Annotated in this window: 50 protein-coding genes and 4 pseudogenes; 23 read left to right on the top strand and 31 right to left on the bottom strand. The window is 63.1% G+C overall.

The window, feature by feature from the left end:
• The 10 genes from GB927_RS32690 to GB927_RS32645 all read left to right on the top strand — a co-directional run.
• The coding region (locus tag GB927_RS32690) for an integrase core domain-containing protein (protein WP_256121332.1) at nucleotides 1-200 on the top strand (200 nt) is incomplete at its 5' end.
• A gap of 218 nt (nucleotides 201-418) precedes the next feature.
• Nucleotides 419-772, top strand: a complete 354-nt coding sequence (locus GB927_RS32685) for an ArsR/SmtB family transcription factor (protein ID WP_256121331.1) — start codon at nucleotides 419-421, stop codon at nucleotides 770-772.
• Nucleotides 769-1,209, top strand: a complete 441-nt coding sequence (arsN2, locus tag GB927_RS32680; protein ID WP_256121330.1) for an arsenic resistance N-acetyltransferase ArsN2 — start codon at nucleotides 769-771, stop codon at nucleotides 1,207-1,209. The genes GB927_RS32685 and arsN2 overlap by 4 nt, the downstream gene beginning before the upstream one ends.
• A 15-nt stretch (nucleotides 1,210-1,224) precedes the next feature.
• Nucleotides 1,225-1,752, top strand: coding sequence for an arsenate reductase ArsC (locus GB927_RS32675; protein ID WP_256121329.1), 528 nt, complete (start codon nucleotides 1,225-1,227; stop codon nucleotides 1,750-1,752).
• Nucleotides 1,752-2,810: an ACR3 family arsenite efflux transporter gene (gene arsB / locus GB927_RS32670; RefSeq protein WP_256121328.1), complete on the top strand. Its 1,059-nt coding sequence runs from the start codon at nucleotides 1,752-1,754 to the stop codon at nucleotides 2,808-2,810. Before GB927_RS32675 ends, arsB begins: the two co-directional genes overlap by 1 nt.
• A gap of 2 nt (nucleotides 2,811-2,812) precedes the next feature.
• On the top strand, nucleotides 2,813-3,235 hold the full coding sequence (gene arsC / locus GB927_RS32665; RefSeq protein WP_035219779.1) for an arsenate reductase (glutaredoxin): 423 nt from the start codon (nucleotides 2,813-2,815) through the stop codon (nucleotides 3,233-3,235).
• Nucleotides 3,210-3,938, top strand: a complete 729-nt coding sequence (gene arsH, locus GB927_RS32660) for an arsenical resistance protein ArsH (protein ID WP_035219897.1) — start codon at nucleotides 3,210-3,212, stop codon at nucleotides 3,936-3,938. The genes arsC and arsH overlap by 26 nt, the downstream gene beginning before the upstream one ends.
• A 386-nt stretch (nucleotides 3,939-4,324) precedes the next feature.
• Nucleotides 4,325-5,254, top strand: coding sequence for a bifunctional enoyl-CoA hydratase/phosphate acetyltransferase (locus GB927_RS32655; RefSeq protein ID WP_256121327.1), 930 nt, complete (start codon nucleotides 4,325-4,327; stop codon nucleotides 5,252-5,254).
• Nucleotides 5,251-6,366, top strand: a complete 1,116-nt coding sequence (locus GB927_RS32650; protein WP_256121326.1) for an acetate/propionate family kinase — start codon at nucleotides 5,251-5,253, stop codon at nucleotides 6,364-6,366. Before GB927_RS32655 ends, GB927_RS32650 begins: the two co-directional genes overlap by 4 nt.
• Nucleotides 6,367-6,475: 109 nt before the next feature.
• The gene (locus tag GB927_RS32645; protein ID WP_117371526.1) at nucleotides 6,476-7,201 is read left to right on the top strand and encodes a universal stress protein; all 726 of its coding nucleotides are present in this window, start codon (nucleotides 6,476-6,478) and stop codon (nucleotides 7,199-7,201) included.
• Nucleotides 7,202-7,222: 21 nt separating this feature from the next.
• On the opposite strand, the pseudogene GB927_RS32640 reads toward GB927_RS32645, so the two are convergent.
• The 4 genes and pseudogenes from GB927_RS32640 to GB927_RS32625 all read right to left on the bottom strand — a co-directional run bounded on the left by GB927_RS32640 (nucleotide 7,223) and on the right by GB927_RS32625 (nucleotide 10,028).
• Nucleotides 7,223-8,972: pseudogene (locus tag GB927_RS32640) on the bottom strand (heavy metal translocating P-type ATPase).
• Nucleotides 8,912-9,103, bottom strand: a pseudogene (locus GB927_RS32635) (VIT1/CCC1 transporter family protein); the annotation flags it as partial. The pseudogenes GB927_RS32640 and GB927_RS32635, both read right to left, overlap by 61 nt.
• A gap of 95 nt (nucleotides 9,104-9,198) precedes the next feature.
• Nucleotides 9,199-9,753 (bottom strand): cytochrome b/b6 domain-containing protein, encoded by a 555-nt coding sequence (locus tag GB927_RS32630; protein WP_051795984.1) that lies wholly within the window; start codon nucleotides 9,751-9,753, stop codon nucleotides 9,199-9,201.
• Complete coding sequence (locus GB927_RS32625; protein ID WP_035219788.1) at nucleotides 9,750-10,028, bottom strand: PepSY domain-containing protein; 279 nt, start codon at nucleotides 10,026-10,028, stop codon at nucleotides 9,750-9,752. Before GB927_RS32625 ends, GB927_RS32630 begins: the two co-directional genes overlap by 4 nt.
• 129 nt (nucleotides 10,029-10,157) lie before the next feature.
• Here GB927_RS32625 and GB927_RS32620 point away from each other — a divergent pair, with 129 nt between their 5' ends.
• From GB927_RS32620 to GB927_RS32605, 4 genes are all read left to right on the top strand, one after another.
• Nucleotides 10,158-10,490: a PepSY domain-containing protein gene (locus tag GB927_RS32620; RefSeq protein ID WP_035219790.1), complete on the top strand. Its 333-nt coding sequence runs from the start codon at nucleotides 10,158-10,160 to the stop codon at nucleotides 10,488-10,490.
• On the top strand, nucleotides 10,490-11,149 hold the full coding sequence (locus tag GB927_RS32615; RefSeq protein ID WP_117371557.1) for a response regulator transcription factor: 660 nt from the start codon (nucleotides 10,490-10,492) through the stop codon (nucleotides 11,147-11,149). The genes GB927_RS32620 and GB927_RS32615 overlap by 1 nt, the downstream gene beginning before the upstream one ends.
• Nucleotides 11,146-12,510 carry a sensor histidine kinase gene (locus tag GB927_RS32610; RefSeq protein ID WP_035219791.1) on the top strand — a complete coding sequence of 455 codons (1,365 nt, stop codon included), beginning with the start codon at nucleotides 11,146-11,148 and terminating at the stop codon, nucleotides 12,508-12,510. Before GB927_RS32615 ends, GB927_RS32610 begins: the two co-directional genes overlap by 4 nt.
• A gap of 120 nt (nucleotides 12,511-12,630) precedes the next feature.
• Nucleotides 12,631-13,317 (top strand): YoaK family protein, encoded by a 687-nt coding sequence (locus GB927_RS32605; RefSeq protein ID WP_035219792.1) that lies wholly within the window; start codon nucleotides 12,631-12,633, stop codon nucleotides 13,315-13,317.
• A gap of 211 nt (nucleotides 13,318-13,528) precedes the next feature.
• On the opposite strand, the gene GB927_RS32600 is transcribed toward GB927_RS32605, so the two are convergent.
• From GB927_RS32600 to GB927_RS32575, 6 genes are all read right to left on the bottom strand, one after another.
• Complete coding sequence (locus GB927_RS32600) at nucleotides 13,529-13,912, bottom strand: M41 family metallopeptidase (protein ID WP_051795987.1); 384 nt, start codon at nucleotides 13,910-13,912, stop codon at nucleotides 13,529-13,531.
• Between the two features lie 399 nt (nucleotides 13,913-14,311).
• Entirely contained in the window at nucleotides 14,312-15,334 is a 1,023-nt protein-coding gene (locus GB927_RS32595; RefSeq protein WP_160788089.1) for an FAD:protein FMN transferase, read from the bottom strand.
• Nucleotides 15,315-17,522, bottom strand: a complete 2,208-nt coding sequence (locus tag GB927_RS32590; RefSeq protein ID WP_256121324.1) for a PepSY domain-containing protein — start codon at nucleotides 17,520-17,522, stop codon at nucleotides 15,315-15,317. The genes GB927_RS32595 and GB927_RS32590 overlap by 20 nt, the downstream gene beginning before the upstream one ends.
• Before the next feature lie 12 nt (nucleotides 17,523-17,534).
• A complete protein-coding gene (locus GB927_RS32585) occupies nucleotides 17,535-18,002 on the bottom strand; it encodes a DUF2271 domain-containing protein (RefSeq protein WP_023513012.1) in 468 nt (155 codons plus the stop codon).
• 268 nt (nucleotides 18,003-18,270) lie between these two features.
• Nucleotides 18,271-18,786, bottom strand: coding sequence for a cytochrome b (locus GB927_RS32580; protein ID WP_023513013.1), 516 nt, complete (start codon nucleotides 18,784-18,786; stop codon nucleotides 18,271-18,273).
• Nucleotides 18,787-18,840: 54 nt separating this feature from the next.
• A complete protein-coding gene (locus GB927_RS32575) occupies nucleotides 18,841-19,227 on the bottom strand; it encodes a PepSY domain-containing protein (protein WP_245290269.1) in 387 nt (128 codons plus the stop codon).
• Between the two features lie 155 nt (nucleotides 19,228-19,382).
• Between GB927_RS32575 and GB927_RS32570 the strand changes: the two genes are divergently transcribed.
• From GB927_RS32570 to GB927_RS32560, 3 genes are read left to right on the top strand one after another with little or no spacing between them, the layout of a single operon-like run.
• Nucleotides 19,383-20,042, top strand: coding sequence for a response regulator transcription factor (locus GB927_RS32570; RefSeq protein ID WP_256121323.1), 660 nt, complete (start codon nucleotides 19,383-19,385; stop codon nucleotides 20,040-20,042).
• Nucleotides 20,039-21,367 carry an ATP-binding protein gene (locus GB927_RS32565; RefSeq protein ID WP_035219798.1) on the top strand — a complete coding sequence of 443 codons (1,329 nt, stop codon included), beginning with the start codon at nucleotides 20,039-20,041 and terminating at the stop codon, nucleotides 21,365-21,367. Before GB927_RS32570 ends, GB927_RS32565 begins: the two co-directional genes overlap by 4 nt.
• A 44-nt stretch (nucleotides 21,368-21,411) precedes the next feature.
• The gene (locus GB927_RS32560; protein WP_023513017.1) at nucleotides 21,412-22,677 is read left to right on the top strand and encodes an MgtC/SapB family protein; all 1,266 of its coding nucleotides are present in this window, start codon (nucleotides 21,412-21,414) and stop codon (nucleotides 22,675-22,677) included.
• A 158-nt stretch (nucleotides 22,678-22,835) separates the two neighbouring features.
• On the opposite strand, the gene GB927_RS32555 is transcribed toward GB927_RS32560, so the two are convergent.
• From GB927_RS32555 to GB927_RS32495, 13 genes are all read right to left on the bottom strand, one after another.
• Nucleotides 22,836-23,075, bottom strand: coding sequence for an HP1242/YdcH family protein (locus GB927_RS32555; protein ID WP_023513018.1), 240 nt, complete (start codon nucleotides 23,073-23,075; stop codon nucleotides 22,836-22,838).
• A gap of 35 nt (nucleotides 23,076-23,110) precedes the next feature.
• Nucleotides 23,111-23,512, bottom strand: coding sequence for a hypothetical protein (locus tag GB927_RS32550; RefSeq protein WP_050746437.1), 402 nt, complete (start codon nucleotides 23,510-23,512; stop codon nucleotides 23,111-23,113).
• A gap of 316 nt (nucleotides 23,513-23,828) precedes the next feature.
• Entirely contained in the window at nucleotides 23,829-25,808 is a 1,980-nt protein-coding gene (locus GB927_RS32545) for a heavy metal translocating P-type ATPase (RefSeq protein WP_256121322.1), read from the bottom strand.
• A 2-nt stretch (nucleotides 25,809-25,810) separates the two neighbouring features.
• Entirely contained in the window at nucleotides 25,811-26,506 is a 696-nt protein-coding gene (locus GB927_RS32540; RefSeq protein ID WP_023513021.1) for a VIT1/CCC1 transporter family protein, read from the bottom strand.
• A gap of 306 nt (nucleotides 26,507-26,812) precedes the next feature.
• The gene (locus tag GB927_RS32535; protein WP_023513022.1) at nucleotides 26,813-27,130 is read right to left on the bottom strand and encodes a PepSY domain-containing protein; all 318 of its coding nucleotides are present in this window, start codon (nucleotides 27,128-27,130) and stop codon (nucleotides 26,813-26,815) included.
• Between the two features lie 139 nt (nucleotides 27,131-27,269).
• Nucleotides 27,270-27,986: an ABC transporter ATP-binding protein gene (locus tag GB927_RS32530; protein ID WP_024271190.1), complete on the bottom strand. Its 717-nt coding sequence runs from the start codon at nucleotides 27,984-27,986 to the stop codon at nucleotides 27,270-27,272.
• A gap of 1 nt (nucleotide 27,987) precedes the next feature.
• Entirely contained in the window at nucleotides 27,988-29,190 is a 1,203-nt protein-coding gene (locus tag GB927_RS32525) for an ABC transporter permease (RefSeq protein WP_023513024.1), read from the bottom strand.
• Complete coding sequence (locus GB927_RS32520) at nucleotides 29,187-30,380, bottom strand: efflux RND transporter periplasmic adaptor subunit (RefSeq protein ID WP_160787988.1); 1,194 nt, start codon at nucleotides 30,378-30,380, stop codon at nucleotides 29,187-29,189. Before GB927_RS32520 ends, GB927_RS32525 begins: the two co-directional genes overlap by 4 nt.
• 118 nt (nucleotides 30,381-30,498) lie before the next feature.
• Nucleotides 30,499-31,062, bottom strand: coding sequence for a TetR/AcrR family transcriptional regulator (locus GB927_RS32515; RefSeq protein WP_425376507.1), 564 nt, complete (start codon nucleotides 31,060-31,062; stop codon nucleotides 30,499-30,501).
• Nucleotides 31,063-31,182: 120 nt separating this feature from the next.
• Nucleotides 31,183-34,383: an efflux RND transporter permease subunit gene (locus GB927_RS32510; RefSeq protein ID WP_256121321.1), complete on the bottom strand. Its 3,201-nt coding sequence runs from the start codon at nucleotides 34,381-34,383 to the stop codon at nucleotides 31,183-31,185.
• Complete coding sequence (locus tag GB927_RS32505) at nucleotides 34,380-35,393, bottom strand: efflux RND transporter periplasmic adaptor subunit (protein ID WP_210234715.1); 1,014 nt, start codon at nucleotides 35,391-35,393, stop codon at nucleotides 34,380-34,382. Before GB927_RS32505 ends, GB927_RS32510 begins: the two co-directional genes overlap by 4 nt.
• Before the next feature lie 65 nt (nucleotides 35,394-35,458).
• Complete coding sequence (locus GB927_RS32500; RefSeq protein ID WP_050746441.1) at nucleotides 35,459-35,662, bottom strand: YgaP family membrane protein; 204 nt, start codon at nucleotides 35,660-35,662, stop codon at nucleotides 35,459-35,461.
• Nucleotides 35,663-35,701: 39 nt separating this feature from the next.
• The gene (locus GB927_RS32495) at nucleotides 35,702-36,994 is read right to left on the bottom strand and encodes an NAD(P)/FAD-dependent oxidoreductase (RefSeq protein ID WP_256121320.1); all 1,293 of its coding nucleotides are present in this window, start codon (nucleotides 36,992-36,994) and stop codon (nucleotides 35,702-35,704) included.
• Here GB927_RS32495 and GB927_RS32490 point away from each other — a divergent pair.
• Together GB927_RS32490 and GB927_RS32485 are read left to right on the top strand one after the other, a co-directional pair.
• Entirely contained in the window at nucleotides 36,986-37,426 is a 441-nt protein-coding gene (locus GB927_RS32490) for an ArsR/SmtB family transcription factor (protein ID WP_324256103.1), read from the top strand. The two genes, GB927_RS32495 and GB927_RS32490, sit on opposite strands and share 9 nt — an antisense overlap.
• A 31-nt stretch (nucleotides 37,427-37,457) precedes the next feature.
• Nucleotides 37,458-37,847, top strand: coding sequence for an ArsR/SmtB family transcription factor (locus GB927_RS32485; RefSeq protein ID WP_160787991.1), 390 nt, complete (start codon nucleotides 37,458-37,460; stop codon nucleotides 37,845-37,847).
• Between the two features lie 326 nt (nucleotides 37,848-38,173).
• Here the strand turns inward: GB927_RS32485 and mgtA are convergent.
• Both mgtA and GB927_RS32475 read right to left on the bottom strand, forming a co-directional pair.
• A pseudogene (gene mgtA, locus GB927_RS32480) lies at nucleotides 38,174-40,752 on the bottom strand (magnesium-translocating P-type ATPase).
• Nucleotides 40,753-40,791: 39 nt separating this feature from the next.
• Nucleotides 40,792-41,613: a universal stress protein gene (locus GB927_RS32475; protein ID WP_117371534.1), complete on the bottom strand. Its 822-nt coding sequence runs from the start codon at nucleotides 41,611-41,613 to the stop codon at nucleotides 40,792-40,794.
• 140 nt (nucleotides 41,614-41,753) lie between these two features.
• Between GB927_RS32475 and GB927_RS32470 the strand changes: the two genes are divergently transcribed.
• Nucleotides 41,754-42,332, top strand: coding sequence for a GNAT family N-acetyltransferase (locus GB927_RS32470; protein ID WP_117371535.1), 579 nt, complete (start codon nucleotides 41,754-41,756; stop codon nucleotides 42,330-42,332).
• 15 nt (nucleotides 42,333-42,347) lie between these two features.
• On the opposite strand, the gene GB927_RS32465 is transcribed toward GB927_RS32470, so the two are convergent.
• The 6 genes from GB927_RS32465 to GB927_RS32440 form a co-directional block, all read right to left on the bottom strand.
• Nucleotides 42,348-43,706 carry an MBL fold metallo-hydrolase RNA specificity domain-containing protein gene (locus GB927_RS32465; protein ID WP_256121319.1) on the bottom strand — a complete coding sequence of 453 codons (1,359 nt, stop codon included), beginning with the start codon at nucleotides 43,704-43,706 and terminating at the stop codon, nucleotides 42,348-42,350.
• Between the two features lie 37 nt (nucleotides 43,707-43,743).
• Nucleotides 43,744-46,119, bottom strand: coding sequence for a phosphoketolase family protein (locus GB927_RS32460; RefSeq protein ID WP_256121318.1), 2,376 nt, complete (start codon nucleotides 46,117-46,119; stop codon nucleotides 43,744-43,746).
• A gap of 330 nt (nucleotides 46,120-46,449) precedes the next feature.
• Complete coding sequence (locus GB927_RS32455; protein WP_117371538.1) at nucleotides 46,450-47,217, bottom strand: ATP-dependent metallopeptidase FtsH/Yme1/Tma family protein; 768 nt, start codon at nucleotides 47,215-47,217, stop codon at nucleotides 46,450-46,452.
• Nucleotides 47,214-49,175: an AAA family ATPase gene (locus GB927_RS32450; RefSeq protein ID WP_117371539.1), complete on the bottom strand. Its 1,962-nt coding sequence runs from the start codon at nucleotides 49,173-49,175 to the stop codon at nucleotides 47,214-47,216. Before GB927_RS32450 ends, GB927_RS32455 begins: the two co-directional genes overlap by 4 nt.
• Nucleotides 49,168-49,674, bottom strand: a complete 507-nt coding sequence (locus tag GB927_RS32445) for a hypothetical protein (protein ID WP_160787995.1) — start codon at nucleotides 49,672-49,674, stop codon at nucleotides 49,168-49,170. The genes GB927_RS32450 and GB927_RS32445 overlap by 8 nt, the downstream gene beginning before the upstream one ends.
• A gap of 163 nt (nucleotides 49,675-49,837) precedes the next feature.
• On the bottom strand, nucleotides 49,838-50,323 hold the full coding sequence (locus GB927_RS32440; protein ID WP_256121317.1) for a hypothetical protein: 486 nt from the start codon (nucleotides 50,321-50,323) through the stop codon (nucleotides 49,838-49,840).
• A 213-nt stretch (nucleotides 50,324-50,536) separates the two neighbouring features.
• Between GB927_RS32440 and GB927_RS32435 the strand changes: the two genes are divergently transcribed.
• The 3 genes and pseudogenes from GB927_RS32435 to GB927_RS32425 all read left to right on the top strand — a co-directional run.
• The gene (locus GB927_RS32435) at nucleotides 50,537-52,297 is read left to right on the top strand and encodes a UvrD-helicase domain-containing protein (RefSeq protein ID WP_256121316.1); all 1,761 of its coding nucleotides are present in this window, start codon (nucleotides 50,537-50,539) and stop codon (nucleotides 52,295-52,297) included.
• Nucleotides 52,298-52,512: 215 nt separating this feature from the next.
• Nucleotides 52,513-53,175 (top strand): TauD/TfdA family dioxygenase, encoded by a 663-nt coding sequence (locus tag GB927_RS32430; protein ID WP_013368615.1) that lies wholly within the window; start codon nucleotides 52,513-52,515, stop codon nucleotides 53,173-53,175.
• Nucleotides 53,172-53,588, top strand: a pseudogene (locus GB927_RS32425) (hypothetical protein); the annotation flags it as partial. The gene GB927_RS32430 and the pseudogene GB927_RS32425, both read left to right, overlap by 4 nt.

Genomic DNA, 53,588 nt, shown 5'->3' with positions numbered 1-53,588 from the left:
CAGCGTCGCCCCAACTAAATGGAAAAGTCGAACGGTCACACCGCACTGATGATCAAGAGTTCTACCAGCTTTTGTCATATACAGACGACACCGACCTCGTTCAAAAGCTCAGCGAATGGGAGAGGTTCTACAACCTTGCAAGGCCGCATGGCGCTTTCAATGGAAAGGCACCTTACGAAATCCTCCGCGAACGCCTATAATCCAAACAAGGATGTCTCATCGCCCTTCAGAAGATTACATCGACTTCTATGTTCGACCGACGCCGAACCTGGAAGGAAAAGACGATGCGTGAGACTATTCGCTTTGCATGGGGGATCAGCTCCCTTGGCGACTTTGTGGTCGCCATGTCCGAGAAGGGTACACGACGTTAATCTCCGCCCGCGATTGACAATCTCAATATATCCGATAATCTGGATATATGGATAACAACACAGCAATTGCGGCGCTCGGCGCCTTAGCTCAGACCACACGACTTGAGACATTCCGGCTTCTGGTCCGGCATGAACCCGATGGCATCCCGGCCGGCGAACTTGCCCGCCTTATCGATGTGCCGCAGAACACCATGTCGGCGCATCTCGCGACGCTCTCGCGGGCAGGCTTGGTGACGAGCGAGCGGCAGAGCCGGTCGATCATCTACCGGGCAGACCTCGCCGGCCTGCGAGAGCTGACCCTGTTCCTCCTGAAGGACTGCTGTGGCGGATCGACGGAGCTTTGCGCTCCGCTCATCGCCGAGCTGACGCCCTGCTGCGCACCGGAGGCGAAGCTGTCATGAGCGCGATCAGGTTGGAGCAAATTGAAGGCAACGACGCTGGCCTCAAGGCAGCCTTGACGGAAGCACATCTGCCAACTGACGACATCGAGGATCACGGCCGCACCTTCTACAGGGCGCTGTCATCGGATGGCCGGGCTATCGGTTTCCTCGGTGTCGAGCGCTGCGGCGACGATTTTCTCCTCCGTTCGGTCGTCGTGCTTCCCGATCATCGGGGGCAAGGACTGGGGAGCATTTTGGTCGAGCGGGCGGTGGCGGGTCTCGATCAAGCTGGCGACGTCTTCCTTGCCACGACGAGCGCAGCACCGTTCTTCACGCGCGTCGGATTTTCTGAAGTCCTGCGAGACAGCGTTCCCGCAGCCGTGCTGGCGACCCGCCAGCTTTCCTCCATCTGCCCATCGTCAGCGAGCATCATGAGGCTTACCCGGCCGCCGACCTAACCACGGACCACGACCATGATCGACAAGACCTATAACGTGCTCTTCCTCTGCACGGGCAATTCCGCTCGTTCTATTCTCGCCGAATCCATCCTCAACGAGGAAGGTGGCGGACGATTCAAAGCCTTCTCCGCCGGTAGCCAGCCCAAGGGCGAAGTCAATCCGCATGCCCTGAAGGAGCTGGAGGCACTCGGCTATCCATCGACGGGCTTCTCGTCGAAGAGCTGGGATGTGTTCGCGGAGCCCGGCGCGCCGCAGATGGATTTCATCTTCACCGTCTGCGACAGCGCCGCCGGCGAAGCCTGTCCCGTCTGGATCGGCCATCCGATGACCGCCCATTGGGGTGTCGAAGACCCTGCCGCCGTCACGGGATCGGACGTCGAGATCCAGCGTGCCTTCGCACAGGCCGCGCGTTTCCTCAAGAACCGGATTGCCGCGTTCGTCAGTCTGCCGCTGGCATCCATCGATCACATGGCGCTTGAGACGAAGCTTCGCCAGATCGGTGCGATGGAAGGTTCGACGTCGCCGCAGGGAAAGTCCGCCTGATGTCCACGTTCGAGCGCTATCTGACCATCTGGGTATTCCTGTGCATCATCGCCGGTGTCGCCCTCGGCCATCTCATGCCCGGCCTCTTTCAGATCATCGGCGCGGCCGAGGTCGCCAAGGTGAACATTCCCGTCGCGATCCTGATCTGGCTGATGATCATCCCGATGTTGCTGAAGATCGATTTCCGGTCTCTCGCGCAGGTTGGCACTTACTGGCGCGGCATCGGCGTCACGCTGATCATCAACTGGGCCGTCAAGCCGTTCTCCATGGCGCTGCTCGGCTGGCTGTTCATCGGCTGGCTATTCCGCCCCTACCTGCCTGCCGACCAGATCGACTCCTATATTGCCGGCCTGATCATCCTGGCCGCGGCGCCCTGCACGGCCATGGTGTTCGTCTGGAGCAACCTGACGCGCGGTGAGCCGCTGTTCACGCTGTCGCAGGTGGCGTTGAACGATGCCATCATGGTCGTCGCCTTCGCGCCGACTGTCGGCCTGCTGCTCGGCCTCTCCGCCATCACCGTGCCGTGGGATACGCTCGTTCTTTCCGTCGCCCTCTATATCGTCGTGCCCGTTATTATCGCGCAGATCATCCGCCGCCGGCTCACGGTTGACGGTACGACGCGGGCACTGGACGGCGTGCTTGCAAGATTGCAGCCGGTCTCGCTGGTGGCGCTGCTCGCGACGCTGGTTCTGCTCTTCGCCTTCCAGGGCGAGCAGATCATCGCCCAGCCCGCCGTCATCGGCTTGCTCGCCGTGCCGATCCTGATCCAAGTCTATTTGAACTCCGGGCTCGCTTATCTGCTCAATCGGATGACCGGCGAGCGGCATTGCGTTGCCGGGCCATCGGCTCTGATCGGCGCCAGCAATTTCTTCGAACTCGCGGTTGCCGCCGCCATCAGCCTGTTCGGCTTCCAGTCCGGCGCGGCACTCGCCACCGTCGTCGGCGTTCTCATCGAGGTTCCGGTCATGCTCTCGGTCGTCTGGATCGTGAACCGTTCGAAGGACTGGTACGAGGCCGCCCCCGCTGTTTCCAGAACCACCGCCACCGAAAAGCACTGACCATGGACGCGACCATCTATCACAACCCCGCCTGCGGGACGTCCCGCAACACGCTGGCGCTGATCCGCGCTGCCGGCATCGAACCTGTTGTCATCGAGTATTTGCAGCAGCCGCCGACGCGCGAGCAGCTTGCGACGATGATCGCGGACGCTGGCTTGAACGTTCGGGAAGCTATTCGCGAGAAAGGCACGCCTTATGCCGAACTCGGTCTGGACAACCCAGACCTGACTGACGAGCAGTTGCTCGACGCGATGATCGCAACGCCGATCCTGATCAATCGCCCCTTCGTCGTGACACCGCTCGGCACCCGGCTCGCCCGCCCGTCTGAAGCGGTACTCGACATTCTGCCCGACACCTTCAAGGAGCCGTTCTTCAAGGAGGACGGTGAACAGGTTCTCGATCAGGAAGGAAAGCGCATTGCCTGACACATTTCCCGCATTGCAGGGCGATCACCTGCACTCGACCGATCTCGACGCCCTGCGTCCGGCATTCTCGACGCACAGGCCGCGCATCCTGATCCTCTACGGTTCGTTGCGCGAGATATCCTATAGCCGCCTGCTCGCATTCGAGGCCCGCCGGCTGCTCGAACGGCTCGGATGTGAGGTTCGCATGTTTGACCCAAGGGGTCTGCCGCTGCCTGACGAAGCGCCGGTAAGTCATCCGAAAGTGCAAGAATTGCGCGATCTTTCGCAATGGTCGGAAGGGCAGGTCTGGGTGAGCCCGGAACGCCATGGCGCGATGACCGGCATCATGAAGTCCCAGATCGACTGGATTCCACTCTCGGTAGGATCGGTCCGGCCGACGCAGGGCAAAACCCTCGCCGTCATGGAGGTCTCGGGCGGCAGCCAGTCCTTCAATGCCGTGAACCAGATGCGCATTCTCGGCCGCTGGATGCGGATGGTCACCATCCCGAACCAATCCTCGGTCGCCAAAGCCTATCAGGAGTTCGACGCCGATGGCCGGATGAAGCCCTCGTCCTACTACGACCGGGTGGTGGATGTCTGTGAGGAGCTGGTGAAGTTCACCGTCCTCACGCGCGACGCCTCCGCCTACCTCACCGACCGCTACAGTGAGCGCAAGGAACAGGCGGCCGAGCTTGAGAAGCGTGTATCGTTGCGGTCGATTTGAAGGGCTTCGCTCATGTCGGATGCGCGAACGTCATGCCTCGTGCCACAGCCAGAATGCTGACCGAAGCCTGCGCTTGCAAAACTTGACGTTGGAATCCGTCGATCGGGAGACGCAAGTGCCATCACATACATGCCGGTGTGCCCGCCGACCAACAGCCGTTGCGGTCAATACGGCCCGTTAGCCCCCACCAACGGAACCATCAAAATCCAAGCGCCCATGGTTGCAATCGCTTCTTATCCAGAGCCCGGGCACGGTTCATCCGCCAAATACCAGAATGGCGCGGCGCGACAGGGGTAGAACACCTCTTGCCTCCATTGGGACCATCGTGAAGATTACCGTTCCTACGCAGGGTTTGCTCTTTCCATAGAGTTCCAGGGAAACATTCCATGAGCCGACAGACAGATGCGATCCTCACCCTTTGCCGTGCGCTGCCGCCCACCCGTATCGCGATCGTGCATCCGGTAAAGGCCAATGTCATTGCCGCCAGCTTCGAGGCGGTGCAGGAAGATCTGGTAACGCCGGTGCTCATCGGCCCGGCGGCGCGGATAACCGACGCGGCCAGAGAGGCCGGGGTCGATATCGCGGGGTGGGAGATCGTCGATACCGAGCACAGCCATGCGGCGGCGGCCAAGGCGGCGGAACTGGCCGCGAGCGGCCATGTGGGTGCCATCATGAAGGGTTCGCTGCATACGGACGAGCTTCTGGGCGAGATCGTGAAGGCCGGCGCGGGGCTGCGCACGGAGCGGCGCATCTCGCACTGCTACCTCATGAGCATCGCATCCTATCCGAAACCGTTCATGATCACCGATGCCGCCGTCAACATCCTGCCCGATCTCGCGGTGAAGGCGGATATCGTCCAGAACGCGGTCGATCTCTGGCGCGTGGTGTTCGGCGAGGCGCGCGCGCCGAAGGTCGCCGCTCTCGCGGCGGTGGAAACGGTCAATCCCAAGATGCAGGCGATCCTCGACGCCGCAGCACTCTGCAAGATGGCGGACCGCCGGCAGATCACCGGCTGCCTGATCGACGGGCCGCTTGCCTTCGACAATGCGATCAGCCCGCAGGCAGCACGGGAGAAGGGCATAGAATCGGCCGTCGCCGGCGATGCTGACATCCTTCTCGTTCCCGATATCGAGGCCGGCAACATGCTGGCGAAGCAGCTCACGTTTCTTGGCAGCGCTGAGGCGGCCGGCATCGTGCTGGGCGCCCGCGTCCCCATCGTTCTGACAAGCCGGGCCGACGACCAGCGCACGCGCCTCCTGTCCTGCGCGCTTGCCTGCCTCCTCGCGGATGCCCGCGCCAAGGGCCGCATCAAATGACTGACGTCCTGCTCGTTCTCAATACCGGTTCGTCGAGCCTGAAATTCGAAGTTTTCGGCTATGAGGCACTCGACAAGCTCGCCAAGGGCAAGGTCACCGGCATCGGCACCGAGGCCAGGCTGAGCGCGACGGTCGTGGCAAGCGATGTCCATGTCGACAGGGCGCTTGCAGCGAACGACCACGAGACCGCCATGGCCGCGGTGATCGACCTCATCGACCGATACGACGACGCATGGCGCATGGTGGCGACGGTACACCGGATCGTGCATGGCGGCGCCGATTTCGTCGCGCCTGTCGTCGTCACGCCCGGGATTCTCGATCGGCTTGCGGCGCTGGCGCCCCTCGCGCCATTGCACCAGCCCTACAATCTCGCGGGCATCGCGGCGTCGGACCGCCTGTCGGACGCCCCGGACATCGCCTGTTTCGATACCGCCTTCCACGCCGGCCATGCACCGCTCTTCCAGGTCTTCGCCGTCGATGCGACGCTGCGGGATCGGGGCATCCGCCGCTACGGATTCCACGGCCTGTCCTACGAGTGGATTGCCCGCGTGCTCGCAAGTGACCACCCCGATCTTGCGCGCGGCCGGGTCGTGGTCGGGCATCTCGGCAATGGCGCAAGCCTGTGTGCCCTGAAGGACGGCGCAAGCGTCGACACGACCATGGGCATGACCGCGCTCGACGGTCTGCCGATGGGGAGCCGCACCGGTGCGATCGATCCCGGCGCGGTCACCTACATGCTGCGCAATCTCGGCATGGGCATCGACGATGTGGAACATGCGCTCTACGAGCGCTCCGGCCTGAAGGGCCTGTCCGGCCTCAGCAACGACGTGAAGGCCCTGCTCGAAAGCGCGGATCCGCGCGCCGGCTTCGCCCTCGACTATTTTGCCCTGAAGGTAGCGCAGTTCGCGGCCATGATGGCAGTGTCCATGGGTGGACTCGACGCCGTCGTCTTCACGGGGGGCGTCGGGGAAAATGCGGGACCGGTTCGCGATGCGATCCTCGCCCGGCTGGAATTCCTGCGGCCGTTCCGGACCTTGATCGTCCCGGCGAACGAGGAACGCATGCTTGCGATCCACGGCAAGGCATTGCTGGAGGCAGGACGGGGCGGCTGATCCGGTCCTCGATGGCGAGGCCCCGCGCAACACTTGACCAGGATCAATATATGCCGCGTTATCGGCGCTATGCTTCCGACCGCTTGCCTGGAACGGAAGGAATGTACGCGTGTTCTATCAATCCATTCTCGTCAATCTCGATATCGAGCGGCCGGTCGAGCCGATCACGGAGGCCGCGGTCGATCTGGCGTCTCGCTCGGGTGCTCGGCTCATAGGGCTTTGCGCCGCCGGAACGCTCGCAGAGCGCATGGAGGAGGCTCGCGCCACGTTCCTCCATCTGGCGGCAAACAGGATCGAGGCGGAATGGCGCGGCGAAACGATGGCGCCGACCGAGGCGGTCGTGGCGGCCGCCCGTGTCGCCGATCTGGTGCTGATGGCGGCCGGAGACCGCGCGGACCCGGCGACCGTCGTCCTGCGTGCCGGCCGGCCTCTTCTGGTGGTCGGGAGCGACTGCGACACGATTGCGACACGAAAGATCGTCATCGGCTGGAAGGACACCCGCGAGGCCCGCCGCGCGATTGCGGATGCGCTTCCCCTGCTCTCGGTCGCCTATGACGTCGCCGTCGTCTCCGTTTCCCCGGAGCCCGCGCCGGCCGAGAGGCAGAGCCTCTCCGATATCGTTTCCTATCTCGCCCGGCACAATGTGAAGGCCAGGCCGCAGATGATCAAAAGCGCCGACGAAACGATCGGCTTTCTGCAATTCGTCGACGAAAGCGACGCCGATATCGTCGTCACCGGCGCCTATGGTCATAGCCGCCTGCGGGAATGGGTGTTCGGCGGAATCACGGGCCTGCTTCTCGAAGAGAACACGCGCACCCGCTTTCTTTCCTGTTGATCCGCGGAACGCGACCGGCGCCTACACCGGCGTGTCGGCCGACGACGTGGCCGCAACCGGTGGCGACGTCTCCAACCCATCCTCCGGCGCACGGACGGATGCGGCCCTGTCCACTGGCCGCCGGATCGGATCCGACAACAGCGGAAGCCGTTGAGGACCACGAGCACGGTCCCGCCTTCATGTCCGACCACCGCCAGCGGCAGAGGCAGAGGCAGAGGCAGATCGAAGAACAACCCGCCCGTTACCAGCACCAGCATGGCGCCGATCGCGACGACGAGGTTCTGCCGGATGATCGCGGCGGTCCGGCGCGCCAGATGCTGCGCATCGGCCAGCTTCTTCATGTCTTCCGACAAGAGGGCGACATCGGCGGCCTGAAGGGCGACCTCCGAGCCGGCCGCGCCCATGGCGATGCCGACATCGGCGCGGGCAAGAGCGGCCGCGTCATTGACACCGTCGCCGACGAAGGCCACGGTGCCGCCACCCGCCAGTTCCCCCACATGACGCACCTTGTCTTGCGGCAGCATTTCGGCATGAATCTCGTCGGGAGCAAGGCCGAGCAGCGCGCCGATCCGCAAGGCCACCGGCCGGCGGTCTCCGGTCATCATGACGATGCGGCACACGCCGCCGGCCCGCAGCGCGGCGAGCGCCGGGGCCGAGCTCGCCCTCGCCTCGTCCGCCACGCCGACGGCGCCGAGAACGGTCGGTCCACGTCCCAGATAGACGACGGTCTCGGCGCTGTCGGTCAGTTCCCGAAGCCGGGCGTGGTCGACGGACGCCCCCATGTCCCGAACGAGATGAAGATTGCCGGCCCAGAGGACACCAAGCGCATCCGACCCGACGATCCCTGCGCTTGGGCGCGCGCTGACATCCACGACATGCGCCGGCGCGATGCCACGTGCAGCCGCCTCCCGGCGTATGGCCGCCGCGACATGATGCTCGGAATGGGCTTCGAGCCCGGCGAGCAACGACAGGAAGCCGCATTCGTCCGCGTCCAGCGCGACGATCCGCGTCACGGCCGCCCGGCCGTTGGTGAGGGTGCCGGTCTTGTCGAAGGCGAAGATATCGACGGCGGCCAGTGTTTCGAGCGCGCCGCCGAGAGCGCAGACAGGATCGCTGCAGGCACCGATATGACGATCGCACAGGGGCTGGCCGCGACCAGCAGCGTCGCGGCCCGATAGAGCGCCTGCTCCCAATCGCGCTCCACCCCGTAGAAAACGGCGAAGGCTAGAGCGGCGCCGAGGAGCACCGCGACGATATAGCGCTGTCCGAACCAGGCGCTGAAACGCTCGGAGGGGGCCTTGGCCTCCTGGGCTTCCGTGACCAGCCGGATCATGCGGGCGATCGTGCTGTCGCCGATCGTTCTTGCGACCGCCACTTCCAGAATGCCGTCCAGATTGACGGTGGCCTCGAACACCTGCTGGCCCGGCTCTTTGGAAACGGGCATGGATTCACCGGTGATATTGGCCTCGTCGATACCGCCGCGTCCCTGCAGGATGACGCCATCGGCCGGCACGCGGGCGCCGGGCCGCAGGATCACGACATCCCCGACGACAAGCTCCGCTGCGGGAACCTCCAGCACCGAGCCATCGGCCTGCCAGCGGAACGCCGTTTCGGGACGAAGCGCCATCAGCGCCTCGACGGCGCGGCGCGCACGGCCGAGCGCCTGGTGCTCAAGCGTCGTCGACACGCTGAACAGCGTCAACAGCACCGCGCCATCGACATCGCGCCGGCCACCAGCCCGGCGACACCGGCGACGAGGATTTCCTGCGATGCAGCGGTCGCCGCCGCGACACCGACGATGAGGCTCGACGTCGAGATCAGCCCGTCATTGGCACCCAGCACCGCCGCGCGGAGCCAGCCGATACGTTCGATGAGTTGGCTTTCCCTGTGGACGGCGCGCATGGCATCTCCGATTTCAGCAGATCGGCTGTGGTTACACGACTTCAGGCAATGGATTTAGAATTATTCTAAATGTATGCCATAGAGACGGCAGCACATCAATCTTCGCGGCGCTTTCTTCCCGTCACCATGGCGCGAACGAGGTTTTCCCGGTGCTCGACGCTGGCTAGAACAACGCCGGCGATATGCAGGGCGACCAGCCCGATGGTCGAATAGACAAGGGCCTTATGGACATCCTCCACCCAGCCGACACCCCAATAGGCATCCGTGGTCATCATATAGCCGGTGGTCACGATGCCGGACACCGCCGCGAGCAACAGAACGACCATGGCGCCCCCCGCCGGATTGTGGCCGAGATACCGCTTGGCGCGGAAGGCGAGGCTGTCACGGAGGAACGCGAGAATCGTCGTAGGGGCATAGAGGAAATTGGCGAAGCGGGCGTGATGCGGCCCCAGCAGCCCCCAGACCAGGCGCAAGGCGATCAGCCCGGCGATGGCATAGCCGGAGAGGATATGGGCCTTCTTCCATTCGTCGCCGGTGACGAAGGAGAAAACGAAGAGGCAGACCAGCGACCAGTGAAAGACCCGCACGAGCGGGTCCCACACCTTGACGCTTTCCCCCGCCCCGCTGGTTCGGGAGAGTGGCGCCATCATTCCGCTCCTTCCGAGCCGACCGGCTCGCCGGTCTGCGGATTGAAGATCGTCTCGACCTTGGCGCCCTTGGCATCGATCGCATAGACTTCGTAGCAGCCGTTCTCGACCTTTATCCGCCGGACGTCGAGGCCCATCGCCTTGGCCTTGTCCTTCATGGCATCCTCGGTCATCCATTTGTCCTTCGGCACGTCGCAGCTCTTGCCCTCATCTTCGGCACGGGCCGCACCGGCGGCAAAAAGGCCGAGAAGGGCGGTTGCGAGAAGGATTGTCTTCATGGAATTTCTCCTTGTGGCCGGCCGGAGCACCCTGCCCCGACGCTGGACGCACCATAGGCAGCCGTGGCTGAGCGATGGCTGACGGGAAATGTCAGCAAAATTTCAGCCTCGCCGTGCTAGGCTTCGAACATGCGTGTGCTCTTCATGTCCGTCATCACCCTTTCCCTTGCCGGGCTCCTTTCGGCCGGCGCAATCGCTCATGCAGACGATGAGGGGGACGACGCGGACGGACGCACCCTCGACGCCGTTCAGGAGGCGGTCGAGAAGGGCGCGATCAAACCGTTTTCCGAGTTGCGCGACATCGTCAGCCGGCGTTTCCGGGGCGATATCGTCCGCGTGGAACCACGCCGGAAGCACGGGATCTTCCTCTACAAATTCAAGGTTCTGTCGCCCGAAGGGCAGCTCGTCGAAATAGAGATCGACGCAGCGAGCGGCACGATCCTCGAAGTCGAGAACGAATGATGCGCATCCTGCTCGTTGAAGACGACCGGCTGATCGCCCGCGATCTCATCGCCCATCTGGAGCGGGCGGGCTATGTCGTGGACCATGCCCGCGACGGCGAAGACGGCTGGTATCGCGGCGACAGCGAGGATTTCGCCGCCGCCATCCTCGATCTCGGCCTCCCCTCCATGGATGGCATGACGATCCTGAAACGCTGGCGCAAGGACGGGCGCCGCTTCCCCGTCCTCATCCTGACGGCGCGCGGCAATTGGGAAGAGCGCGTGGAAGGCATCGATGCCGGGGCGGACGACTATCTCGCCAAGCCCTTCCAGATCGCGGAAGTCCTCGCCCGCCTGCGCGCTATCCTGCGCCGCTATGCCGGCGAGCCGAGCCCCGTCCTCAGCGCCGGCGGCCTACACCTGGACCCGCGCGTCAAATCGGTGACGCTTGGGGACCGGCCGGTCGACCTGACGCCGCTCGAATATCGCTGCCTGCACCATCTGCTCCAGAACCGCGAGCGCCATGTCAGCCAGCAGGAACTGACCGAGCAGCTCTACGCCCAGGATTTCGACCGCGACAGCAATTCGGTGGAGGTGCTGATCGGCCGGCTGCGGCGCAAGCTGGGCAAGGCTTTCATCGAGACGCGCCGCGGCTACGGCTACCGGATCGCCGCCGCATGAGATGGCCAACCTCCATTCGCAGCCGCCTCCTGCTGATTTCCGCGTTGACCGTGAGCCTCGCGCTGACACTGACCGTCACCTTGCTGGTCTCGCTCTTCTCCAGCAACATCCGCAACCGCATCGATGCGGAGCTGACCAGCCATATCAACACGCTGGCCGGCGCGCTGTCCTTTGCCGCCGACGGCACGCTCCAGCGCCCGGAAAGCCCGCTCGACCAGCGCTTCGCCACGCCCTATGGCGGGCTTTACTGGCAGATCGTCGACGATGCGCGGGGGCAGACCGTCCGCTCGCTGTCGCTGTTCGACACGGCCCTTGCCCTGCCCATGGACAGGCACGCCGAGGGCGCGGTTCATCGCTACCTGCTGCCCGGCCCGGCCGGAAGTTCATTGATCGTCCTCGAGCGGCTCGTGCAGGTCGCTGCACCGGAGGGGAAACGCGCGCTGCGCATCGCGGTCGCCATCGACGCGCAAACGCTGGAGGAGGCCAGAGCCGCCTTCATCCGCGACATCCTGCCGGCGGTCGCCGGGCTCGGCGTCTTCCTCGTCGTCGCGTCGATCCTGCAGCTCACCCTCGGGCTGCGGCCGCTGGCGGCGCTGAACGAAGGGATCGTGCGCATCCGCGAGCGGCGTGCCAACCAGTTGACCGGCGCCTATCCCAGTGAATTCCAGAGCACCGTGGCGGCAGTCAATGCGCTTCTGGATACGCAGGAAGCGATGATGGGCAAGGCGAGGAAGCGCGCGGCCGACCTCGCCCACGGCCTGCGCACGCCGCTGACGGTGCTCTCGAACGATGTCCTCACTCTGCGCGACAAGGGTGAGGCGGCCATGGCGGACGAACTGGAGCACCTGGCGTCCGTCATGCGTAATCATGTGGAACGGGAACTGGCGCTTGCCCGCATCGCCGCCAGCGCGGACCTGCGCCGCTCGGACGCCGACGTAGCCATGATCGTCGGCGAACTTGTGCGCATCCTCAAGCGCTCCCCTTCCGGCGAGCGGCTGCGGTTCGAGATCGACGGCCCAAACACCGAGACCGTGCCCATGGACCCAGCCGACTTTCGCGAACTCATCGGCAACCTGCTCGAAAATGCCGTCAAATGGGCGACGGCCGAAATTCGCGTGCGCTGGAAGCGCAACGAAGACGGCCTGCGTCTGACGATCTCGGACGACGGTCCGGGCGTGCCGGAGCAAGAACTCGGCAATCTCACCCGCCGCGGCTGGCGTCTTGACATGGCATCCCCCGGCTCTGGCCTCGGTCTCTCCATCGTTCGTGAAATCGTCGATGTCTATCGCATCGGTTTTATGCTGCGGAACAGAAAGGCCGATAGCGGGCTGGAAGCCGAGCTTCTGTTCGCTCATACATGATGCAAACCGTCACGCAGATGGACGCCCCCCATCGACTCTCGCGCTTCGGCGTTGCATCCTGCCCTACAGAAACGACACGCGGTTCGTTCCCCACCGCATCCATAGCAATGTAAAATCGAAATGCTCATCCAAGAAGGCGACAAGAGGACTCCGGCAACAGACCTGATGCTGGCTTCAATTCTAGCGTTCGTCGCAGGCGGCGTGAACAGTGCCGGCTACCTTGGCTACCGCTATTTCTCAGCCAACATGACCGGCAATGTCTCGATGGCCTCCGATTTCCTCGCAGTCTCCCGGTCCGACCTGGCACTGGGATTCCTGACGATCGTCGTGATGTTCATCCTTGGTGCCTTCATCGCCTCGTGTCTCATCGAAGTCGGCAAGCGGCAGCTACGTCGTAACATCTACGCCCTCACATTGATCGTCGAAGCCGCGCTTCTGATGCTTGTCGGGCTTTTCATCACCCTGAGCGCACGCTCCCCGAATGGTGTGCTGGTGGTGGGCCTGTTGAGCCTGACCATGGGATTGCAGAATGCGGCATCGACGCGGATTTCCGGCAGTCGCGTAAGAACGACCCACGTTTCGGGTGTAGCAACCGATATCGGGGTGGGCATCGCCATGCTTCTGGGAAACAATTCCAGCTCCGACAGGCTGGCCATCGTGCTGCGCTTGAAACTCCACCTCGTCACGATTGTCTTCTTCGCACTCGGTGGCGTATTTGGCGTTCTTGGATACCAGCACCTCGGGGGATTATCCTTCTGCGCTTTGGCGATGCCTCTACTCCTGCTAAGCATCAGATATCTCCGGTAATGCAGATGGAGAAATGCTGCCCGCTCTGCCGGACGGCGCGCACTTGCAAATTGAGCAGACTGTCGGCTTTGAAGTGTCACAACTTTAGACTGAAGGACCATAATAAAGGCGCAAATATACCTCTACCCCAGCCGGATACCGGCCAGCACCGACACATCGCCATAGCAACCGTCGACTATCCCAAGAACACAATTCAAATCCGAATCTACTGTTATTCTGGCCCACGATCACCGTATTTGAGCAGCCCCTTCACCGCCTCGCCATCCAAAGCCTGCGCATCGAACAGCGCCGTGGTGAGCGCGTCGAGCTTGTCGCGGTTCTCACTGATGATTTCGACCGCCCTCGCAAATGCCCTTTCCAATCCCGCATGGATGCGGGCTGCGAGATCGGGATTACCGTCGAGCACGGCGGTCGGGTCCTTGTCATCGCGGTAGAGCAGCGGCTGAATCGCACCGAAGCCGAGGGAACGCTCCATGGCGAGCGCCATCTTCGTTGCCCTGGCGAGACCGCTTTCGTCCGAACCAGCGGACCCGGCGGACACCTTGCCGACCACGATCTGCTGGGCGGCGCGCCCCGCCATGAGCATGGCAAGCATGTCCTTACGGTACCCCAGCGTATCAGCATTTGCCTAAACCCGCAATCTTCCAACCTATCGGTCCCACCAATTGTGGGTTGCTATGATCCGGGCCGACTTCATGGTCTGAGTAAAGTCGTAGGAGCTACGGCGGTTAAGAAATTCCTACATTAAGCAACCTGTGATGAAATAAACAGCAGAGAGATCAGAAATTAAACTTGATAAATTTCAATAGGTTAAGCGTGCAAATCCGCGCCTCTCACGTTCTGGCGCATTCTCCACATCAACTGTCGCGATATGAAATCTTGGGTTGAATGGAATTTGGAAGCCGATACGGGGTCCCGGTACAAACGTCGATTGACAAGAATAGCTGGCCAAAGTCCAGCCACCACCAGGAGGCACGGCCATTTTCCGGTCCTGTCAGTCCGAATTGTGCGATTGCTTCAAACTTTGCCCATAAACCTCAGGAACCCTTCGACAGGTCTCCCGGCCTGCCGAAAAAAGAGGTCCTGTCGCTATCGGCCGGACTCCGCCCGAGGCGTCTCGCAGAAGAAACAGCACGTCTAGGCCAAGGTGCTGGGCAAGCTCGGTCCCGGACGTCGGACCGAGAACCGTCAACGCGGTCGCCCAGGCATCGGCTTCAGCGCAGGTTCGCGCGACGACCGTGACCGAAGCGGGCGACGACAGTAGCGGCGCACCGCGGCGCGGATTCATGGTGTGCGAGAGACGGCGACCGTTCACGACAGTCCAATGCCGGTAATCGCCAGAGGTGGCGACCGCAGCCTCCTGCAAGGCGAGGACGGAGTGCGGCGCTCGACGGGCCGCGTCGGGACCTTCTACGGCAATGTTCCACGGTTCACCATCGGGGCGCAGACCGAGCGCCCTCATCTCGCCGTCAATTCCCACGAGGCCGGAAATTATGCCGAAGCGCCCGAGGATCGCGACCAGCCGGTCGACGCCATATCCCTTGGCAATGCCGTTGAGGTCGATCGTGATCGGCGCGCGCTTGCGCACCGCCGCGCGAACAGGATCGAGCTCGAGCGCCACATGGGCGGGTTGGCGCGATGTCGCGAGTGCCTTCCGGATCAGGGCCCGGTCGGCCGCTTGCGGGCCAAAACCCCAGGCAACGACCGCATCGCCCACGCCGATATCGAAAGCTCCGCCCGACGCACGGCCGATTTCGAGCGCAAGATGCAGAACGTCTGCCAGACGCGCCGGCACATCGATCCAGTCGCCGACGGGACCGGCGTTCAACCTCATCAGAGCGCTGTCGGGCTTCCAGGTGGACATCTGCGCGTCCACCTCGTCCATTTCCGCCTGAAGAGCGTGTCGAACCGGCTCCGGATCGAACCCTGCCTCCGTGTAGAACAGCGCGGACCAGCGCGTTCCCATGGTCGGTCCGTTGAGCGCGTGCCTCATCGGATCAGTAGACGTCTTCGACATAGCGTCCCTCCGCCTTGAGCAGGGCCGGCGTCAACCCTACCGGCGCGAGAATCTCGGCAAGCGCCGCCGAAACGCCGACGGCCATATCCCGCCCACCACAGACCATGATGCGCGCGCCGCTGCGGATCAGGGCTGCGATCTGGGCGGCATCCTCAAGAAGAGCGTGCTGGACATAGCGCGGCATCCGCCCGCGCGAGCAGGCCCCGACGAGCCGGTGAAGGCGCCCTTCGCGATGCCAGCGCGTCAGTTCGTCCTTGTAGAGGAAATCGCTGGCAGGATGACGCATTCCGAAGAACAGGTGGATCGGACGGCGACGCGCATTGGCGCGCACGAAGCCCGCCAGCGGCCCTATCCCTGTTCCAGCTCCGATCAGGATCAACGGTATCCTGCTCCTGCCGGCATGGAAGCCGGGATTGGTTCGGATGAATGCGCGAACGGCACATCCTGGCTCCAGATTGAAGAGCTGCCCGGAACAGAGCCCCGCCGGATGCTTCTTCACGACGATCTCGATGAAGCCATCGCGCCGTCCCGAAGCCAGCGAGTAGAACCGTGGAACGGACGAGCCCTCGGGCAGCACGCCGAGAAGATCGCCTGCCGAATATCGACCGAAGCCACGCCCGGCCAACCGATGCCAGAACCGGACTTTGGGCAGCACGAACCGCAGGATCACTGTCGGAGCTTGCACCTCCGCGCCGTATTCGCGTCGCGAAACGAGGGTCAATGGGGAGGCCGCCAGCAAGGCTGGCCGATGGACAAGCTCCAGCCCGATCCCTATTGCCTCGCCCAGCGATCGTCCCCAACGGGCAAAATCCTGCGGCGACTGCCGGTCGACGGTTTCGTATGGGATGAGCGTGCTCCACCCTCGCGCCTCGGCGGCCCTCGCAACGACCTGGGCAAAAGCGCAGTAGGCCGGGAAGCTGCGGTCACCGAAGCCGAGCACGGCGATCGGAATGGTTGGCTCTACCGGCAGGGTTTGCAGGCGATCGAGAAACCCCCGCGCCGAAGCGGGCGCATCGCCATCGCCATAGGTTGCCGCAAGAATGAGAACGCGCCGGGCATGCCGGTAGCGTTCAGGATCGAATGACGACATCGGCGCGGTGTGAACCGCCTGCCCGAGCTTCGTCAGCGCGGCGTGCAGTGTCGCAGCGAAGCTCCATGTGCTGCCGCTCTCGCTGCCGACAAGCAGGATCGTTTCCGCACGTCCAGCCGTTACATTGCCGTGAATCCGTGGCCGCCCGCGCCGACCCGCCAGCCACAGGATGAGGCCGGTGCCCGCCATCGCCGGCACGCCGAGCGCCATCATGCCGAGCACGAGGCCCAAGGTGGCCGCGCCTCGACCGGTATGCAGCATATAGATAGTCTCCGAGAGACGCTGCCATCCGGTCAGGTCGCTCCAGGCCAGCAGCACGCCGGTGCCCTGATCCAGATAGCCCGTGCCGCGATCCGTCTTCAGCGTGAAGACATCCGTCGCATCGGCCGGATCGGGAAACGCCAGGCTGCGCAGTTCGGTGACCGGTGTCCGTTTCAGCAGATCCATATGCGATGCGGCCATGCCGGTCCGGCCGCTCGCCTCGATGTGGGCGACGGGAGATGTGGCCGCGTCGGGAAGGAGATCGAATGTCGACGCCGTCATCCACAATGCGGTGGCCGAGGACAAGACGAGGCCTGCGACGGCGACGCGCGCGATCTCGACATGCAATCTTCCGGCGAGCGGCCCGCGTATCGGCGCGAACCATCGCCGCCAGCCGCTGGCCCTGCGGGCGACGAGCATAGTGCCGGACACAGCCAAGACCAGCATGGCGGCAGCGCCCACTGCCGCTGCGATACGCCCGCCGTCACCGAGAAAGAGCGACCGGTGCAGACCGGTAAGCCACTGCTCGACGGCATTCGGATCGCTGGAGGCGACACCCAGCCCTGTTGCGGGATCGATGATGGCGGCCTGAGGCGCCCCACCCTCAAACCAGTAGGCGGTGATCTTGCCGGAGGGCGCGCGACGTATCTGTTCTATTTGAGGGTGGATGGCGAGGATACGTCCGGCCAGCGTCCCGACGGAAAGCCCTGCCTCGGCCTGCGGGGCGGACAACCGTTCGGCGGCGGGAAACAGCGAGAGTGCTGCACCGCTAAGGCTCAAGACCAGCAGAAAAAGAGCGGCCAGAAGGCCTGGCCAGCGATGGATGACACGGATCATGTCGTCCACCGCCTAGAAGGAGTAGGCAACGGTCGAGACGTAGCGTCGACCGCGAACGGTCGTCTTCGTGCCCGCAGTGGTCAGGGGAACGGCGACCTCGTTGGGGCTGTCACGCATGTCCTCCACGGCTGCGTCGACATGCAGCGTGTAACCTGCGTCGAAAAGCGCATCGGCAAGGTCGAGCGAGATCTCCAGCGTGCGCCCCGCACCGACGCTAGCGCCGGTAATGCCGTCGATACCGGCGCGGCCGCCAGTGGCGCGATACCAGCCCGATAGATGCTCGTAATATTTGGACTTGCCGCCAGCGACCCAGAGCGTGCCGGCATATTTGCCCTGGGGATCGGTGACGTAGAGCGCGAGATAGGCGCCGTCGCCGCCATAGTTGGTCAGCGTTGTGGTCAATGTCACCGGCCGGGCCATGGCGAGGCCAGGGAACGTGAGGGCGGTTGTCATGGCGAGAGCTGCGAGAAGCGATTTCATGTCGGCTTGCCTTCTGCGAGGAAACGGTGTCCGGGTCGTCGCAGAGCGCCGACCCGTCCTCGTCACTGTGGCGAAGCCGCCTGAGGGCTGCCTGACGGCCATCGGGATTTTCCGTCAGCACTTCGTCAGGAAACATCGGACACGGTCAGGTCCGCAGCAGATGCAGGAGCGACCGGCCTGTCGGCAGGCCAGCCGCGAAAGCTCCGGGGACTGAACAAGACGGCAGCCAGCCACGCTCCGCTCAGGCGCGTGGCTGGCTGCCGCTGCGTTAGCGCGGAGACATCCGCTGCAACGTCCCGTCGCGCAGGACGTACTGGTGCCAGACCGCCATCGCGGCATGCAGTCCGGCAAGGTAGAGGATGATCGTGCCGGCATTCTCATGAATGTCCGCGATCAGGCCCGGTGCGCCCTGCACCCGCTCGGTGATCGCCGGAAGCTGGAAGCCGAAGAAAGAAACGGGAACACCGAGGCGCGACGCCGCGTACCAACCGCTCAACGGCAGGGCAATGAGGAACAGATACAACAGCACATGTCCGGCTTTGACGGCAAGGGCGAGACGGCCATTGGACTGCGGCGCGTCCGGGGTTCCGCCCGCAAGGCGCAGGATCAAGCGCGGAAGCACCAGGACGAGCACGGCCAACCCGAACGAGAAATGCAGCAAGGGCGGGTTTTCGGCCATATGACGGCCTCCCGTCGAGGTCAGCCAGGCCCCGAGGATCAGCAGGGCTGTCAGCCAGTGGATGACGATCATGCTTCTGGAATAACGGGCCGGATCATGAGGCATGGCGGGATCTCCTTGCGACGGTCGCAGCGCTTGAGCGATAGCGAGATGGGATTGCTACTTGATGGTGGTCTTGGGCCGCACGGTCGTCCCGAGCAGGGTGTTGGAGGATGTTCCGCCTACGGTGTCGTTCTGCGAGGCTGGCGGCCGCTGACGCCTCGATCCGTGACGGTCGTCATCGCGATCCCTGTGCCGGAACTTGACGATTTCGAGGGTTTCCGGATCGACCTTGGCCTTGAAAGCCAGGCCATTCCGGTCGGTTCCCCGGATTTCGTAACAGCCGTCATCGATCTTGATCCTGGCAACGGTCCAGCCTTGACTGGCGGCCATTGTTTCGACCGCTTCCCGCGGCTTCCATCGATCCATCGAGACATGGCAATCGTCGTCGTCAGCCTTGGCGATACCGGGACCGGAAAACGCCAGAACGAGGATCGCGGCCAGCAAATGTTTCATCGTTTCATTGTTCCTGATCAACGCGCTTTCGGGGGGAACCATGGCACGCTCTCCTGACGAACGCCTGAAGCAGCGATGGGGCGGTCTTCAGCAAACCGACAGCATCGGACGCTAGGCAGGAGGATGGCGAGACGGGTGACCCTGGGATGAGAGTTCTACTGATCGAAGACGATGCTATCCTCGGAAAGGCCGTGCGCGAGCAGGTTGCCGCCCTCCACTCGGTGGACTGGGTGACACGGCTCGATGCGGCGCGCGAACATCTCCAAAGCGCGGCATACGATCTCATCCTGCTCGATCTGATGCTCCCGGACGGATTGGGCATCGCCTTTCTCAAAAAGCTTCGAGCCGAGGGCAGCGTGACGCCGGTCATCATCCTGACGGCGCTCGACCAGATCTCCGACCGCATCGCGGGCCTCGATGCCGGCGCCGACGACTACATGATCAAGCCGTTCGATCTGTCGGAACTCTCCTCGCGGCTGAATGCGGTGGCGCGGCGATACAGCGGCAACCCGAATCCTCTCATCGAGATCGGCGACCTGCGCATCGATCTCGCCGCCCGGATCGTGATGCACGGCGCGCGCCCTGTTGAGCTTACCGGTCGCGAATGGGCGCTGTTCGAAGCATTTCTGCAGCGGCCCGGCATCGCGATGACCAAGGCGCAGCTCGAAGATCGGCTCTATGCATTCGGCGCAGAGGTCGAGAGCAATACGATCGAGGTTCACGTCAGCAGACTGCGCAAGAAGCTCGGCCACGGCGCGATCGATACGGTGCGGGGCATCGGGTATCGTCTTGGAACGGCAAGATGAAGCGGCCCAGGAGCCTGCAATGGCGGCTCTCGCTATGGCTGGGGCTAGGGCTAACGGTGTTATGGGCACTTGCCGCGGTCGTGACCGCGCAGATGCTGCGCCACGAAATGGACGAGGTGTTCGACAGCGCCCTCGAAGAGACGGCGCAACGCATCCTGCCGCTTGCGGCGATCGAGATCATCGGCCGCGATGCCGACGACACCGAACAGCGCGTTGCCACGCTCCGCCAGCACGACGAGTATTTCACCTATGTCGTGCGCGATGCCGCGGGCAAGGTTCTGCTGCGATCGCACAGCGCCGATCTCGCGGCATTCCCGCCGTTTTCCGGAATGGGCTTTGCCACGACGCCGACGCACCGCCTCTACTCCGACGCGACCCTCCAGCAGAATCTGACCATCACCATCGCGGAGCCCCTGTCGCATCGCCGGATGACCGCCGGGCGACTGTTGCTCGGGCTGAGCCTGCCGCTGGCCGTCATTGTCCCGCTCGGCTTGATCGGCATCTGGGTCATTGTCCGGCTGTCCATGACCCCGGTTCGGACCTTCCGCTCGCAGATCGAGGCGCGCGGCGGCGGTGATTTGACACCCATCGACGCGGAGGACCTGCCCTCGGAGATCGGCCCCGTCGCCAAAGCGGTCAACCACCTCCTGGACCGATTGACGCGTACCTTGCAGGCCGAGCGCAGCCTGGCGGCCAAATCGGCCCATGAGCTGCGGACACCGGTGGCTGCTGCACTGGCGCAGGCGCAGCGCATGATCGCGCAAGCGCCGGACGACGCCACGCGCGAGCGCGCCGAGGATATGCAGACCGCCTTGCGGCGCCTTTCCCGCCTCACCGAGAAACTCATGCAACTGGCGAGAGCCGAGGGCGGACGCCTTCTCGCCGAGGCGCCGGTCGAGATCGGCGCCATCCTGCGGATGGTTGTGAGCGAATTCGACGGGCAGGCCGAGACTGCAGGGCGCATCGACCTGACACTGCCAGACGCGCCGGTATTCGCAAGCATCGACGCCGACGCCTTCGCCATCCTGGCCCGGAACCTGATCGAAAACGCCCTCAAGCATGGCGTGCGGGACGAACCGGTCGCCGTCACCTTGTCGGCAGACGGCTGTCTGCGCGTCACGAACGCCGGCCCGGTCGTGCCTTCCGCAGTGCTTGCGCGGCTGAGCGAGCCCTTCGAGCGCGGTCAGGCTCTGGTGCGGGGGGCCGGCCTGGGGCTCGCCATCGCCCGGACCATTGCTGCCGGAACAAATGGACGGATAGAACTCCAATCTCCCGCAAGCGGCAGGATTGACGGGTTTGAGGCAAGGTTCTTCATAGACAAATGATCATCGACATCGACGCCAGATGCTGAAAGGCAACTCGGGAGACCATGGACACTGACGCCCTGCTCAGCCGCCTTGCGGTATCGCTTTCGATCGGTCTGCTGATCGGCCTGGAGCGTGGATGGCGTACCCGCAACGAGGAAGACCATCTGCGCGCGGCAGGTCTACGAACGTTCGCGCTGACCGGTCTCACCGGCGGCATTACCGGCGCCCTGGCCCGGCAGTTCGACTCTGGCCTCGTGATCGGTCTTGTTTTCCTCGGGTTCACCGCGGCATTCGCCTCCTACCACTGGCTCGAAGCGCGGGCCGAGCGAAATTACAGCGCGACATCCGTCGTCGCCGGCATAGCCACGTTCCTGCTGGGAACGCTTGCCGTCGTCGGCGACCTTGCAGCCGCCATCGCCGGGGCTGTTGCCACGGCTGTGCTGCTTGCCCTGCGCGAGCCGTTGCATCGTTGGGTCGCGTCGCTGAGCTGGAATGAGATCCGGTCGGGCCTGACGCTTCTGGCAATGACCTTTCTCATGCTGCCGATCCTGCCGAACAGGCCGGTCGATCCCTGGGGCACCGTCAATCCATATGAGATCTGGTTGCTGACCATCCTGATCGCCGCGGTCTCCTTCGCCGGCTACGTCGCCGTCCGCGTGTTCGGGGACCGGCTTGGCGTCCTGATGACGGCGATCGCGGGCGGGCTCGCCTCTTCGACAGCGACGACCTTGACGCTGGCAAGGCTTGCCCGCCGGCACCCCGAGTCCAGCACGCTGCTTTCCTGTGGCGTGCTTCTTTCCGGCTTGACCATGATCATCCGCGTTGCAGTCGTGGCGACGGCCTTGAACCCAAGCTTGCTTCCGCATCTCAAATGGCCATTGCTCATCGGCGGTGGCGTGCTCGCCATCGGCGCCGGGCTCCTGCTGCTACAAAGTCGCGGCTCCTCCGAACAGCCGGAACTTACGATCACCAACCCGCTGGAATTGGCGCCTGCCCTGAAAATGGGGACACTCATCACCGTGGTCATGGTGGTGTCGCATCTGCTTCAGCAGTCGTTCGGGAATGCGGGCGTTCTGGTGACCGCCGCCGCTTCGGGCATCGCCGATGTGGATGCGATTTCGATCTCCATGGCCCGCCTGGCGTCGCATTCGATCGAGCCCGGTCTTGCGGCAGATGCGATCCTGATCGCCGTGGCCATGAATACACTTGTCAAAGCCGTGATGGCGGCATGGGTCGGAGGCTCAAGGATCGGCGGGCCCGTCAGCGCCCTTAGCGTGCTCGGCCTTGCGGCCGGCATGGCAGCGTCTCTGTATCTTGGCCGTTCGTGAATTGAGGGGGAGATTGCGGCCGGGCATGCGGCCACACTCGGGCCTTGATGGGTCGGTCTGGTCGGCTGTAAGCGATGGTTTCGGGGAGAGTGGTGTCGCTGATCTCCCCGAAATCGGGTAATGCAAGCGGGGCAGCAAAACGCGGCCTCGCAGTCCCCTCACGCGTTGCGGAGCGATGCCACGATCTTGTCTTTTAACATCAGCCGCTGGCGGCGCAGATCGGCCTCGGCTGCTTCGGAAATGGCGTCGAGACGTGTCTCGGACCGATGAATCTTGTCGTTCACCGCGTCATATTCCGTCAAAACATGCGCAAACTCCGGGCTTTTCGCCTTCAGGGCATGAATGGCGTCCATCTGGTCTGGGAATTCGTCGCCAAGAGTGTGAGGTGTATTCGACAAGGTTCTTTCTCCTTTTCTGCAATTTCGCCCCGGCGTCAGGGCTTTTCGACGCGCGCGACCTGATAGGTGACAAACGCGCCTTCCCGCCCGACCGAGATGTATTCGCCAAGACGGAAGCACTCCTCGCCCAGGCGGAAACCGATCTCGTCGTCCCGATCACCCAGCTCGTAATCGAAATACCACTGCCCGCCGGGCTTGCGCCGCAACAGCCCGATGCGGGCCGTCTTACCGTCCCGAAAATATCGGACGCGACAGGCGTCGCGAGATTTCTTCCATTCCAGCGGATCAAGGAATCCTTCGTGGTTGAGCGGAACCAGAAGATCATAGCCTTCTTCCCGATCTCCCTCCGGATGGTCTTTGCCGCGAGCGAGAACCAACCGCACGTGGTGGAAACTTGAGGGTAGTTCTTGTGCCTTGACCACGATCCGATCCTTCATTTCCCCCCCTGATACACCATTGGCAAAGGAACGTTCTTGATCTGGCGCAAGTGAGACGAGGCATGTGTTATCCGATGCCGGCGACTATCCGGAACGGTCGAGATGGGCCTGCGTCAGGATGACCGCGCCGATCGCCGCAGGCTGAACCGGAAGCTTCTCCCAGTTAAGCTCGCGCAGGTTCTTGAGCCCCTGGAACAGCCCGCAGTCGATAAGGATGCGGTGGCGCGCCGAGCGATGTCAAAGTCAGCATCGGTGTCCCTTTGCGGTTTTTAGGACAGGGAAGGTCCGGCTGCCGCCCAATCAGCACTGGGTCCAATCATGGTGTGGTGGGCGAGGTCGCCCGCGATCCGGACGTGCTGCCCGTTTGATCCTGGAACTCATATTGACGAGAATGGTGGAGATAGCCGTCGGTGGCGCGGATTCGGTCCGACAGGAGGCGTAGGCCATTCAGCACGACCAGAACGGTGCCGCCTTCGTGTCCGATCACCGCGAGCGGAAGCGGCAGGTCGAAGAACAGGCCGCCGGTCACAAGTACCAGCATGGCGCCGATCGCGAGGACGAGATTCTGTCGGATGATGACGGCCGTCCGCCGTGCAAGCCGGTGCGCATCGGCCAGCTTCTTCATGTCTTCCGACAGCAGGGCGACGTCGGCGGCCTGCAGTGCGACGTCCGACCCCGCCGCGCCCATGGCGATGCCGACGTCGGCGCGAGCCAATGCGGCGGCATCGTTGACGCCATCGCCGACGAAAGCGACCTTGCCATCACGCGCGAGGTCGCCGACCTGGAGCACCTTGTCCTGCGGCAGCATCTCGGCATGAACCTCGCCGGGCGCAAGGCCAAGTTCCGTACCGATGCGCAAGGCCACCGGCCTGCGGTCGCCGGTCATCATCACGATGCGGTTGACGCCACCGGCGCGAAGCGCGGCCAGCGCCGGGGCTGAGCTGGCTCTTGCTTCGTCCGCAACACTGACCGCCCCCAGAACGGTCGCACCGCGCCCAAGATAGACCACGGTCTGAGAACTGTCGGCGAGTTCACGGAACGCCGGATCATCGACGGAGGCGCCCATGTCCTCGACGAGGTGAGCGTTGCCGGCCCATATCGGGCCGAAGGAATCGTAGCCGACGATGCCGGCGCTCGGATGCGACGTAACGTCCACGACCGCCACCGGCTCAACGCCATGAACCAGGGCCTCACGACGGATGGCGGCAGCGATGTGATGCTCGGAATGCGCTTCCAGCCCGGCAAGGAGCGAAAGGAAACGGCGATCCTCACCATCCAGGGCGACAATGCGCGTAACCTCTGCACGTCCATTGGTCAGGGTCCCGGTCTTGTCGAACGCGAAGGTATCGACAGCGGCGAGCGTTTCGAGCGCACCGCCCCCCTTGAACAGCACGCCGCCTCGCGCCGCGGCGGAGAGCGCCGACAGGATCGCTGCCGGGACTGAGATGACGATCGCGCAGGGACTGGCGGCGACCAGGAGTGTCGCGGCCTTGTAGAGGGCCTGTTCCCAGTCGCGGCCAAGCCAATAGAAGACCGCAAGGGCCAGAGCGGAGCCCAGCAGGACACCGACCGTATAACGCTGGCCGAACCACGCGCTGAAGCGCTCGGACGGCGCCTTCGCTTCCTGCGCCTCGGTGACGAGCTGGATCATGCGCGCGATCGTGCTGTCGCCGACCGTCCTGGTGACGGTCACGTCAAGGACCCCGTCAAGATTGACGGTCGCCTCGAAAACCTGCTCGCCCGGTTCCTTGGAGACCGGCATCGACTCACCGGTGATATTGGCTTCGTCGATTCCGCCACGGCCATGCAGGATCACACCGTCGGTCGGCACGCGTGCGCCCGGACGCAGCACCACCACATCGCCGACGGCAAGCTCCGCAGCAGGAACCTCCACCGTGGTCCCGTCCTCTCCTTTGCGGAAAGCCGTCTCCGGCCGGAGCGCCATGAGCGCCTCAATAGCCCTGCGCGCGCGTCCCAATGCCTGGTGCTCAAGCGTGGTCGACACGCTGAACAACGTCAGCAACACCGCGCCTTCGAACGGCGCCCCGACGATCGCCGCCGCCACGGCCGCGACGACCATCAGAAGATCGATGTCGAGGATATGATCGCGCCACAACGCCGTCAGGGCGCTCCAGGTGGCGGGAAGCCCTCCGGCCAAATAGACCATCGCCAGACCGGGAGATCTTAGAATGGAAAGGCCTTCCGCCGGCGGCCAGGTCCCGGCGACGGCCAGCATCATCCCGAGGACCGCAATTGCCGACATGACGGTCTGGAAATCGAGCGACAGACGTTTCATCGTCACACCGCCCGGCCGATCACGGAGCCGATCAATGCGGTCGAGGCCATCGCGACAGCGCCCCAGAACACCACCCGGATAGTCGGTTTCCAGATGCTGGCGCCGCCCGCCCGTGCCCCGATTGCGCCGAGGATGGCAAGACCGATGAGGCAAGCAAGGGACACGGTCCATGCAGCCGTTCCGGCCGGCGCAAGCAGGGCGACGATCAACGGCAAAGCCGCACCCGCCGCAAACGTGACCGCCGAGGTCAGCGCAGCTTGAACCGGTCTTGCCATCACATGGCTCGCCAATCCGAGTTCATCCCGCGCATGGGCTTCGAAGGCATCCTTCGCCATCATCTGTTCGGCGACCTGCCGGGCCAGCTCTGGGGCCACGCCGCGCTGCTCGTAGATTGCCGCGAGTTCGGCCAACTCGGCCTCCGGCTGCGTCGCCAGCTCGTGCCGTTCCCGCGCCATGTCGGCTTCCTCGGTATCGGCCTGCGAACTGACCGACACATATTCGCCCGCCGCCATCGACATCGCCCCGGCCACCAGACCGGCAACACCGGCAACAAGGATCTCATGCGAGGCGTTGGTCGCCGCGGCGACACCGACGATCAGGCTCGACGTCGAGATCAACCCGTCATTGGCACCCAGTACAGCCGCCCGAAGCCAGCCTATCCGTTCGATGAGATGATTTTCCTTGTGAAGGGCGCGCATGAATGGTGCTCCGAGCAGTGATTGTGTGTGCAGCGGGATGATGCTGCGTCGACGCAACCTCATTCCGTGATGGAAGGAAAACGCAGAAAAATGTTCAGTTTAGAATTATTCTAACTAAAGGACTAATTCAAGATACAACCGGCCTTTGGAACCTCACTAGCCAACCACACGGTCTACGGCCATTGGGCGATCACCGGATCCCGGCAGGTCTGCGATCAAGACCAAGATCGCTCGCCCGCCGGACGACCCGGTGTCACCCACAGATAGACAGCTTCGAGGCTAAGCCTACTCGCAAGGCAACCATCGCTAGTCCAATTCCGTCTCCGGCGACGTACCGATGGTACTGCCATCGCCGAAGCGCTTGACGCTGCCATCGACGACCTCGAGCGTTGCGGGATCGATCTTCACCTTGAGGACGTTCCCGCTGGTGTCAGTGACCCGAAGTTCGTAGCAGCCATCGTCGATCTTCATCTTGTCGATGGTCCATCCGAAGTCGCCCGCAAGCTTCCCGAGAGCTTCGAAGGATTGCCTCTTCTGAGGCGGAACGTCGCACGCCTCTCCAGCAAACGCAGCCGTTGCCGGAAGCACCGCGAGCAATGCAAGCACTGCCAATGTCTTTCTCATGATTTCTTCTCCTGGGCTGTGTTGTCGATGGAGGAAATCATGCACAGAGGGACTGACGGGCTACTGAAGATCGGCAGAAATTGCCGTCAGCTTCCGGTCAGCAAACACCGCCATCGTTGCAGCGGAAAGATAATCGTTCTCACGGGCCCGTTTCGAAGCCGCGCCCTTCGCCTGCTTCTTCGTGGGTGACCCCGTCGCGGATGTGGTAGATGCGCCTGAAGGTGGGGATGATCTTTTCGTCGTGCGTGACGACGATGATCGCCGTTCCGAATTTCACGGCCATGTCGTTGAGGATCCGGATCACGGTCAACGCGCGCACACTGTCGAGCGGGGCGGTCGGCTCGTCGGCAAGAATGACAGGCGGCCGGTTGACCAATCCGCGCGCGATGGCAACGCGCTGTTGCTCGCCGCCGGAGAGCTGCGATGGCATCGCATCGGCTCGGTGCTCGACATCGAGTGCTTTTAGAAGCTCTCGCGCGCGTTGGCGTGATTCATGATTTGGGATGCCGGCAAGCATGGGAAGCAGGGCGACATTGTCGGTCACGTCCAAAAAGGGAATGAGGTAAGGCGCCTGGAAGACAAAACCGATCTTGTCGCGCCTCAACGCACGCAGATCGCGGATCTTCCATCCATCGTCATAGATCAGCTCGTCACCAAGGGTCATCCGCCCACCGCTCGGGTCGATGACCGCCCCCAGAGCTTTGAGTAAGGTACTCTTCCCAGAACCCGACGGTCCAATCAAACCGACGACCTCGCCGGGCGCGACCCGCATATTGACGTCTTTGAGGGCATCGACGGCGGTGGAGCCGCTGCCATATCGCTTGCGGATTTTCTCGATCAGTATCCCGCCGCCCATCTCAGCCACCGATCGCCTCGGCGGGGTCGACCTTCAACGCCATCCGGATCGCGACGATGCTGGCGAGCGCGCATATGGCGATGACAACGATAACGCCGATGATCGTATCGGCGGAAAGAAGAAGGACGAATTTCGGAAACAACGGCGCTGCAAAGGTCGCCGTGATCTTGCCAACGACGAAGCCGATCAGCCCGAGCACGATTGCCTGCTGCAGGATCATGGATGCGATCGTGCGATTGCGGGTACCGATCAGCTTCAGCACAGCGATCTCGCGTATCTTGTCCATTGTCAGTGTGTAGATGATGAAGGCGACGATCGCTGCGCTGACAACGGCCAGGATCGCGAGGAACATGCCGATCTGCTTGGCCGAGGTGGCGATCAGCTTACCGACCAGAATCTCCTCCATCTGCGGGCGGGTGTAGACCGTCAGTCGCTTCCACCTCGCGATGTCTGTCGCGATCCGGTCCTGGTCGTATCCCGGTTTGGTGCGCACCAGAACGGCGTTTACATAAGGGTTGCTGTTTTGCGAGGCGATGATGGCGTCCAGCAAGCCGGGAACGCCCGGCCGATTGAACTCGGGATTCTCGCTAGTGCGCCGGCGCTGACGGACAATGGAGTCGTTGTCCTTGAGGAATTGCGCTTCCTGCGCGTCCTTCAGCGGGATGAAGACCATCGGGTCGCCGCCCGACGACACCGTCCGTCGCGTCAAACCCACAACGGTAAAATGGTTCCTTCGGACAACGATCCTGTCTCCCAGAGAAAAACCAGTGGCGACATCGGCAACCGCCTCGTAGTGGCTGCGCGTGATGTGCCGCCCGGCGACAAGGAAGGGCGGTCGGCCAGGTGTCGCCATGTCCCCTGGCGCAACGCCCACCACCATGGATCGCACGTCGGAGGTTCCTTTGCGGACCTGCATTGTAAGATAAGTCACGTTGGCGGCTCGCTCGACACCGGGGATCGCCAGGATCATGCGGTAAATGTCATCGTTGATGCTCGAGGACTCGGCGTATGGACCGAGCGTGTTCTGCTGGACAACCCACATATCGGCGCCACTATTGTCGAGCAGCACCTTGCCGTCATCGACCATCCCCCGATAGACGCCTGCCATGGTGAAGGTCACACCGATCAGCAGACCCAGACCGACACCCGTGAAGACAAACTTCCCCCAGGAATGCAAAATGTCGCGTCCGGCAAGACTGATCATTTGAGGAGCTCCGCCGGATTGTCAGCGACACGAATGCGGCTCGTGCTGAGCAATTTCGAGGCGCTGTAGACGACAATCTCGTCGCCAATTTTCAGACCCTTCGTGATCTGCACGGTTCCTTCCAGGTCGGCAGCCCCCAGTTGGACAACCGTAAACCGGATCTTCCCACCTTCGATCTTCCAGACACCCAACTTGCCGCCGAGGTTCTGGACCGCGGCATTCGGAATGGTCGGCGAGGCGGCGATCTCGGGCAGGGCGACCGATACTTCGGCCAACTCGCCAATTGAGGGCAGCGGCACGGGAAGCGTGTCGAAGTTCACCTTTGCAAGATTTTCTTCCGTCACCGCATCCGCAAGGACTTCCACCCGCGCAACGCTTCCCGGTAATCCCTCGCCGGCGCGTGAGCGCAGCGCGATCGTGGCGGGCAAATCCTGCCGCAAGCCCGTGGCGGCAATCTGATCGAACCTGGCATTGATCCAGAGATTTTTTGGATCAATCATTTCCACGACCGATTGGCCTGCGACCACGGTCGTTCCCGGTTCTGCTTTTCTTGCGGAAACGACACCGTCTACCGGCGCAAGCAGAACCAGGTTCTCCCGCTGCTTGACCAGACCGTCACGGTCGGCGCGGTTACGATGGAGATCCTGCTGCGAAGCGAGAAGATTGGACTGAGCGGCCGAGAGAGCGGCCTGCGCCACCTCGCTCTCTTGCCGCTTCGTTTCGACTGCGACCTCACTCACGGCGCGGGTCTTCCAGAGTTCTTCATACCGCTTCGCCTGAGCAAGTGCGTAATCCTTGCGCGTCCTGGTATCGACCACCTGCGCTTCGGCGACTTTGATCGACGCTTCCGCTCGGCCGATCGCCGCTTCAAGTGCCGCGATGCGGGCATCAAGGTCTACCGGGTCCATTTCGGCCAGGGTCTGGCCGGATCGAACCTGATCACCCACATCAACAAGAATCCTGCCGATACGTCCCGCGCTGGTGGGGCCGATCTTGTAGGAGAAACGCGCTTCGACAGTGCCAATGCCGAACAACGCCGGTGAAATCGAACGGGCCTCGACGACGGCAGTCGTAACGGACACCGGCGCGAGAGGGCCGGAGCGCAGGACCACATAGCCAAACAAGGCCGCGGTCACAGCTCCAACGCCAATGAGCAACAGTGTGCGGCGCTGCATTGAAGGCAGTTTCATCGACCTGCCTCCAGGCAAATCTGCGTCATTGAATGATCTGCGATGGGGGTGACGCGCCTCGCTGACGTCGTCTTGATCGAGCGAACGGGAGATTTCGTCGCCGAGGAATGCCGATCGATCATCTCGGCACCTCGACAGCGCGCCGATACAACGCAAAAACACCTGGGGCGATTGCACGTATCTGCGCAACATCGCCAACTAGCAGGGATTGCATGACAAGACCCTGGATCGCCCCGATGAAGAGCGCTACGGCGGCCTTGTCATCCAGCGTGTCGGCGAATTCACCCTGCTCCTTGCCGTCCGCGATGAGCCGCCCGAGACGCTCGCCGTAGCGTTGGATCAAAGTATGCGCCATTCGCTTGGCAAGGGTCTGCTCCGCGCGCTGCAGTTCGCCGAACAGCATCCTGGGCACACCGGGATGTTCCATGATGAACTCGATATGCGCGAAGAATGCCGCTTCCAGTGCGTCAATCGGAGAGGACGTCGCGGACGTGGCCTTGTCGATGCGCGCCAGAAGGCGCTCCGCTACCCACTCCATAACCGCCTGAAGAATGGCGTCCTTCGATGGGAAGTGCCTGAACAAGGCGCCTTGTGTCACACCCATGCGCTGCGCGATCGCTCCGGTCGTAATGTCCGCAGGGTTTTGTTCGGCCGCCAGATCGATGACGGTCTCGACGGTCACCCTGCGTCGTTCCGGAGCTGAGAGGTTGGTCGAGCGCGGCATCAGCGGTTACCCCAAAGATAGTAATTAATTACTATCTTACAATTTAGACCATTTTTCAAGAGGCTATGCAAGCGCCGATCATTTCAGCGCCACATAGATCGCCGGAATGACGAGCACCGTGAGAAGCGTCGAGGAGACGAGACCGAACAGCAGCGCGATGGCGAGCCCCTGGAAAATCGGGTCGGTCAGGATCACGCCCGCGCCGATCATCGCGGCGAGCGCGGTCAGCAGGATCGGCTTGAAGCGGACGGAGCCGGCCTCAAGCAGTACATCGACCATTGGCCTGCCCTGCCCCCCGGAATGGCGGATGAAATCCACCAGCAGGATCGAATTGCGCACGATGATGCCGGCAAGCGCGATGAACCCGATCATCGAGGTTGCCGTGAACGGCGCCGCGAACAGCCAATGCCCGAGCATGATGCCGATGAAGGTGAGCGGGATCGGCGTCAGGATGACCAGCGGAAGCTTGAACGAGCCGAACTGCGCGACCACAAGGATATAGATGCCGAGGATCGCCACCATGAACGCCGCGCCCATGTCGCGGAAAGTAACCCAAGTCACCTCCCACTCGCCATCCCAGAGCAGGATCGGGCGGGTTTCGTCATCGGGCTGACCGTGGAGCGCGATCACCGGCTTCGGAACATTGCCCCAATCCGCCTTGGAAATCGCATCGTTCACGGCGAGCATGCCGTAGATCGGCGCTTCGTAAGCGCCGGCAAGCTCTGGCATGACCATCTCCGCCGCCCGGCCATTGTGCCGGAAGACAGGATACGATGCCGGCTGCTCGGAGACCGACACGACGTCGCCGAGTTCGACGACACCAAGGCCCGCCGGCAGCGCGTTGGCCGGGACCGGCGTGGTGAGCGCGCGTTCGTCGATCACCTTCTCACCCTTCGGCAGGGCGATGCGGATCGGGATCGGCTGACGGCCGCCGCCGCGATGCGAATAGCCGACCGTGGTGCCGCCATAGAGATAACGCAACGTGTCATAGACGTCGGACTGCTCGACCCGATAATAATCGAGATTGTCCTGGTCGATCGCGACACGCATACGCTGCGGCTGATTGTGGTAGCTGTCGTCGACGTCGACGATGAAGGGCACGCTCTTGAAGGCCTCGCGAACCTTTCCGGCGACGGCACGGCGCGTCTCGGCGTCCGGTCCGTATATCTCAGCCAGCAGCGTCCCCAGCACAGGCGGGCCAGGCGGCGGTTCCACCACTTTCGCCACTGTTCCCTGCGGCAGCGCAAGGCCCTCGAGGCGCTTGCGAATATCAAGGGCGATCGCATGGCTCGCGCGGCCGCGCGAGCCTTTGGGCAGAAGGTTGACGACGATATCGCCCTGCTGCGGTTCGGCGCGCAGATAATAGTGCCGCACCAATCCATTGAAGTCGAAAGGTGACGCTGTTCCGGCATAGGTCTGGAAGGATACGATCTCCGGCATGTCGCCCAGCCGCTCCACCATTTGCTGCAATGTCCGGTCCGTATCCTCGACCGAAGAGCCCTTGGGCAGGTCGACGATCACTTGAAGGTTGGTCTTGTTGTCGAAGGGCAGCAGCTTGACGGTGACGTGCTTGGTGTAGAGAAGGCCAAGCGACGCGATCGTGGCCATGCCGACGACCAGCAGGAACGCCCAGGCCCGGGCGCGGCTCCGCAGGACAGGCCGCGCGACCATCGCGTAAATTCTGCCGAGACGCCCTCCATCGGCCGCGGCATGAGCGTGTCCGCGCACTGCCTCCTTCCGGCCGAGCTTCATCATCAGCCAGGGCGTAAGGATCACCGCGACGAAGAAAGAGAACAGCATCGCTGCCGAGGCGTTCGCCGGGATCGGGCTCATATAGGGTCCCATCATCCCCGACACGAACAACATCGGAAGGAGCGCAGCCACGACGGTCAGCGTGGCGACGATGGTCGGGTTGCCGACCTCGGCAACGGCGTCGACAGCGGCCGCGCTGCGCGATCGGCCGTCCTGCATGGCCCAGTGGCGGGCGATGTTCTCGATGACGACGATGGCGTCGTCGACCAGGATGCCGATCGAAAAGATCAGGGCGAACAGGCTGACACGGTTCAGCGTATAGCCCATGAGCCAGGACGCGAAGAGCGTGAGCAGGATGGTGATCGGAATGACGACCGCGACCACCATCGCCTCGCGCAAGCCGATGGCAATGGCGACCAGGAAGACGATCGAGACGGTTGCGAGCCCAAGATGGAACAGGAGCTCGTTCGCCTTCTCGTTGGCGGTCTCGCCGTAATCGCGCGTGACCGTCATCTCGACATCCTTCGGAAAGATCTGGCCGCGGGTCTGCTCCAGACGCCTTACGATATCATCGGCAATGACCACGGCATTGGTGCCTGGCCTCTTGGCGATCGCAAGAGAAACCGCCGGAACCCTTTGCAGCCCATCTGCTGTCGAACGGACATCGGTGACACGGGCCTCCGCCGGCGAGGTGGCAAGGACCGTTTTTGCGACATCGCGCACATAGACGGGCCTGCCGTCGCGCGCGGTGAGAAGGATGTTGCCAATTTCGGAGAGCTCCTGCAGCGTCTGCCCGGCAACAATCGCGCGCTGCTGGCCGCCTTCGCGCACCGTGCCGACGCGGAAGGAACGGTTTGCCCCCTCGATCTTGGCGGCGAGTTGCTGAAGGGTGATGCCATAGAGCGAGAGCTTTTCCGGATCTGGCTCGACCTCGAACTGCTCGGGCTGCTCGCCAGCGATATAGGTGAGGCCGATATCAGGCAGCTTGGCGACCTCGACCTGCAGCTCGCGCGCCAGCCTTGTCAGCCCGTTGGCGGTCCAGTGCCCGGCGCTCTTCTGTGTTGGCCGCAGCGTAACGACGACGATCGCCACATCGTCGATCCCGCGTCCTACGATCAGCGGATCGGGAATGCCGACGGGGATGCGGTCCATGTTCGCCCGGACCTTCTCATGCACCCGCAGGATCGCGGCATCGGCATTGGTGCCGACCTTAAACCGCGCCGTGACGAGCGCACCATCATCCTCGGTCTGGGAATAGACGTGTTCGACGCCGTCGATCGCTTTGACGATGGTCTCGAGCGGTTCGGTTACGAGCTTGACCGCATCCTCGGTCTTCAAGCCGTTCGCCTGTACGCGGATATCGACCATCGGCACCGAGATCTGCGGCTCCTCCTCGCGCGGCAACGATACCAGTGCAACCAGCCCCAGGACGAAGGCGGCCAGCAAGAAGAGCGGCGTTAGCGGCGAGCCGATGAAGGCACGGGTCAAGCCACCGGCCAGACCGAGATTAAGTCTTGGCGGCGTCATGGCAGCACGATCCGATCGCCGTCATGAAGGCCGGTGAGGATTTCGATGCGGGGCTGGCCGTTATCTTCGAAACGCTCGCCGATGATGACAGCCACATCGATCGCGCCCCCTATTCCAGCGACACGTACGTAGTCGATCCCATGCAGCGTCCGCACCGCTTCCGGCGGCACAGCAAGCACGGAGCGCTTGCCCACCGGGATCGATACGAGGGTCCTCTCATTGACGAAATAATCGCCGATGCCGGCGACCTCGACATCGGCGGTGACACGTCCATCGACGATTTCTGGGTAGACCTTGACGATCCGACCCGGAAGCCTCGTTTCGGATTGATCCGGCGACCGTTTCAGGCCGCGCTCGCCGACTGTGACATTTGCTCCCTGCACGATATCGGCCGCATGGCGCTCCGGCAGAGAAAGACGCAGATAGTAGGGGCCGGGAGCAATGCGCGCGATCTCCTCGCCCGGCAGGACGACCGAGCCGAGCGTCACCGGCACGGTCAGGACACGGCCTGTGGCAGGCGCGACAACGGTGCCTTCCCGAGTGCTTTGTTCGATAACGGTCTTGTCGGCCCGAGCCGCCACCACCTGATTGGTCGCCACCTCGAACTGCATTCTGGCCTGATCGAGGCTGGCTTGCGTACCGGCGCCGCTTGCCCTCAATTGCTGCGCCCGCTCGAGTTGCAATTTGGTATTGTCGAGTTGGGAACTGAGAGCATCGATTTTGGCCTGGGCGGCGTCGAGTTGGAGCGAGAGCTTGTCATCGACGATGACAGCGATGGCGTCGCCTTCCTTGACCTCGTCCCCCTGGCTGACGCGCAGTTCGCGCACCGAGCCGCCGGTGCGAACCCGCGCCGGCAGCACGATACGGCTCTCGACCTGCCCGAACACAGCCTTCATGTTCGGAACAGTCGTCGTTTTCACGATGAAGTCGGCTGCGTATGCGCCATGGCTCGTAAAAGCCACGAGCAGGGCGAGCATTGCCGCGCGAGGGTAAGGGGTCGGACGATACATGAAGGGATTGCTTCCAAAGAAGACCGGCGTTCCACGCGACGGTCGTTAAAAAGAAAACCTGACGGCTATTTGAACGCGACACCCGCCGGACAGCCGAGCTTCCTGAACAGGATCGCCGCAGGGCAAAACCCGGTGAGCGACGATTGGATCAGATTGAAACCGACGAAGACGTTCAGCAGATACCACCATGGTGAGACATAGAAGCCGAGCGCGAGGGACAGCAGGACCATGCAGCCGGCAAACATCAATACGGCGCGATCGATCGTCATTTTGAATACTCCAGTGTGTTTGAAACCGAGGGGTGTGACCTACTCGGCGGTTTCGATGCGGATATCCTTCAGCTTCCCGACGCCCAGCATGTTGAGCACGAGATTTTCGTAGAACGTGTCGGCCTTGCCCTGCCGCACCTTGAGCAGGAAGTATTTCTCAAACCCGATCTTGGCGGCATGGACCCATTTGCCGCGTGACGCCCAGTTCACGTTGCGCGGGGGAATTTGCGGCTGCGCGACGAAGGCAATGCCATCATCGCCAAAATCGGCGAGACAGACGGCGTTCCAGGTCGCGACGGCCCTTGGCTCCTCACCCTTCAGCAGAGCGGCAATATTTTCGGCCGTCGCTGTCACCATGGATTCGATCATGAAGCCGGTCTTCGGCACGCCGACCGCGAGCGGGCTCTTGCCGACCGGCGGAATGGCAACGCAGACCCCGATGCCGAAGACATTCGGGAAAGCCGGATTGCGCTGGTGCTTGTCTATGACGACGAAACCGCGCGGATTGGTCAGCCCTTCTATACCAGCGATCGCCGGCACACCGCGGAAGGCCGGCAGCATCATCGAGAAGGCGAAGGGCAGTTCGTGGGTTGCCTTGACGGTGCCATCGTCGTGGACCTCTTCGGCGATCAGCTTGCCAGGCTCGACCGTCGTCGTCCGGGCATTGGTGATCCACTTGATATGACGTTCGCGCAAGGCGCTTTCGAGCAGCCCCTTGGTGTCGCCAACGCCATCAAGCCCGAGATGGCCGATATAGGGCTCGGGCGTGACGAAGGTTATCGGAACCTGATCCCGCACCCGCGCATTGCGCAGCGCCGTGTCGAGGATGAAGGCATACTCGTAGGCCGGACCGTAGCAGGAGGCGCCTTGCACAGCTCCAACGACGATGGGACCGGGCCGTTTCACCAGTGCGTCGGATGCGGTCTTCGCTTGGGTCGCATGGCCGATCTGGCAGATGGATTGGGTATGAGCATCGGGTCCCAGGCCCGGCACCTCATCGAAGGCAAGGGCGGGGCCGGTAGCAATGATCAGGAAGTCATAATCGAGAAGGGAGCCGTCATTGAGTTCGACGCGGTTTTGCGCGGGCTGGACCCGACGTGCTCCCTCGGGCCTGAGTGCGATTCCATGCTGCTTCAGAACGGGAACGAGATCGACGGTTATGTCCTGCGGCTGCCGCCAGCCAACCGCGACCCATGGATTGGAAGGAACGAAGGAATAGCTGGAGCCGAGATTGACGACGGTCAGGCGATCTTCACGCCGGAGCTTGCGTTTCATCTCATAGGCCATGATGATTCCACCGAGGCCTGCGCCGAGAATGACAATATGAGTCATGGCTTTCGCTCCGCTGTTTCTATGATGGGTCTGCCCACTTCTGGTTGCCGGAGGCCATTCAATTCAGACGCTTCCAGGCTTTATGGCTTGCATCTAACATTCAAAGGTTTTAAATTCAAGAGTATGAATGTAGAGGAAATGATACCGGCCGCCGAAAAGGCCGCCGAATTGATGCGCAGTCTGTCGCACCCCCAGCGGCTGCTCGTTCTGTGCGCGCTGGTCGATGGTGAACGATCGGTCGCCGAACTGCGACAAGGACTGGCAATCGAACAAGTGCCGATGTCGCAACAACTTATGCGGTTGAGAGCGGACGGGCTGGTCGAGGCGCGGCGCGAGGGAACGACTGTCTATTACTCGATTGTCCGACCGGAAATCCTGACTGTCGTGCAGGCTTTGCACGACGCGTTCTGCCCGCCGAACAGAGGCAAGTAGCCGCGAAACGGTCGTGCGAATGGAGGAAATGATGGTGGAGCAGCGAACGGCAACCCAGTTCGAGAAAAGCGATCCCGGCACGCCGGATCGACCATCCTTCCTTCCAGACCTTCGACGCATTTGCCTTGCGCTGCCGAACAAGGATGAAGCTGCGGCTTTCCTGAAACTACTCGCAAACGACAAGCGCTTGCTCATTCTTGACTACCTGCTGACAGGTGATGAGCGCTCGGTAGAAGAAATCGGGATCGACCTCGATATCAGGCAACCATCGCTCTCGCAGCATCTGGCGAAACTTCGTAACGCGGGATTCGTTCGCCCGCGTCGCGATGGGCGACATATCCTTTACAGTATTCCTGACGATCCTTCGATCGTGCGCTCTTTGAGAGGCATTGATCAATTGCTGCGACAGAAACATCAATGATAGCCAGTGGCATTCGAAACAGGCCGCACGGCTACCCTTTACCCATTTGGCGCCCACGTCTTTTCAAGTTTCAAGCCCCCGCAAACGGCAGAATTGATGAGTTTGAAGCGTGCCGCCACGACCTTGATCCCCGTCAATGTGGAGGGAGGGTGACCGGCATTTTCTGGGGTCCCTGCCCGAGCCCGTCACCGGTAACAACCTTCGGCAGAAGGCAGCGCCCAACTGATTCAAGATCGGGATGGCCGGCTATGGTGAGGATCCAGCGCGGCATGGCGATCTCCTTTACGGATATCATCAACCATTGCCGCGCACATGCCTTATGCGGGTCAAAGACTACGCTTTGCGTTGCCATGGTGGCGCTCGTGCGCGAAGAACCAGTGCTTTGCCGTTTCCGAAGCCGCCAGGTAGGCAAACGTGATCGTGACCAGGCCACCAAGAACCGGTGAAGGCAATGCAACGAAGCCAAACCAGCCCACACCCGGCAAATAGGGAATTGCAAGTGCGAGGAGCCCGATGACCAGTGTCAGACCGGAGAGCAACTTGCTCGGCCGACTGCGCCAGAAGGAGACCCGGGTACGCACGACCAATACGATAGCAAGCTGCGTAATCAGCGATTCGACAAACCAGCCCGTCTGGAAGAGTTCAGCCGTTGCCCTCGCGACAAACAGCAGGAAGGCGAAGGTCACGAAGTCGAAGAGCGAGCTGATCAGCCCGAAGGTCACCATGAAGCGGCGCACGAAAGCGATGTCCCAGCGCCGCGGCGTGCGGACCTGATCGGCGTCGACATTGTCGGTGGCGATGGCGAGCGACGGCACGTCCGACAGGAAATTGTTGAGCAGGATCTGCGGCGCGAGCAACGGCAGGAACGGCAGGGCGAGCGAGGCGAAGGCCATCGAGACCATGTTGCCGAAATTCGCGCTGGTCGTGATGGAAATGTACTTCATCGTGTTGGCGAAAGTCCTGCGCCCGTCGTTGACCCCGCGCAGCAGCACGCCGAGGTCGCGTTGCAGCAGGATCATGTCGGCGGCCTCGCGCGCCACGTCCACCGCGCCGTCCACGGAAATGCCGACATCGGCCTCGTGCAGGGCCGGCGCATCGTTGATGCCGTCGCCGAGATAGCCGACCACATGCCCGTGCCCGCGCAGCGCCGCGATGATGCGCTCCTTCTGGTTCGGGTCGATCTCGGCGAAGATGTCGTTCTGCGTGACGCGGCGGACGAGCGCCTCCTTCGTCAGGCTGTGCACTTCCTCTCCCGTCAGGATGCGGCGGTGCGGCAGGCCGACGATCTCGGCCAGATGGGCGGCGACATGGCGGTTGTCGCCGGTGATGACCTTCACCCTGATGCCGCGCACGGCGATGGCCTTCAGCGTTTCCGCCATGCCCGCCTTGGGCGGATCGAGGAAGAGCAGGAAGCCGGCAAAGGCAAGCCCCGCCTCGTCCTCGGCTCGATAGGCATCCTTCCGCGCAAAACGCTGCACGGCGAGCCCGAGCACGCGATAGCCCTTCCCGCTCCAGGCTCGCACCGTCTCGTCGATCCTGGCAGCCTGCACCTCGTCAAGGGGAACAGTCGCGCCGGCCTCCATCACGGACGAGCAGGCGGCGACGACGGTCTGCACCGCCCCCTTGCAGATCACGAGATCCTCCGCCTCGCCCGGCCGGCGGACGACGACCGAAAGCCTCTTGCGAATGAAGTCGTAGGGGATCTCGTCCGCCTTGATATAGCCGGCAAGGTCGTCTTCCGGCCGCTTACCGGCGGCGATGGCCTCGTCGAGCGGGTTCGCCATACCGGTCTGGAGGGTAGCGTTGAGGAGTGCCCAGAGCCGCACCTCCTGCGCCTCGGCCCCGGCAACGTCGAGGCAGGCGTCGAGATGGATGACGCCCTCGGTGAGGGTGCCGGTCTTGTCCGTGCACAGGATGTCCATACTGCCGAGATTCTCGATGGCCTCCAGCCGGCGCACGATGACGCCGTTCGCCGCCATGGTGCGGGCGCCCCGCGCCAGCGTCACGCTGATGATCGCCGGCAGCAGCTCCGGCGTCAGGCCCACCGCGAGCGCCAGCGAGAACAGCAGCGAATCCACCGCCGGCCGGTGCAGCAGGAGATTGGCGAAGAAGACGAGGATGACGATGACCAGCATGATCTTCGTCATGAGATAGCCGAAGCGGCGGATGCCCCGCGCGAACTCCGTCTCCGGCGCGACATGCGCGATGGCCGCGGCGATGGCGGCGAACTCCGTCTGCCCGCCCGTCTTCACCACGGCCATCGTCGCCGTCCCGCTGCGCACGGAGGTGCCGGTGAAGGCCGCGTTCGTCCGCTGGCCGACGGTCGCCGCCGGCGGGCAGACGCCCGCAGTCTTGACCACCGGGAAGGTTTCGCCCGTCAGCGCCGCCTCGCTGACATTGAGCTCGCGCGTCTCCAGCAGGATGCCGTCGGCCGGGATGGGTTTCCCGCCGAGAGCCGGACGATGTCGCCGGGCACGACCTCCTCGACGGGGATCGGCGTCTCCCTGCCGTCGCGCAGCACGAGGGCCTTGCGCCCGATGCGCGCGGTCAGAGCCTCCATCGCGCGCGAGGCGCCGTGCTCCTGCGTGAAGGAGAGGATGCAGCTCGCCAGTACGATGACGGCGATGATCGCCGCCTCGCTCCCCTCCCCGACGACGGCCGAGACGCCGGCCGCGAAGATGAGGATCAGCACGAGCGGGCTGCGGAACTGGCGCAGGAACGCCGCGACGGCCGAGGAGCCGCGCCGTGCATGGATCGCGTTGTCGCCGAAGGCGGCAAGGCGCGCCTTCGCCTCCTCGGAGGAAAGGCCGTCCGCGCGGCCTTCCAGCCCGGTGAGAAGCGTGTCGGCGGGGATAGACCAATACGCGGCATCCACGGTCTTCGGTGAGAACGTTTCCGGCTGCATATGCATGTCTCCGCTCCTGGCCGCCCCGATTGATGTCTGTCAGTTCGACATGAAGCGGTTGAGCCGGATCTCGTCGAGCAGCGAGCGCGTCACGCCGCCGAAGGCCCATTCCCTCAAACGGCTGTGTCCATAGGCGCCGGATACGACGAGATCAGCGTCGTGCCTGTCGATCAATTCGACCAGGCTTTCGCTTTCCCGGTGGCTCTCCACGGTCTCGCTGCGCGACGCAACGCCGTGCCGCGCGAGGAACGAGACCACGTCGGCGATGCCCTCGCGGGCCCATTGGTCGATCGTGGAGGCGACGGTGGCGACGACGACGTCGTTTGCATCCTGAAGCAGCGGCACGGCATCGAACACCGCCCGCCGCGCCTCCTTCGTGTCTTTCCAGGCGACGACGACCTTGCGGCCGACGCGCTGCTCCGTGCCGGCCCCCACCACCAGGAGCGGCCGGCCCGCCTGCAGGGCGACGCTTCCCGGATCAGCGGCGCGCGCCCGGTCGCCCGTCGTCGCCCCGCGCCGTGCCTGGGTAACGATGAGATCTGCCGTCCGCGCCATCTGCACGAGCGCATAGGTCGGTCCTTCCGTGGCCTGGCGCCATCCGGTCTCGACCGCGCCGGCGACCAGCCTCTCGAATTCGGCACGCAACTCCTTGAAGCGGCGCTCGTCGTCTTCCCGCATCTGCTGCATCACTTCGGTGGCGAGCGCCACGCCTTCGGGGCCCGTCACCGGCAGGTAGGCGTCGGCGGCGCAAAAGCCGATCAGGCGGGCGCCGGAGCGCTGCGCCAGCTCGCTCGCCGCCTTGACCACCGGCTCGGCCGGCCCGTCGATATCCAGGTTCACGAGAATGGATTTGTAGCTCATGGGACTGTTCCTCCGTCCTGTCTGTCGCGGCAAAGGATAGCCCCGCCGGGGGACGGCGCCTTGACGCGGATCAAGGCCCGGTCGCGGCGGCGGGCGCACAATGATAGTATCGATCCAGACCCTTGCGAAGGAGAACCGCGATGACGGATCCTCATCATGACCAGCCGGAGCGGGCGGACGCCTCCGCCGCGCTAGAAGCCGCCGACCTCTGGCGCTGCGATCTGGTGACGCGTAGCGGGCTCGTGCTGCGCATTCGCCCGGTCCGCCCCGAGGACGAGGCGGCGCTCGGCGATTTCTTCGCCCGTCTGGCGCCCGCGGACCTGCGCTTCCGTTTCCTCGGCGGCGTGCGCGAGGTGAGCCATGAGCGCCTCGTCGCGATGACGCGGGTCGATCACCGCGCGACCGAGCACTTCCTCGCCTTCGCCGAGGACAGCGGGACCATCATCGCGGCGGCGATGGTCGCCTGCGACCCGTCGACGAAAAAGGCCGAGGTGGCGATCTCGGTACGCGCGGAGGACAAGCACAAGGGCGTCGCCTGGGAAATGCTGCGCCATGCGGCCCGCTACGCGCAGGCTCGCGGCGCCGAGGCGCTGGAATCGCTGGAAAGCCGCGAGAACCGCGAGGCCATCGAGCTGGAACGCGAACAGGGCTTCCTCGCCGTTCCCTATCCCGACGATCCGACGCTCATCCTGATCCGCAAGGACCTCCGCCTCACCTGAGCCGGGCCTTGCGGCTCACAGCTCGAATTCCTGGTCGAGACGTGGCACCACGCTTTCCCACCCGAGCTCCCGCCCGATGCGGATGCGCAGCGCCTCTGAGGCTTCCGGCTCACCGTGCACGATGAAGACCTTGCGCGGCGGGCGCGGGCAGGTGGAGAGCCAGCGCATCAGCTCGCCGGCATCGGCATGGGCCGAGAGCATGTCGAGATGCGCCACCTCCGCATTGACCGGCACCCAGGAGCCGTGGATCTTCAGTTCCCTCGCCCCGTCCTGAAGCGCGCGCCCGCGCGTGCCCGCGGCCTGGAAGCCGGCGAGCAGGATCGTGTTGCGCGCATCGGGCGCAAAGGCTTTCAGATGATGCAGCACGCGCCCGCCCGTCGCCATGCCAGAGGCGGAGATGACGATCTTGGGGAAGCGGCTGGCGCTGATCGCCTTCGACGCCTCGACGTCTCCGGTGCAGCGGGCGATGGAGAAGACGTCCCTGCAGGTCTTCGCGTCGAGGCGGTGGTCCGGCAGGTGCCGACCCATGAGCCCGGTCGCCTCGATGGCCATGGGACTGTCGAGGAACAGCGGGATCTCGCCGAGATGCCCCGCCCGCTTCAGCTTCCAAAAATAGTAGAGCAGTTCCTGCGCGCGGCCGACCGCAAAGGCCGGGATGACGAGCGTACCGCCGCGCGCGATGGTCCGCTCGGCGACCACCCGCAGCGCCTCGGCCGGGTCGCTCCTGTCGTGGATGCGGTTGCCGTAGGTGGATTCGACGAGGATATAGTCGGCCTCCACGGTAGGGGCGGGATCGGGCATCAGCGGATCGCCGTAGCGGCCGATATCGCCGGAAAAGACGATATTTCGGTCACCCCACTCCAGTTCCACCCATGCCGCGCCGAGAATATGGCCGGCGGGATGGAAGCGGAACGACGCATCCCCGCCAAGCCGCACTCTCTGACCGAACTCGGCGGTCGAGAAATGCTCCACCGCCCGCTGCGCATCCCCGACGCCATAGAGCGGCAAAGCCGGCTGGTGCCGCGACAGCTTGTGCCGGTTGAGGAATTCGGCGTCCTTCTCCTGAAGATGGCCGCTGTCCATCAGGATCAGTTCGGCGACGTCGCGAGTGGCGGGCGTCGCATGGACCTTGCCGCGATAACCCTCGCGCACGAGGCGCGGCAGGTATCCGCAATGGTCGAGATGTGCATGGGTGAGGATCACCGCGTCGATGTCGCGCGGCGCCACCGTCAAGGGCGCCCAGTTGAGCTCGCGCAGGTTCTTCAGGCCCTGGAACAGGCCGCAATCGACAAGGATACGGTGCTCGCCGAGACGGAGGAGATGCTTGGAGCCGGTGACGGTCCCGGCACCGCCGAGCGATTTCAATGACAGCATGTCCTGCCTCCCCTTCCCCGATGTGCTCCTCGATCCGCTAAGGCGCTTCCGGCCGCGGATAGGGCCACTTCCAGTCGCGGATCTCGGGCATGTCCTCGCCGTGCTCGCGCACATAGGCATGGTGCGCGTCAAGCTTCGCCTCCAGCGCGGCGATGAGGCCGGGCCGGCGCGCGGCAAGGGCCGGCAGGCGCTCTATGGCCTCCATGGCAAGATGGTAGCGGTCGAGCCGGTTCATCACGGCCATATCGAAGGGCGTGGTCGTCGTGCCCTCCTCGATGAAGCCCCTGACGTGGAAATTCGGATGGTTGGTGCGTTTGTAGACCAGCCGGTGGATGAGATAGGGATAGCCGTGATGGGCGAAGACCACGGGCCGGTCGCGGGTGAAAATCCGGTCGAAGGCCGCATCGTCGATGCCGTGCGGGTGATGCTGCGGCGATTGCAGCGCCATCAGGTCCACGACGTTGACGACGCGGATGCGAAGGCCCGGCACCGCCTGGCGGAGCAGGTCGACCGCCGCGAGCGTCTCCATGGTCGGCACGTCGCCGGCCGCCGCCATCACTACGTCGGGTTCGAGCCCGCCTTCCGTGCCCGCCCAGTCCCAGATGCCGAGCCCGGCCTCGCAATGGCGGGTAGCCTCGTCCATCGCCAGCCATTGCGGCGCCGGCTGCTTGCCGGCCACGATGACGTTGATGCGGTTCCATGTCCGCAGGCAATGGTCGCCGACCCATAGCAGCGTGTTGGCGTCCGGCGGCAGGTAGACGCGCACGATATCCGCCCCCTTGTTGGCGACGAGGTCGATGAAGCCGGGGTCCTGATGGGAAAAGCCATTGTGGTCCTGCCGCCAGACATGGGAGGTGAGCAGGTAATTGAGCGAGGAGACGGGGCTGCGCCAGGGCAGCTCGCGCGCCACCTTCAGCCATTTCGCATGCTGGTTGAACATCGAATCGACGATGTGGATGAAGGCCTCGTAGCAGGAGAAGAAGCCGTGCCGGCCGGTAAGCAGATAACCCTCCAGCCAACCCTGGCACAGATGCTCGCTGAGCACTTCCATGACGCGGCCTTCCGGCGCGAGGTGGTCGTCCGTCTGCAGCGTCTTGGCCATCCACACCCGGTCCGTCGCCTCGAAGACGCTGGAGAGCCGGTTGGAGGCCGTCTCGTCCGGCCCGAAGACGCGGAAGTTGCGATCCGCCGCGTTCAGCCGGAGCACGTCGCGCAGGTAGTCGCCGAGGATCTTCGTCGCCTGTGCCTCGACCGCGCCGGGCCGCTCCACGGCGACCGCATAGGCGCCGATATCGGGCGTGCGCAGCTCCTTGCGAAGGACGCCGCCATTGGCGTGCGGACTGGCGCCCATGCGGCGCGCGCCCGTGGGTGCCAGCGCCCGCAGCTCCGGCTTCAGGCGGCCATCCGCATCGAAGAGGTCTTCGGGATCGTAGCTGCGCATCCAGGCTTCGAGGATGTCGCGGTGGGCGGCGTTGGTGCGGCACTCGGAGACGGGCACCTGATGGGAGCGCCAATGGTTTTCCACCATCTTGCCGTCCACCTCCTTCGGCCCCGTCCAGCCCTTGGGGCTGCGCAGCACGATCATCGGCCAGCGCGGCCGGCGGGCGGGCTCGTCCTTCACCGCGGCGCGGATGGCCGCGATGCGGTCGAAGGCGGCGTCGAGCGCGGCCGCCATGGCCCTGTGCATCGCCTGCGGCTCATGCCCCTCCACGAAGATCGGGTCGTAGCCGTAGCCGGTGAAGAGATGGGCCAGCTCCTCGTCCGGCAGGCGCGCCAGCACGGTCGGGTTGGCGATCTTGTAGCCGTTGAGATGGAGGATCGGCAGCACCGTGCCGTCGCTGACGGGGCTGAGGAACTTGTTGGAATGCCAGGCGGCGGCGAGCGGGCCGGTCTCGGCCTCGCCATCCCCCACCACGCAGGCGACGACGAGGCCCGGATTGTCGAAGGCCGCGCCATAGGCATGCACCAGCGCATAGCCGAGTTCGCCGCCCTCATGGATGGAGCCGGGCGTTTCGGGGGCCGCGTGGCTCGGAATGCCGCCGGGGAAGGAGAACTGCCGGAACAGCGCCTTCAGCCCCGCCTCATCCTCGCCGATCTCGGGATAGACCTGCGAATAGGTGCCTTCCAGATAGGTATTGGCCACCATGCCCGGCCCGCCGTGGCCGGGGCCGCAGATATAGAGGACATCGGCGTCGCGCGCCCGGATGATGCGGTTGAGATGGGCATAGATGAAGTTGAGGCCCGGCGTCGTGCCCCAGTGGCCGAGAAGGCGCGGCTTCACATGCTCCGCCTTCAAAGGCTCGCGGAGCAGCGGATTGTCCATCAGGTAGATCTGGCCCACCGAAAGATAGTTGGCCGCCCGCCAGTAGCGGTCGATCAGCGCGAGGTCTTCGAGGTCAGGATCATTCGCCATGCATTCTCTCCCTGCGGCCGGATCGAAAAGGCCGACGTTCGCATTCGAGGAGATTGCGCAAATAGGCCTAATGGTCCCTGAGCAACCACGACGCCGCGTCCGACCAAGGCCGATACAAGGTCATGCGGAGCGAACTCCTGTCTTCCGTCCGATATGGTCTCACCCTAGACGTTTTCGCGCAATGGATCTTGATTTAGCTCAACGAACGGCGAGACTCGCCAAAACGTCCTCTGTCCAAGCGCGCCGCCTTACCCCGTTTGATGGCAAACTGACGTTGACTCAACATCGGAGCAATCACCGACGGCAATCGATGCTCGCCCGAATCACAGTCTACACGGAAGGCGGTCGATCACCGTCTTTGAGGAGGCGTCTTACGGCCTCGCCATCCAAAGCCTGCGCATCGAACAGCGCGTTGGTGAGCGCATCAAGCTTATCGCGGTTCTCATTGACAATCTCGACCGCCCTCGCAAATGCCTTTTCCAAGCGCGCATGGATGCGGGCTGCGAGATCGGGATTAGCATCGAGCACGGCGGTCGGGTCCTTATCATCGCGGTAGAGCAGCGGCTGGGTCGCCCCGAAGCCGAGGGACCGCTCCATGGCGAGCGCCATCTTCGTGGCCCGTGCCAGATCGCTGTCATCGGAGCCACCCGATCCGGCGGACACCTTGCCGACGACGATCTGCTCGGCGGCGCGCCCCGCCATGAGCATGGCGAGCATGTCCTCACGGTAGCCCAGCGTATCGCTGCCGGATGCGGTGAATCCGAGCTGGCTGTAGCCGCCGCCTCCGGGCGCATCGATGTTGAGCCCATGGATCGGCCCCAACCTCAAGGCATGATGTACGACTGCGTGACCAGACTCATGGATGGCGAAGCGCCAGCGCAAATCATACGGCACCTGCGGCCGGTCCATCCGGATACCATCCTCGAGATCTTCATACCGGATCGACCGCTTTTCGCGGCGGGCCTTCAGCCGCGCCTGGCGAACGATCCGCTCGATATCGGCGCCGGTCAGCCCCATCGCCCTCGTTGCCAGCCGCTTCAGAAGGGACACGGCCGCTTCAAGCGTACCCGGTTCAATGTGCTTCGATGTCATTGTCATGTCGCGGCTCCTTCCCGAGCGTCCCTCAAGGTGTGTTCGTCGCTGTCCCGATCGGCCTGGATGTTGGGTGCTTCTGCCTCGTCGGCACTCATCCCCGCGGCCTCGGAACCCACCTCATCGGCCTTGGTCTCATCCGACGCCTTTCCATCGACCAGCGATGCGAGATCATCGCCGAGATGGTGAGCGAAGATTTCCGTGAGCGTGGCGATATCCGGCAAGGGGATCTCGATATGCGTCTCCAGGCGTCCGGAGCGTTTCAGCGCATCATCGATCTCCTGGGGCCGGTTCGTCGCGCCGACGATGATCAACCCCTCGCTCTTGACCGCCCCGTCCAACAACTCGAGCGCCTTGTTAACGATGGTGTTCCAATAGTCGGCATATTCCCGTTCGGCCGGCTGCCGCTTGCCGATGCCATCGATCTCGTCGATGAACAGGATCGCCGGCGCCATGGCCCGGGCCTCGACGAAGGTCTTGCTCATCCGGTCGATGACGTCGTTGAGATGCCCGCCCTGCAGCCAAGTCGATACGGATGTGACGACCAGCGGAATCTGCAGGCTGTTGCAAAGCGCCCGAGCAAAAGTCGTCTTTCCGGTCCCGGGCGGTCCATGGAGCAGAAGTTTGGTGCTCATGTCCGACCAGGCGAGAGCGCCCGCCCTGTGATCGGCCAGATCAGCCTTCAGATCCAGCGCCCAGGTCTTGGCCTTGCCGTAACCGGCGAGCGTCTCGACCACGAGCGACGGACGATCGTTTTCTCCCGGTCCCCATGGCTCCGGCTGGATGACCTCGGCGCCTGACAGCTTGTCGCGTTTCCATCCACCGCCGCTATCTTTTCCGGATGAGGACTTCTCCGACGATTTCGCATCCTGCTTCGACTTCGATGATTTGCCAGCGCCTTTGGATGCCGGTTCGTCGTCATCATCGTCATCCTCCCGAGCGGCAACACGATTGCGCTCGGTGAGGGACGCCAGCACGGCAATGACCTGGGATGCGCTGCGCCCCGGCCGGAACGCCAGCACGACATCATCGATCGTCAGGTAATGCGCGTCGTAGGCCGTCGACCATTGCTCCAGCGCCGTGATACCGTTGGCACCATGCATCGCCTCCACCATGGCACTGAGGAAGGGATAGTCCAGCCTGCCTGCCGCAAGGCCGATGTCGGCGGCAATGGCGATGTCGGACGGGATGGCCTCCGCCTTCTCGCTGATCGCAACGACAGGATAGTCACGCGTCGTCGCATTCACCAGCCGGCGCCGAAGCGTGGCGCCGGCGATGCGCGCGATGCTATGTCCGAGGAACTGAATGTACGTACGGCCTGCACCCTCGGGTCCGGCAAAGGTGCCGTCATCATAGACGTATTCTCCATCGATGCCGCTCAAGGCGCCGCCCGGCACGAAGCCCGGTGTCTCGATGAGGCGGCGCATGGCCTGCTCAAAGCCGACGATCGGCCCATGCAGCGCGACGACAGGCGCCGACATGGCGGCAGCACGGACGATCCTGGCAAGCGGCACACGACCGTTCTCGATCGCACGGGCCAGCACGAGGGCCGCGACGATGTTGCTGATCAGCGGCGCCTTGCCCGCCCGCCCGACCAGACCGACGGCATAGGCACGGCGTTTGTGATCGATTGCCGCGACATGATCGCTGGCTGTCACTTGACCGAGCCGGTAGAGAGACGGCAGGAAAGATGTCGGCGACTTACCTTCAGTCGTTACAATGTCGGACTGCTGAGGCGGCGGCAGAAGGTAGCCGCCGAAGTTCCGACGAACCCACGCCACGTCGCGGTCGTGGTCTCCGGAAAGAGACGCGGTTTCGAAGGCTGGCGAGTAGCGCCGCAGAACGTGCCCGCCCACTTCGACGATTTTCAACGACAAGAGGCCATTGAGATGGGCGTTGCGCTGGGCTTCGCGCCGGGCGATGCGTTCGAGGCGACGCAGGAACAGGCGGGACAGCTTATTCATCGATCCGCCCCTCCGTCATCGCGGCAATAATTGCCGTTTTGCCGCTGGGCGGTTGCCCCTTGGTCGGCCATCGCTTCTTCAGACTGCCCGGTCTTGCCTGGCGACGCTCCCGGATCAGGCGGCGAAGAGGACGGGGCTTGGCCGAACCCGGACTGCCCGCATCCGGCTGAGTCGAGACCGCCAGATCGCGATTACGGCTGGAAAGCCAGTCGAGCAGCAGGCGGCAGGCCGGGTTGCCTGTATCGGCATGGGTCTGCAATCGGCCGATGACCGTATCCGGTACGAGGCCGGTCAAGCCCGTACCCTGCCGGACATGGCCGAGCGCCAGGCCGATCAGATGCGCGGGATCGTCGCCGGTCGGGCGGCCAGCACCGTATCCGAGATAGCGCAGGACAGTGCCGTGCGCACGATGGCAGACGAGGTTCTGGGACGTCGAGGACGGCGGGATCGCCTCGCAGCGGATGCGTGGCGGCACATCCGGATTGATGTCGGAAGTCATGGGAACTCCTTGACCGGACCACATTCGGGCCCAGCGCTCATAAGAAGAACAGGATGGGAAAGCTGCGGCCTTGACGCGAGGGATCACCACGCGACACCTGACGACAATCGTCAGGGCGTGGCGGTCAGGCCATCGGGCAGTAGCGAGCAATGTGCGACGGGGCTCAGTGCCTGGCAGGGCGCCGGGCAAAGCCGATCCGGATGAAGGCCGGTGTCGGCTCATCCTCATCGGACCCATCATCGAAGCCCCGTTCGTCGCGATCGTGATCATCATCGTATGAGCGCGCCGCCTGGTCTTCTTCGTAAGTCCGGCTCGGCCCGTTGAGATTGATCCGCGAGCACATGGGTGCAGGCGCGACGATCGTATTCGGCGCGAAGACAGGCTGCTCCATGTCGCCGAGCGCCTTGCGCGCCTCCGCCTCGAGAAGCTGCTGCACCCGGATGGCGAAGCGCTGGCGCAGTTCGGCCATGCAGGCGGCAACGCCGTCGATCTCCAAGAGGTCATCGAGTTCGGACAGCGCCCAGACACCACTGGCATGATCGCTCGGGCGGCTGGCGCCATCGACGATCGCGACTTCGACCGCATCCACCATCAGCCGCTTCTGGTTCTTGTAGAGCCAGTCCGGCAGGACCATGGCCGAGGCCATCATTTTGAGCTTCAGCTCCTCGAGACGGCTCGTGTCGCCATAGGATGCGAGCGACCGTTTGACGTCGAGAGTGGATTGTTCCCCGTTACATCTCTGAAGGTTTGAGATGGTTGGCACAGGGTAATCCGGCCCCTGTGCCTCCCCCAGTGGCCGTAGCGGTCGAAATCCTCGCCGAAGCTGCCGGGGTCGAGATCGCCCCCATCCAGGGAGGCGAACATGGCTGAGGGACAAGAAAGCCCCGCAGATGCCGCTGGTCGCATTGCTCTGGAACGCATGTTCGCTTGCCTGGATGAAGGACGCAGCTTTCGTCTAGAGGCGGGCGCCGGAGCTGGGAAAACCTATTCTCTTGAGAGAGCACTTCGCAGATTGATTGAAAAGCAAGGCTCCGCGTTGCTGCGGCAGCGCCAACAGATCGGCTGCATCACCTACACCAACGTCGCCAAGGACGAGATCATTGCCAGAACGAACGCGCACCCTGCGGTGAGACCCGAAACCGTGCACGGTTTTTGCTGGTCAGTCCTTCAGGATTTTCAGCCTACGCTGCGTGAACTGGTTCCCGGGTTGCCGACATGGGAGGAGCGGCTTGCGGAAACCGGCGGCGTCGGTCATCGTCGTATTCATTATGAACTTGGCTACCCCGGCGTGACAGACGATCAGGTGTCACTTCGCCATGAAGATGTATTGTCGCTGATGATTCAGGCGATGAGTCGCCCCAAATTTCGTCGGGTTCTGACTTCACGATATCCCATTCTGCTTATCGACGAATATCAGGACACGGATGCCGGTTTCGTTGATGCGTTGAAAGAGTGGTTTCTTGATCGAGGTGAAGGCCCCTTGATCGGTCTTTTCGGAGACCACTGGCAGAAGATTTACGGCGAGGGATGTGGGCTGGTGGAACACCAGGCACTGGAGGTTATAGACAAGCAAGCGAACTTCCGGTCCGTTGATCCGATTGTGCAGGTCCTCAACCGTATGCGTCCAGACTTGCCGCAGATGGTTAGCGATCCCGCTGCACAGGGTGAGACCCGTGTATTTCATACAAACAACTGGCCGGGGCAGCGACGAACCGGACAGGGAGGCGGCCACTGGAAAGATGATACCAGTCCCGAGGCAGCTCGTGCTTACTTTCAGCATATGAAGGATCGGCTGGCAGCCGAGGGCTGGGATCTATCGGTAGAGAAAACAAAAATACTGATGCTCAGCCACAGTATACTTGCTCGGGAGCAAGGATACGAGAACATTCGGAGCATCTATGGCCAGTTCAACGATCCTTGGTTGAAGAAGGATGATCCTCACATCAAGTTTCTTGCGGACCAGCTTGAACCCGCCTGCGCTGCGTTCGAGGCCAACCGGTATGGGGAAATGTTCGAGGCGTTCGGGTCGGGCATGCCGCGCATCCGTCGTCATGAAGACAAGATCGCCTGGACCAATGGCATGAACGTCCTCATTGCGTTGCGGCAGACTGGAACGATTGGCGAGATAATCGACTTCATCGCCGCCCAGCCGCACATGCGGCTGCCTGCCGCTGTGGAACAACGCGAAGCGAAGCTCGCTGAGGTCGGAGATGAACCCGTAGAAGGGGAACCCCGCCGGATTACACAGCTTAGAAAGCTACGGACGGTTCACTATACGGAATTGATAGCGTTGGATCGTTTCATCGACGGGCACACGCCATTTGCTACGAAGCACGGCGTGAAGGGCGCGGAGTTCGAGAATGTTATGGTGATCGTGGGACGTGGCTGGAACAAATACAACTTTGTACAGACCCTAGAATGGATGGATGCAGCGCCTCCTGCTGACAAACAGGATTTCTTCGAGAACAATCGGAATTTGTTCTATGTTGCATGTTCACGCCCCAAGGTGCGCCTAGCTTTGCTGTTCACGCAACTCGTTAGTCCCGCAGCGATAGCAAAGCTCACAGAGCTGTTTGGTGAGAACAATCTCGTAGCCCTGCCTCCTGATCCGGTCGTAACATGAGAGCAATTCTGAGCCCACTTCAAGAAGCACATGGAGACTATCGTCACAACCAGAGCCCGTTGTCTCACATGATCAAACGTACGAGTGGCCCGCGATTTCAAGCAAGACGCATTTCCTCGACAGCATGGATCGCGGGGCAATCTACATCATGCCGTCGCTCGATATCGAGTCGGCGCCCTGCCGATAGCCCAGAAGGCAACTTGAATGACTGAGAAATGATGGGGTTCGATCTGAGACAAAAAATTACCGAAAGCGGCTACGCCCTAATCTCCCAGCATCGCCCTAATGCTGACATCGTCGAAGTCGCTAACGAACTCGGTGATCCACTCACGCCTTGGGAAGGCGGTCTTGTCCAAACTTTAATTCCTCGCGAAGAATCGGCTCCGAATACATATAGCGGGAACTTTGGTCTGGGCCGTTTTCCGTTTCATACCGATCTTGCCCATTGGCGGACACCACCGCGCTACTTACTCCTACGATGCCTGATTGGATATGATGACGTTCCCACATTGCTGATCGATGGCCGCGAGCTCGTCAACTCCGTTTCTCGAGACACTCTCGCACGCGCAGTCTTCAAGCCACGCCGGCCCCGCCATGGAGCCCTTGTGCTTCTTCGCCTGCTCGAACGTACGTCAGATGGCACCGACCTCCTACGATGGGATGAAATATTTCTTCGGCCAGCGAGCAAAGTTGGCGACACCGCCGACGCCCAGATTCGTGATTGGCTTGCGAAACGTGACCCTTTGTCGATTGCCCTCATTCGTCCGGGGGATACCCTGATAATCGACAACTGGCGCATGCTGCATGCCCGTTCGCCGATACCGCCAGGACGAGAGGATCGTTCTATTGAGAGGGTATATTTGGGAGGGCTAAAATGAAGACGACAATCAAGCCGGGCGCAACGCCGGCAACCTTCGACCCGGAGGCACTCTACGCGAAGGCTGTGCGCAACATCCAGAACATGGATGAATATGACAGCGATAAATGGGAATACGCCCTCTGGTCGAGCCTCGCTCTAGAATTTCTTGCCCGCGCCGCTCTGGCAAATGTAAGCCCCGCGCTGCTTGCAGAAGCCGATAAAAATGGGTCGAATCTCTATTTTTCGCTTGGCTTCACTCCGTTCGAAGAGAGGTTCTCGCCGAGATCCATCGCAATCAGCGAGGTTGTTGGTTATGGGATGGCCCGCCCTTCCGAGGACATCGAGTATGATGTCCTTTTCTTGAAGGGAAAGGAGCAGAGCCATGCAGATTTCTATCTTGGGCATCGACATCGGGAAGAGCAGCTGCAGCGT

It is taken from the genome of Shinella lacus (genome assembly GCF_010994755.1).
Taxonomy (GTDB): Bacteria; Pseudomonadota; Alphaproteobacteria; order Rhizobiales; family Rhizobiaceae; genus Shinella; species Shinella lacus.
This window is presented reverse-complemented; position numbering and strand designations above follow the sequence as displayed.

Excerpts from the sequence above, each read along its gene's own strand:
- GB927_RS32685 (WP_256121331.1), top strand. The coding sequence starts at position 419 with ATGGATAACAACACAGCAATTGCGGCGCTCGGCGCCTTAGCTCAGACC.
- arsN2 (WP_256121330.1), top strand. The coding sequence starts at position 769 with ATGAGCGCGATCAGGTTGGAGCAAATTGAAGGCAACGACGCTGGCCTC.
- GB927_RS32675 (WP_256121329.1), top strand. The coding sequence starts at position 1,225 with ATGATCGACAAGACCTATAACGTGCTCTTCCTCTGCACGGGCAATTCC.
- arsB (WP_256121328.1), top strand. The coding sequence starts at position 1,752 with ATGTCCACGTTCGAGCGCTATCTGACCATCTGGGTATTCCTGTGCATC.
- arsC (WP_035219779.1), top strand. The coding sequence starts at position 2,813 with ATGGACGCGACCATCTATCACAACCCCGCCTGCGGGACGTCCCGCAAC.
- GB927_RS32655 (WP_256121327.1), top strand. The coding sequence starts at position 4,325 with ATGAGCCGACAGACAGATGCGATCCTCACCCTTTGCCGTGCGCTGCCG.
- GB927_RS32650 (WP_256121326.1), top strand. The coding sequence starts at position 5,251 with ATGACTGACGTCCTGCTCGTTCTCAATACCGGTTCGTCGAGCCTGAAA.
- GB927_RS32630 (WP_051795984.1), bottom strand. The coding sequence starts at position 9,753 with ATGATGGCGCCACTCTCCCGAACCAGCGGGGCGGGGGAAAGCGTCAAG.
- GB927_RS32625 (WP_035219788.1), bottom strand. The coding sequence starts at position 10,028 with ATGAAGACAATCCTTCTCGCAACCGCCCTTCTCGGCCTTTTTGCCGCC.
- GB927_RS32620 (WP_035219790.1), top strand. The coding sequence starts at position 10,158 with ATGCGTGTGCTCTTCATGTCCGTCATCACCCTTTCCCTTGCCGGGCTC.
- GB927_RS32615 (WP_117371557.1), top strand. The coding sequence starts at position 10,490 with ATGCGCATCCTGCTCGTTGAAGACGACCGGCTGATCGCCCGCGATCTC.
- GB927_RS32610 (WP_035219791.1), top strand. The coding sequence starts at position 11,146 with ATGAGATGGCCAACCTCCATTCGCAGCCGCCTCCTGCTGATTTCCGCG.
- GB927_RS32605 (WP_035219792.1), top strand. The coding sequence starts at position 12,631 with ATGCTCATCCAAGAAGGCGACAAGAGGACTCCGGCAACAGACCTGATG.
- GB927_RS32600 (WP_051795987.1), bottom strand. The coding sequence starts at position 13,912 with ATGCTTGCCATGCTCATGGCGGGGCGCGCCGCCCAGCAGATCGTGGTC.
- GB927_RS32595 (WP_160788089.1), bottom strand. The coding sequence starts at position 15,334 with ATGTCGAAGACGTCTACTGATCCGATGAGGCACGCGCTCAACGGACCG.
- GB927_RS32590 (WP_256121324.1), bottom strand. The coding sequence starts at position 17,522 with ATGATCCGTGTCATCCATCGCTGGCCAGGCCTTCTGGCCGCTCTTTTT.
- GB927_RS32585 (WP_023513012.1), bottom strand. The coding sequence starts at position 18,002 with ATGAAATCGCTTCTCGCAGCTCTCGCCATGACAACCGCCCTCACGTTC.
- GB927_RS32580 (WP_023513013.1), bottom strand. The coding sequence starts at position 18,786 with ATGCCTCATGATCCGGCCCGTTATTCCAGAAGCATGATCGTCATCCAC.
- GB927_RS32570 (WP_256121323.1), top strand. The coding sequence starts at position 19,383 with ATGAGAGTTCTACTGATCGAAGACGATGCTATCCTCGGAAAGGCCGTG.
- GB927_RS32565 (WP_035219798.1), top strand. The coding sequence starts at position 20,039 with ATGAAGCGGCCCAGGAGCCTGCAATGGCGGCTCTCGCTATGGCTGGGG.
- GB927_RS32560 (WP_023513017.1), top strand. The coding sequence starts at position 21,412 with ATGGACACTGACGCCCTGCTCAGCCGCCTTGCGGTATCGCTTTCGATC.
- GB927_RS32550 (WP_050746437.1), bottom strand. The coding sequence starts at position 23,512 with ATGAAGGATCGGATCGTGGTCAAGGCACAAGAACTACCCTCAAGTTTC.
- GB927_RS32545 (WP_256121322.1), bottom strand. The coding sequence starts at position 25,808 with ATGAAACGTCTGTCGCTCGATTTCCAGACCGTCATGTCGGCAATTGCG.
- GB927_RS32540 (WP_023513021.1), bottom strand. The coding sequence starts at position 26,506 with ATGCGCGCCCTTCACAAGGAAAATCATCTCATCGAACGGATAGGCTGG.
- GB927_RS32535 (WP_023513022.1), bottom strand. The coding sequence starts at position 27,130 with ATGAGAAAGACATTGGCAGTGCTTGCATTGCTCGCGGTGCTTCCGGCA.
- GB927_RS32530 (WP_024271190.1), bottom strand. The coding sequence starts at position 27,986 with ATGGGCGGCGGGATACTGATCGAGAAAATCCGCAAGCGATATGGCAGC.
- GB927_RS32525 (WP_023513024.1), bottom strand. The coding sequence starts at position 29,190 with ATGATCAGTCTTGCCGGACGCGACATTTTGCATTCCTGGGGGAAGTTT.
- GB927_RS32520 (WP_160787988.1), bottom strand. The coding sequence starts at position 30,380 with ATGAAACTGCCTTCAATGCAGCGCCGCACACTGTTGCTCATTGGCGTT.
- GB927_RS32510 (WP_256121321.1), bottom strand. The coding sequence starts at position 34,383 with ATGACGCCGCCAAGACTTAATCTCGGTCTGGCCGGTGGCTTGACCCGT.
- GB927_RS32505 (WP_210234715.1), bottom strand. The coding sequence starts at position 35,393 with ATGTATCGTCCGACCCCTTACCCTCGCGCGGCAATGCTCGCCCTGCTC.
- GB927_RS32500 (WP_050746441.1), bottom strand. The coding sequence starts at position 35,662 with ATGACGATCGATCGCGCCGTATTGATGTTTGCCGGCTGCATGGTCCTG.
- GB927_RS32490 (WP_324256103.1), top strand. The coding sequence starts at position 36,986 with ATGAGTCATGGCTTTCGCTCCGCTGTTTCTATGATGGGTCTGCCCACT.
- GB927_RS32495 (WP_256121320.1), bottom strand. The coding sequence starts at position 36,994 with ATGACTCATATTGTCATTCTCGGCGCAGGCCTCGGTGGAATCATCATG.
- GB927_RS32485 (WP_160787991.1), top strand. The coding sequence starts at position 37,458 with ATGGTGGAGCAGCGAACGGCAACCCAGTTCGAGAAAAGCGATCCCGGC.
- GB927_RS32475 (WP_117371534.1), bottom strand. The coding sequence starts at position 41,613 with ATGAGCTACAAATCCATTCTCGTGAACCTGGATATCGACGGGCCGGCC.
- GB927_RS32470 (WP_117371535.1), top strand. The coding sequence starts at position 41,754 with ATGACGGATCCTCATCATGACCAGCCGGAGCGGGCGGACGCCTCCGCC.
- GB927_RS32465 (WP_256121319.1), bottom strand. The coding sequence starts at position 43,706 with ATGCTGTCATTGAAATCGCTCGGCGGTGCCGGGACCGTCACCGGCTCC.
- GB927_RS32460 (WP_256121318.1), bottom strand. The coding sequence starts at position 46,119 with ATGGCGAATGATCCTGACCTCGAAGACCTCGCGCTGATCGACCGCTAC.
- GB927_RS32455 (WP_117371538.1), bottom strand. The coding sequence starts at position 47,217 with ATGACAATGACATCGAAGCACATTGAACCGGGTACGCTTGAAGCGGCC.
- GB927_RS32450 (WP_117371539.1), bottom strand. The coding sequence starts at position 49,175 with ATGAATAAGCTGTCCCGCCTGTTCCTGCGTCGCCTCGAACGCATCGCC.
- GB927_RS32445 (WP_160787995.1), bottom strand. The coding sequence starts at position 49,674 with ATGACTTCCGACATCAATCCGGATGTGCCGCCACGCATCCGCTGCGAG.
- GB927_RS32440 (WP_256121317.1), bottom strand. The coding sequence starts at position 50,323 with ATGATGGCCTCGGCCATGGTCCTGCCGGACTGGCTCTACAAGAACCAG.
- GB927_RS32435 (WP_256121316.1), top strand. The coding sequence starts at position 50,537 with ATGGCTGAGGGACAAGAAAGCCCCGCAGATGCCGCTGGTCGCATTGCT.
- GB927_RS32430 (WP_013368615.1), top strand. The coding sequence starts at position 52,513 with ATGATGGGGTTCGATCTGAGACAAAAAATTACCGAAAGCGGCTACGCC.